This window comes from Actinokineospora spheciospongiae (assembly GCF_000564855.1).
In the GTDB taxonomy this organism is placed as follows: domain Bacteria; phylum Actinomycetota; class Actinomycetes; order Mycobacteriales; family Pseudonocardiaceae; genus Actinokineospora; species Actinokineospora spheciospongiae.
Map to the genome: position 1 here is coordinate 57,672 of NZ_AYXG01000184.1, position 56,147 is coordinate 113,818.

The 56,147-nt window shown below is 74.5% G+C and carries 44 protein-coding genes (1 of these 44 only partly in view); 25 read left to right on the forward strand and 19 right to left on the reverse strand.

Annotation, left to right across the window (positions count from 1 at the left end):
- The 4 genes in view from paaD to paaA are tightly spaced (at most 41 nt apart) and all read right to left on the reverse strand, a layout consistent with a single transcriptional unit that may run on beyond the window.
- Positions 1 to 326, reverse strand: the 5' portion of a protein-coding gene (gene paaD, locus UO65_RS23810; protein WP_052021698.1) for a 1,2-phenylacetyl-CoA epoxidase subunit PaaD. The gene continues 193 nt to the left of window position 1, outside the view; 326 of the gene's 519 nt are visible here — the first part of the coding sequence; its start codon is at positions 324 to 326; the stop codon falls past the left edge of the window.
- A 41-nt stretch (positions 327 to 367) separates the two neighbouring features.
- A complete protein-coding gene (gene paaC / locus UO65_RS23815) occupies positions 368 to 1,288 on the reverse strand; it encodes a 1,2-phenylacetyl-CoA epoxidase subunit PaaC (RefSeq protein ID WP_035286452.1) in 921 nt (306 codons plus the stop codon).
- A gap of 10 nt (positions 1,289 to 1,298) precedes the next feature.
- Positions 1,299 to 1,598: a 1,2-phenylacetyl-CoA epoxidase subunit PaaB gene (gene paaB, locus UO65_RS23820; protein ID WP_035286454.1), complete on the reverse strand. Its 300-nt coding sequence runs from the start codon at positions 1,596 to 1,598 to the stop codon at positions 1,299 to 1,301.
- The gene (paaA, locus tag UO65_RS23825; RefSeq protein ID WP_035286456.1) at positions 1,595 to 2,542 is read right to left on the reverse strand and encodes a 1,2-phenylacetyl-CoA epoxidase subunit PaaA; all 948 of its coding nucleotides are present in this window, start codon (positions 2,540 to 2,542) and stop codon (positions 1,595 to 1,597) included. Before paaA ends, paaB begins: the two co-directional genes overlap by 4 nt.
- Positions 2,543 to 2,661: 119 nt before the next feature.
- Here paaA and paaZ point away from each other — a divergent pair, with 119 nt between their 5' ends.
- Positions 2,662 to 4,698, forward strand: a complete 2,037-nt coding sequence (gene paaZ / locus UO65_RS23830) for a phenylacetic acid degradation bifunctional protein PaaZ (RefSeq protein WP_200873448.1) — start codon at positions 2,662 to 2,664, stop codon at positions 4,696 to 4,698.
- 10 nt (positions 4,699 to 4,708) lie between these two features.
- On the opposite strand, the gene UO65_RS23835 is transcribed toward paaZ, so the two are convergent.
- Positions 4,709 to 5,554, reverse strand: coding sequence for a class I SAM-dependent methyltransferase (locus UO65_RS23835; protein ID WP_035286458.1), 846 nt, complete (start codon positions 5,552 to 5,554; stop codon positions 4,709 to 4,711).
- 92 nt (positions 5,555 to 5,646) lie between these two features.
- Complete coding sequence (locus UO65_RS23840) at positions 5,647 to 6,228, reverse strand: helix-turn-helix transcriptional regulator (protein WP_035286460.1); 582 nt, start codon at positions 6,226 to 6,228, stop codon at positions 5,647 to 5,649.
- Between the two features lie 349 nt (positions 6,229 to 6,577).
- On the opposite strand from UO65_RS23840, the gene UO65_RS23845 reads away from it, so the two are divergent.
- Positions 6,578 to 7,630, forward strand: coding sequence for a YVTN family beta-propeller repeat protein (locus UO65_RS23845; protein WP_161784505.1), 1,053 nt, complete (start codon positions 6,578 to 6,580; stop codon positions 7,628 to 7,630).
- A 10-nt stretch (positions 7,631 to 7,640) separates the two neighbouring features.
- Here the strand turns inward: UO65_RS23845 and UO65_RS23850 are convergent, their stop codons facing one another.
- The 4 genes from UO65_RS23850 to UO65_RS23865 form a co-directional block, all read right to left on the reverse strand.
- A complete protein-coding gene (locus UO65_RS23850; RefSeq protein ID WP_035286462.1) occupies positions 7,641 to 8,060 on the reverse strand; it encodes a VOC family protein in 420 nt (139 codons plus the stop codon).
- Positions 8,057 to 8,938 (reverse strand): AraC family transcriptional regulator, encoded by an 882-nt coding sequence (locus tag UO65_RS23855; protein ID WP_200873443.1) that lies wholly within the window; start codon positions 8,936 to 8,938, stop codon positions 8,057 to 8,059. Before UO65_RS23855 ends, UO65_RS23850 begins: the two co-directional genes overlap by 4 nt.
- A 72-nt stretch (positions 8,939 to 9,010) precedes the next feature.
- Positions 9,011 to 9,616, reverse strand: coding sequence for a hypothetical protein (locus tag UO65_RS23860; protein WP_035286465.1), 606 nt, complete (start codon positions 9,614 to 9,616; stop codon positions 9,011 to 9,013).
- 91 nt (positions 9,617 to 9,707) lie between these two features.
- Entirely contained in the window at positions 9,708 to 10,745 is a 1,038-nt protein-coding gene (locus tag UO65_RS23865) for a medium chain dehydrogenase/reductase family protein (RefSeq protein WP_035286466.1), read from the reverse strand.
- 109 nt (positions 10,746 to 10,854) lie between these two features.
- Here UO65_RS23865 and UO65_RS23870 point away from each other — a divergent pair, with 109 nt between their 5' ends.
- The 4 genes from UO65_RS23870 to UO65_RS36950 all read left to right on the forward strand — a co-directional run bounded on the left by UO65_RS23870 (position 10,855) and on the right by UO65_RS36950 (position 25,339).
- The gene (locus UO65_RS23870) at positions 10,855 to 11,496 is read left to right on the forward strand and encodes a TetR/AcrR family transcriptional regulator (protein WP_035286469.1); all 642 of its coding nucleotides are present in this window, start codon (positions 10,855 to 10,857) and stop codon (positions 11,494 to 11,496) included.
- A 294-nt stretch (positions 11,497 to 11,790) separates the two neighbouring features.
- Positions 11,791 to 16,365 carry a peptidoglycan-binding domain-containing protein gene (locus tag UO65_RS23875; protein ID WP_152552234.1) on the forward strand — a complete coding sequence of 1,525 codons (4,575 nt, stop codon included), beginning with the start codon at positions 11,791 to 11,793 and terminating at the stop codon, positions 16,363 to 16,365.
- Positions 16,362 to 20,069 (forward strand): DUF6603 domain-containing protein, encoded by a 3,708-nt coding sequence (locus tag UO65_RS23880; protein ID WP_035286474.1) that lies wholly within the window; start codon positions 16,362 to 16,364, stop codon positions 20,067 to 20,069. The genes UO65_RS23875 and UO65_RS23880 overlap by 4 nt, the downstream gene beginning before the upstream one ends.
- A complete protein-coding gene (locus UO65_RS36950) occupies positions 20,066 to 25,339 on the forward strand; it encodes a hypothetical protein (RefSeq protein WP_035286476.1) in 5,274 nt (1,757 codons plus the stop codon). Before UO65_RS23880 ends, UO65_RS36950 begins: the two co-directional genes overlap by 4 nt.
- Positions 25,340 to 25,603: 264 nt before the next feature.
- On the opposite strand, the gene UO65_RS39040 is transcribed toward UO65_RS36950, so the two are convergent.
- Complete coding sequence (locus UO65_RS39040; protein ID WP_411431369.1) at positions 25,604 to 25,972, reverse strand: hypothetical protein; 369 nt, start codon at positions 25,970 to 25,972, stop codon at positions 25,604 to 25,606.
- A 229-nt stretch (positions 25,973 to 26,201) separates the two neighbouring features.
- Here UO65_RS39040 and UO65_RS37540 point away from each other — a divergent pair, with 229 nt between their 5' ends.
- The 3 genes from UO65_RS37540 (at position 26,202) to lexA (ending at position 32,593) form a co-directional block, all read left to right on the forward strand.
- Positions 26,202 to 30,017 carry a hypothetical protein gene (locus UO65_RS37540; RefSeq protein WP_411431370.1) on the forward strand — a complete coding sequence of 1,272 codons (3,816 nt, stop codon included), beginning with the start codon at positions 26,202 to 26,204 and terminating at the stop codon, positions 30,015 to 30,017.
- Positions 30,018 to 30,031: 14 nt separating this feature from the next.
- Positions 30,032 to 31,681: a hypothetical protein gene (locus UO65_RS23895; protein ID WP_035286479.1), complete on the forward strand. Its 1,650-nt coding sequence runs from the start codon at positions 30,032 to 30,034 to the stop codon at positions 31,679 to 31,681.
- Between the two features lie 255 nt (positions 31,682 to 31,936).
- On the forward strand, positions 31,937 to 32,593 hold the full coding sequence (gene lexA / locus UO65_RS23900; protein WP_035286481.1) for a transcriptional repressor LexA: 657 nt from the start codon (positions 31,937 to 31,939) through the stop codon (positions 32,591 to 32,593).
- A 66-nt stretch (positions 32,594 to 32,659) separates the two neighbouring features.
- Here the strand turns inward: lexA and UO65_RS23905 are convergent, their stop codons facing one another.
- Positions 32,660 to 35,434, reverse strand: a complete 2,775-nt coding sequence (locus tag UO65_RS23905) for an AfsR/SARP family transcriptional regulator (RefSeq protein ID WP_035286484.1) — start codon at positions 35,432 to 35,434, stop codon at positions 32,660 to 32,662.
- 319 nt (positions 35,435 to 35,753) lie between these two features.
- The gene (locus tag UO65_RS23910) at positions 35,754 to 36,695 is read right to left on the reverse strand and encodes a GlxA family transcriptional regulator (RefSeq protein ID WP_035286485.1); all 942 of its coding nucleotides are present in this window, start codon (positions 36,693 to 36,695) and stop codon (positions 35,754 to 35,756) included.
- Between the two features lie 101 nt (positions 36,696 to 36,796).
- Here UO65_RS23910 and UO65_RS23915 point away from each other — a divergent pair, with 101 nt between their 5' ends.
- Complete coding sequence (locus UO65_RS23915; protein WP_035286486.1) at positions 36,797 to 37,489, forward strand: DJ-1/PfpI family protein; 693 nt, start codon at positions 36,797 to 36,799, stop codon at positions 37,487 to 37,489.
- Entirely contained in the window at positions 37,486 to 37,953 is a 468-nt protein-coding gene (locus tag UO65_RS23920) for a DUF2269 family protein (RefSeq protein WP_035286487.1), read from the forward strand. The genes UO65_RS23915 and UO65_RS23920 overlap by 4 nt, the downstream gene beginning before the upstream one ends.
- Before the next feature lie 12 nt (positions 37,954 to 37,965).
- Here UO65_RS23920 and UO65_RS23925 read toward each other — a convergent pair whose 3' ends face one another.
- Positions 37,966 to 38,577 carry a TetR/AcrR family transcriptional regulator gene (locus tag UO65_RS23925; RefSeq protein WP_052021701.1) on the reverse strand — a complete coding sequence of 204 codons (612 nt, stop codon included), beginning with the start codon at positions 38,575 to 38,577 and terminating at the stop codon, positions 37,966 to 37,968.
- Between the two features lie 67 nt (positions 38,578 to 38,644).
- On the opposite strand from UO65_RS23925, the gene UO65_RS23930 reads away from it, so the two are divergent.
- A complete protein-coding gene (locus tag UO65_RS23930; RefSeq protein ID WP_035286490.1) occupies positions 38,645 to 39,052 on the forward strand; it encodes a RidA family protein in 408 nt (135 codons plus the stop codon).
- A gap of 38 nt (positions 39,053 to 39,090) precedes the next feature.
- On the opposite strand, the gene UO65_RS23935 is transcribed toward UO65_RS23930, so the two are convergent.
- Positions 39,091 to 40,752 carry a catalase gene (locus UO65_RS23935; RefSeq protein WP_035286491.1) on the reverse strand — a complete coding sequence of 554 codons (1,662 nt, stop codon included), beginning with the start codon at positions 40,750 to 40,752 and terminating at the stop codon, positions 39,091 to 39,093.
- 146 nt (positions 40,753 to 40,898) lie between these two features.
- Between UO65_RS23935 and UO65_RS23940 the strand changes: the two genes are divergently transcribed.
- From UO65_RS23940 to UO65_RS23995, 12 genes are all read left to right on the forward strand, one after another.
- Positions 40,899 to 41,282: an ankyrin repeat domain-containing protein gene (locus tag UO65_RS23940; protein ID WP_035286493.1), complete on the forward strand. Its 384-nt coding sequence runs from the start codon at positions 40,899 to 40,901 to the stop codon at positions 41,280 to 41,282.
- A 645-nt stretch (positions 41,283 to 41,927) separates the two neighbouring features.
- Complete coding sequence (locus UO65_RS23945; RefSeq protein WP_200873444.1) at positions 41,928 to 42,299, forward strand: ATP-binding protein; 372 nt, start codon at positions 41,928 to 41,930, stop codon at positions 42,297 to 42,299.
- Positions 42,300 to 42,507: 208 nt separating this feature from the next.
- Positions 42,508 to 42,897 (forward strand): hypothetical protein, encoded by a 390-nt coding sequence (locus tag UO65_RS23950; RefSeq protein ID WP_146241197.1) that lies wholly within the window; start codon positions 42,508 to 42,510, stop codon positions 42,895 to 42,897.
- A 91-nt stretch (positions 42,898 to 42,988) separates the two neighbouring features.
- Entirely contained in the window at positions 42,989 to 43,606 is a 618-nt protein-coding gene (locus UO65_RS23955) for a DUF998 domain-containing protein (RefSeq protein ID WP_035286497.1), read from the forward strand.
- Positions 43,607 to 43,794: 188 nt separating this feature from the next.
- Positions 43,795 to 45,180 (forward strand): S28 family serine protease, encoded by a 1,386-nt coding sequence (locus UO65_RS23960; protein WP_035286498.1) that lies wholly within the window; start codon positions 43,795 to 43,797, stop codon positions 45,178 to 45,180.
- Between the two features lie 135 nt (positions 45,181 to 45,315).
- The gene (locus UO65_RS23965; protein WP_035286501.1) at positions 45,316 to 47,841 is read left to right on the forward strand and encodes a hypothetical protein; all 2,526 of its coding nucleotides are present in this window, start codon (positions 45,316 to 45,318) and stop codon (positions 47,839 to 47,841) included.
- Entirely contained in the window at positions 47,834 to 48,493 is a 660-nt protein-coding gene (locus tag UO65_RS23970) for an ABC transporter ATP-binding protein (RefSeq protein ID WP_035286504.1), read from the forward strand. Before UO65_RS23965 ends, UO65_RS23970 begins: the two co-directional genes overlap by 8 nt.
- Entirely contained in the window at positions 48,490 to 49,140 is a 651-nt protein-coding gene (locus UO65_RS23975) for an ABC transporter ATP-binding protein (protein ID WP_035286506.1), read from the forward strand. The genes UO65_RS23970 and UO65_RS23975 overlap by 4 nt, the downstream gene beginning before the upstream one ends.
- Positions 49,141 to 49,165: 25 nt before the next feature.
- On the forward strand, positions 49,166 to 50,215 hold the full coding sequence (locus tag UO65_RS23980) for a GDSL-type esterase/lipase family protein (RefSeq protein ID WP_035286508.1): 1,050 nt from the start codon (positions 49,166 to 49,168) through the stop codon (positions 50,213 to 50,215).
- A 25-nt stretch (positions 50,216 to 50,240) separates the two neighbouring features.
- Positions 50,241 to 50,975 carry a class I SAM-dependent methyltransferase gene (locus tag UO65_RS23985; protein ID WP_035286510.1) on the forward strand — a complete coding sequence of 245 codons (735 nt, stop codon included), beginning with the start codon at positions 50,241 to 50,243 and terminating at the stop codon, positions 50,973 to 50,975.
- A 198-nt stretch (positions 50,976 to 51,173) separates the two neighbouring features.
- On the forward strand, positions 51,174 to 52,373 hold the full coding sequence (locus tag UO65_RS23990) for an MFS transporter (RefSeq protein ID WP_035286512.1): 1,200 nt from the start codon (positions 51,174 to 51,176) through the stop codon (positions 52,371 to 52,373).
- A gap of 92 nt (positions 52,374 to 52,465) precedes the next feature.
- Positions 52,466 to 52,654, forward strand: a complete 189-nt coding sequence (locus UO65_RS23995) for a hypothetical protein (RefSeq protein WP_035286515.1) — start codon at positions 52,466 to 52,468, stop codon at positions 52,652 to 52,654.
- On the opposite strand, the gene UO65_RS24000 is transcribed toward UO65_RS23995, so the two are convergent.
- Both UO65_RS24000 and UO65_RS24005 read right to left on the reverse strand, forming a co-directional pair.
- Entirely contained in the window at positions 52,620 to 53,258 is a 639-nt protein-coding gene (locus UO65_RS24000; protein ID WP_035286517.1) for a maleylpyruvate isomerase family mycothiol-dependent enzyme, read from the reverse strand. The genes UO65_RS23995 and UO65_RS24000 overlap by 35 nt on opposite strands.
- Positions 53,259 to 53,405: 147 nt before the next feature.
- Complete coding sequence (locus tag UO65_RS24005; RefSeq protein ID WP_035286565.1) at positions 53,406 to 54,038, reverse strand: AAA family ATPase; 633 nt, start codon at positions 54,036 to 54,038, stop codon at positions 53,406 to 53,408.
- 24 nt (positions 54,039 to 54,062) lie between these two features.
- Between UO65_RS24005 and UO65_RS24010 the strand changes: the two genes are divergently transcribed.
- Positions 54,063 to 54,539: a GNAT family N-acetyltransferase gene (locus tag UO65_RS24010; RefSeq protein ID WP_063936006.1), complete on the forward strand. Its 477-nt coding sequence runs from the start codon at positions 54,063 to 54,065 to the stop codon at positions 54,537 to 54,539.
- On the opposite strand, the gene UO65_RS24015 is transcribed toward UO65_RS24010, so the two are convergent.
- Both UO65_RS24015 and UO65_RS24020 read right to left on the reverse strand, forming a co-directional pair.
- Positions 54,525 to 54,974: an Lrp/AsnC family transcriptional regulator gene (locus tag UO65_RS24015; RefSeq protein ID WP_035286519.1), complete on the reverse strand. Its 450-nt coding sequence runs from the start codon at positions 54,972 to 54,974 to the stop codon at positions 54,525 to 54,527. The genes UO65_RS24010 and UO65_RS24015 overlap by 15 nt on opposite strands.
- The gene (locus tag UO65_RS24020) at positions 54,974 to 56,086 is read right to left on the reverse strand and encodes a M24 family metallopeptidase (protein ID WP_035286521.1); all 1,113 of its coding nucleotides are present in this window, start codon (positions 56,084 to 56,086) and stop codon (positions 54,974 to 54,976) included. Before UO65_RS24020 ends, UO65_RS24015 begins: the two co-directional genes overlap by 1 nt.
- Positions 56,087 to 56,147: the final 61 nt, after the last annotated feature.

The following is a 56,147-nucleotide window of genomic DNA, read 5'->3' on the forward strand; positions in this document are numbered from 1 at the left end:
GAGATCCCGGCCCCGCTCAGGGCCGCCCGGCCGCGCGGGGTGATCCAGTCGGTGGTCCACGCCGGGTGCAGCGCGACCCGGACCCGCGCGCCGGGGAACCCGGCGCGGTGCAGAGCGCGGACGAGGTCGTCGCGCATGGTGGCCATGGCCGGGCAGCCGGAGTAGGTGGGGGTGATCGCCACCTCGACCGACCCGTCCTCGGCCACCCGGACCTCGCGCAGCACGCCCAGGTCGGCCAGGGTCAGCATCGGCAGCTCGGGGTCCACCACCGACTCCGCGGCGACCCGGGCGCGGTGCAGGGGCGTCGAAGCCACGGCGTCAGCCATTACAGCGCCATCCACTACGCCGCGATCAACTGCAGCGTCGTTCACCACTGCCCCCGGGGGTGGGCCCGGGCCACCACCTGCATCTCGGCCAGCAGCAGGCTCAGGGCCTCGGTGTGCGCGCCGTCGCGGCCGAACCTGCCCGCCACCCCCGCCAGCGGCGCCGCCTCCGGCCGGTCCACCCCGCAGGTCGCGAACACCTGCCCGAGGACCGCGTCGACCTCGGCGGCCACCGACGCCGGGTCCACCCCGACCCCGGCCGCCGCGGCGGCGGCCTCGACCGGGTGGGTGCGGAACAGTTCCGGCCACAGCGGCCACAGCCCGGCCAGCGCGTCCAGCAGCCTGCGGCGGGATTCCTCGGTGCCCTGCGCCAGGGTGAGGAACCAGCGGCCCGCGAAGTCGCGGTGGTAGGTCAACTCCTTGCGCCCCTTGGCGGCCACCGCGGCGAGCACCGCGTCACCGCTGCCCGCCAGGTGCTCGAACAGGGCCAGCCGCCAGGTGGAGAACAGCAGCAGGCGGGCGATCGCCTCGGCGAAGTCGCCGTTGGGGACCTCGACCATGCGGACGTTGCCGAAGTCGCGGTCGTCCCGGAAGTAGGCCAGCGCGTCCTCGGCGGGCACCGGTGAGCCCTCGGGCAGCGCGGGCACGCACGACGGGTCCGCGGCGGCGGCGCGGGTGAGCAGCAGGCGGGCCTGGCCGAGCAGGTCGAGGGCGATGTTGGCCAGCGCGATGTCCTCTTCCAGGTCCGGGGCCCGGCCGCACCACTGGGTCAGCCGGTGCGAGAGCACCAGCGCGTCGTCGCCGAGCGCGAGGCAGTACCGGGCGAGCACGGCCGGGTCGACGCCGTCGGGGATGGTGGTGTCGACCCCGGCCAGCGGGTCCTCGAAGTCGGTGCCGAAGGCCCAGTGCGCGTCGTTGACCAGCAGCCCCGCGTAGGCGGACTCGTGGTCGTCGGGTGCGTGCACGGCGCGCTCCTCAGATGTGCGGGACGGAATCGGGGATGTCGTAGAACGTGGGGTGCCGGTAGACCTTGTCGCCGCTGGGGGCGAACATCGGGTCCTTCTCGTCCGGGCTGGAGGCGGTGATGTGCTCGGAGCGCACCACCCACACGCTGACGCCCTCGTTGCGGCGGGTGTAGACGTCGCGGGCGTGCAGGACGGCCATCGCGTCGTCGGCGGCGTGCAGGGAGCCGACGTGGACGTGGTTGAGGCCGCGCTTGCCGCGCACGAACACCTCGTAGAGCGGCCACTCCGGGCTGGTCTCGCGCTCGCTCACCGGCTCTCCTCCCCCGCCTGCCGGGCGGCGAAGGCGGTGGCCGCCGCGCGCACCCAGGCGCCGTCGTCGTGGGCGCGGCGCCGGTGTTCGATCCGCTGGGCGTTGCACGGGCCGTCGCCGCGCACCACGGCCCGGAACTCGTCCCAGTCGGGCTGGCCGAAGTCGTGCGCCTGCCGCTCCTCGTTCCACCTGAGGTCCGGGTCGGGCAGGGTGACCCCGAGGGCTTCGGCCTGCGGGACGGACATGTCCACGAACTTCTGGCGCAGCTCGTCGTTGGTGTTGCGCTTGATGCCCCAGGCCATCGACTGCCCGGTGTTGGGCGAGTCCGCGTCCGGCGGGCCGAACATCATCAGTGCGGGCCACCAGAACCGGTCCACCGACTCCTGCACCATGGCCCGCTGCTCGTCGGTGCCGCGCATCATCGTCAGCAGCAGCTCGTAGCCCTGCCGCTGGTGGAAGGACTCCTCCTTGCAGATCCGGATCATGGCGCGGCCGTAGGGGCCGTAGGAGGTGCGGCACAGCGGCACCTGGTTGCAGATGGCGGCGCCGTCGACCAGCCAACCGATGGTGCCCACGTCGGCGTAGGACAGGGTCGGGTAGTTGAAGATCGAGGAGTACTTCTGCCTGCCGGTCAGCAGCTTCTCGGTCAGCTCCCGGCGCGAGGTGCCCAGGGTCTCGCACGCGGAGTACAGGTAGAGCCCGTGGCCCGCCTCGTCCTGCACCTTGGCCAGCAGGATCGCCTTGCGCCGCAGCGAGGGGGCGCGGGTCAGCCAGTTGCCCTCCGGCTGCATGCCGATGATCTCCGAGTGCGCGTGCTGGGCGATCTGGCGCACCAGCGTCGCGCGGTAGGCCTCGGGCATCCAGTCGCGCGGCTCGATCCGGTCGTGGCGGGCGAGGGTGGCCTCGAAGTGCTCGACGAGCGCGGGCTCGGCGACCGTGGTCATCAGACCTCCTGCGAGCGATTTACCGACCGAACGTTCTGTATTACCGTGGCACACGGCAGCGGGGTCGCGCAACGCCCCGCCGACGCACCCCAGGGAGAGGACGCCGACCGGTGAGCGCACTGCTGGAGAGCTACGCCGCGGGCCGCTGGTTCCGCGCCGACGACGAGGGTGAACCGCTGCCGGACGCGGTCACCGGGGCGGAGGTCGCCCGGCTGTCCAGCCGTGGCCTGGACCTGCGCGCGATGGTCGGGCACGCCAGGTCGGTGGGCGGTCCGGCGCTGCGCGAGCTGACGTTCCACCAGCGTGCGGCCATGATCAAGGAGCTGGCCGCCCTGCTGATGGCGGAGAAGGAGAGCTTCTACGCGCTGTCCGCCCGCACCGGCGCGACGCGGCGGGACTCCGCCGTGGACGTCGACGGCGGCTTCGGCACCCTGTTCAGCTACGCCAGCAAGGGCGCCCGCGAGCTGCCGAACGACACGATCGCCCTCGACGGCGGCGTGGAACGGCTCGGCCGGGGCGGGACCTTCCTGGGCCAGCACGTCTACAGCTCACGGCCCGGTGTCGCCGTGCAGATCAACGCGTTCAACTTCCCCGTGTGGGGGATGCTGGAGAAGCTGGCCCCGGCGTTCCTGGCGGGCCTGCCGAGCATCGTCAAACCCGCGAGCCAGACGGCGTACCTGACCGAGGCGGTGGTGCGGCGGATCATCGAGTCCGGCATCCTGCCCGAGGGTTCGCTGCAACTGCTCTGCGGCAGCCCGCGCGGGCTGCTCGACGAGTTGGGCGAGCAGGACTTCGTCGGCTTCACCGGCTCCGCGCACACCGCGGGCATCCTGCGCGACCACCCGTCCGTGCTGCACGGCGGCACCCGGCTGGGCGTCGAGGCGGACTCGCTGAACTGCTCGATCCTCGGCCCGGACGTCACCCCCGAGGACCCGGAGTTCGACCTGTTCGTCAAGGCCGTCGTCACCGAGATGACCGTCAAGGCGGGCCAGAAGTGCACGGCGATCCGCCGGGTCCTCGTCCCGGAGGGCGTGTCCGCCGCGGTGCTCGACGCGCTGACCGCGCGGCTGGCGAAGGTGACCGTCGGGAACCCGGCGAACGAGGACGTGCGCATGGGCGCGCTGGCCAGCCTGGGGCAGCGCCGGGAGGTGCGCAAGGCGGTCGAGGCGCTGCGCGCGTCGTCCGAGGTGGTCTTCGGCGACCCCGACCGGGTCGCGGTGCTCGACGCGGACGCCGAGCGGGGCGCGTTCCTCTCCCCCATCCTGCTCAGGGCGTCGGCTGGCGCGGTCGAGCCGCACGACGTGGAACCGTTCGGGCCGGTCAGCACCGTGCTGACCTACTCGTCGGTGGACGAGGCCGTGGCGCTGGCGGCGCGCGGCCGGGGCAGCCTGGTGGGGTCGCTGGTCACCCACGACCCGCGGGTGGCCCGCGCGGTGACGATCGGCTTGGCGCCGTGGCACGGGCGGGTCCTGGTGCTCGACCGCACCTGCGCCGAGGAGTCCACCGGGCACGGCAGCCCGCTGCCGGTGCTGGTCCACGGCGGCCCCGGCCGCGCGGGCGGCGGCGAGGAGCTGGGCGGGGTCCGGGGCGTGCTGAACCTGATGCAGCGCACGGCCGTGCAGGGGTCGCCGGACATGCTGACCGCGATCACCGGCCGGTGGACGCCCGGGTCGCGGCGCGCGGTCGGCGACGTGCACCCGTTCCGCAAGTCCCTGGCGGAGCTGCGGATCGGCGACTCGATCGAGTCGGCGGCGCGCGAGGTGACCCTCGCCGACGTCGAGCACTTCGCCGAGTTCACCGGCGACACGTTCTACGCGCACACCGATCCGGCGGCGGCGGCTCAGAACCCGCTGTTCGGCGGCATCGTGGCGCACGGGTACCTGGTGGTCTCGCTCGCCGCCGGGCTGTTCGTGGAGCCGAACCCCGGCCCGGTCCTGGCGAACTTCGGCGTGGACGGCCTGCGGTTCCTGACCCCGGTGCGGGCCGGGGACACCATCTCGGTCGCGCTGACGGTCAAGCAGATCACCGCCCGCACCAACGCCGACTACGGCGAGGTGCGCTGGGACGCCGTGGTGGCGAACCAGGACGGCGCCCCGGTCGCCACCTACGACGTGCTGACCCTGGTGGCCAAGACCTGGCCGCGCGCGGAGGGCTGAGCGGGCGCGCTCAGGGGCGGCGCGCGGCCCACACGGTGCGCTCGGTGCGGACCGCGAGGTCGTCGCGGCGCAGGATGCTGTGCGGGCCGTCGGTGTCGAGCAGCCGGTCCAGCGCGGCGCGGTCCTCGGCCGAGAGCGCGTCGGCGACGCTGCCGCGCACGCGCCGCAGGCCGTTGAGCGCGTAGCGGCCCACCGCCTCGGAGCGGGAGTGCTCGATGTGGACGGTGAGGGTGCGTTCGCCCTCGACGGTGAACCCGGCGGCGGTCAGCTTGGGGCCCCAGTCGGCGCCGCGGTGGGGCATGTGCTCGGCGGCGCGGCGGTCGATCTCGGCGTGGCAGCGCTCCTCCACCCCGGGGCGGTCCTCGGGGGCGTCGGCGGGCAGGAACCGGGGGAAGCCGGCGAGTTCGACGACGGCGAGCAGGCCGCCGGGGGCGAGGGCGTCGTGGACCTGGCGCAGCGCGCGGCCGGGGTCGGCCAGGTGGTGCAGGGACGCCGACGCCCACACCAGGTCCGGCTCGCCGAGGTCGGGCCACGCCGCGTCGAGGTCGACCTGGACGGCGTGCACCCGGTCGGCCACCCCCGCCTCGTCCGCCTTCTCCCGCAGGCGGCGCAGGTGCTCGGCCGAGGAGTCGACGGCGGTCACCCGCGCCTCGGGGAAGCGGTCGAGCAGGGCGAAGGTGCCCGCACCGGTCCCGCAGCCCAGGTCCACGACCTGGCGGGGGCCCGACTCGACGGGCAGCCAGGCGATGACGGAGGCGATGTGCTCCGCGAGCACCTCCGCGTCGAGGTCGAGGATCTCCGCCTGGTCGTGGTCGCCGGGCTGGTGGGCGTGGTGGTCGTGCTTCGTGGTTGCCATGCGGCCACCGTAGATCGGTCATGCCTCACAAGCACAGGACTTTGCCCATAAAGCAAGAAGGTGGGTTTCCCGGCTGCCGGACGCGCAAGTGGTCAGCGCTCCTGCGGAGGGGGCTTGTCGTCGGATCGGTGTCCACGCCGGGCGTCGCGGTCGAAGATGCCCAGGACCTCGCACGGTCCGCCCTCGGCGCCGATCGCGTGCGGGAGCATGGTGGGGAACTCCGCGGCCTGGTTGGTCTCCACGCGGAAGCGGCGGTCGCCCAGCAGCAGGACCGCGGTGCCGGAGAGGACGACGAACCACTCGCGGCCCGGGTGGGCGCGCAGGCGCGCGGGGTGGTCCGACGGCGGGTCCGTCATGCGCTTGCGCACCACGCTCAAGCCGGGATCGGCCTTGACCGACCACCGCAGCCCGTGCACCCCGTCGGCCACCGGGTGGGAGACCACGTCGTCGGTGTCGGTCTGGACCAACTGGTCGAGGGAGGTGTCCAGCGCCCTGGCGAGGGTGACGAGCTGGTCCAGTGCGAGGCGCCGCTGCCCGTTCTCGATGCGACTCAGGGAGGACGGGCTGAGCCGCGCCCGGGTGGCCAGGTCCTCCAGGGACCAGCCCTGCGCCACCCGCAGGGCGCGGATGCGCTTGCGCACCAGGCTGTCCAACTCATCGTCGCTTTGCGTCATGGGCAAGAGACTATGTCCTGACCGCAAGTCCTGGCCGACGACCGCCAACAATTTCCTCTGGCCACTTAAGACCGTCCACAACGGAGGGTCGACCCTCCCCGGCTGCGGGAACACGGTGATCGTGCGGCCCGCGCCGGGAAATCCCGTTGATCCATCACCCGACACGGTGGTCACCACCTGTCCGCGCGGCGCCACCGGACATTGGGCCATTAGTGTGACTTCCTGGCGGACGAAGCTCACCTCCACAAGAGGGCTCGCACGCGGGAAACAGGCCACGCCACCGTCGGCAATGGCCTCCATCAGCGCCTCCGGTCCAGCACCACCGATCGGACTCGGCTTTCGAGGAACCATGTCGCACCGCGTACACACCGACGCCCTTCCCCCGCCCGAGCGGCTGACCGCCCCCTGCGGTCTTCGCCTCACCTGGACGGCGAGCGCCGTCGCCGCCCTAGTGGCGCTGCTGGGGTTGCGCCTGCCCGCGAGCGCCGAGCCCACCGAGGCCCCGACCGCGCGGACCGACCCCCGGTACCCGGCGCGGGTGCAGGTGTTCGTGGCCAACAGCGGGTCGGGCACCGTCAGCGCCTACGACACCCGGATGCGCCGGGTCGCGGCCACCATCGCGGTGGGCGACACCCCCGTGGGCGTCGGCGCGGGCCCGGACGGGGACCGCGTCTACGTCACCAACGAGCAGGACGACACCCTGTCGGTGATCGACCCGCGCACCTACACCGTGCTGGCCACCGTGCCCGTCGGCGCCCATCCCTTCGGGGTCGCCGCCACCCGCACCCACGCCTACGTCGCGAACTTCGGCGCCGACACCGTCACCGTGGTCGCCACCGCCACCAACACCGGCGTGCGCACCATCGGCGTCGGCCGGTTCCCGCACAGCGTCACCACCAACCGGGACGGCACGCGCGTGTACGTCACCGACAACGGTTCCGCCACGGTCACCGTCATCGACACCAGCACCCAGAGCGTGGTGCGCACCATCCCGGTCGGCCACTACCCGGCGGGCATCACCACCAGCCCGGACGGCCGCCGCCTCTACGTCGCCAACACCGGCGACGACACCATCACCACCATCGACACCGGCAACGACCGCCCCGTGGCCACCACCGCCACCGACCGCTCCCCCATGGGGGTGGCGGCGGCCCCCACCGGGCGGGTCTACGTGGCCAACGCGGGCTCGGACACCGTCACCGTCCACGAGGCGGACGACGCCCTCGTCGGCTCCCCCGTCCCGGTCCGGCGGCAACCCGAGGGCGCCGCCCACGACGGCACCTTCGTCTACATCACCAACGCCGCCGACGACGTGCTGACCGTCATCGACCCCGCCACCGACACGGTGACCGCCACCGTGCCCGTGGGCAGCCAGCCCGAGGGCATCGCCGTCACCTCCTGACGGCGCCCGGTCAGCTCCCCCCGCGCGGGTGGCCGGGGTAGGTGCCGAAGTTCCACGCGTTGCCCTCGGGGTCGCGCAGCGCGAAGTCCCGGGAGCCGTAGTCGGTGTCGAACGGCGGCGTGGTGACCTCCGCGCCCGCCGCGGCCACCCGGTCGTGCAGGGCGTCGGGGTCGGCCGTCACGACGTAGGCGCTGAACGACCCGGGTCGGGTGACGCAGGCGCCCGATTCGCGTTCCTGGCCGAGCATGACCCCGCCGCCCTCGGGCCAGGCCAGTTCGGCGTGCTGCACGACCCCGTCGTCGTCGCGGTGGGCCATCGTCTCCTCGAAGCCGACCACGTCGACCAGGAAGCGGATCAGCGCGTCGGCGTCCTTGGCGCGGAAGGTGGGCCACACCTGCGGTGCCGGGGGATTGCCGGTTGTTGTGCTCATGCCGGGGAGTCTGCCGCCTCCAGCGGGCCCATGACTTGGACGATTCGGAACTCCTCAGCCAGCCAGGTCGTCGGCGAGCACCCGGCGAACTCGCGGAAGTCCCGCACGAAGTGCGACTGGTCGTAGTAGCCGTGCGCCGCCGCGACCGCGGCGGCGCTGTGCGGCGCCCCCGCCAGCGCCCGGCGGGCCCGGTCGAACCGCACCACCCGCGCGGCCGTCTTCGGCGACAGGCCCAGCTCCGTGGCGAACCGGCCGGACAGGTGCCGGGCGCTCCACCCGAGCTCGTCGGCCAGCCCCGCCACCGACACGTTCCCACCCGAGCGCAGCAGCCGCCCCCAGGCGTACCGCACCCTCGGTTCGACCTCCCGGCGGTCGTCCACCCGCGACAGCAGCGCCCGGTCGAGCACGGCGAACCGCTGCGACCAGGTGTCCGCGTGCAACATCCGCTCGCGGACCTCCCCGGCCAGCGGCCCGAGCACGTCGGCCGCGTCGAGTTCCAGACCCGCCAGCTCACCGGCCGGACACCCGAAGAGGACCCGGGCGCCGAGCGGGTGCAGCGACACCTGCACCCCGGACTGCCTGCCGCCGTAGGCGATGAACGCGGGCGTGGGGTCCAGCCCGCCGAGCAGGGAGCGGTAGCTGCGGGGAGCCCGCGCCGGGTCGGCCATGACCAGCGGGTCGTCCAGGGTGAAGATCAGCGTCAGGTACGGCGACGGCAGCCCCCGGTGCACGGCCAGGTCGCCGCCGCTGTCCCGGTAGCCGCTGTAGAAGGCCGCGTAGGGCCGCAGCGCGGCGGCGGGCCGCCCGCGCACGTACTCGCTCACCTCGTCCACGCCCACCGCCTCCCCGACGATCGAGCCCATCCTCGCAGAAGCCACCGACACCCCGACCCGCTTCGGAGATCCCGAGGGGGTTCGGCACTCCAGTCCCCGGCGGGCGGGTGGGACGGGTCACCGGGTGCGGGCGATCCGGTGGTGTTCGAGGACGGTGGCGACCGCGTAGCCGCCACCGCCCGCGACGGCGAGCACCCAGAACAGGCCCGGGGTGCCCAGGAGCAGTGCGGCGGTCGAGACCAGCGCCAGCCACGTGCCGAGGGCGTAGTGCAGGACGTTGCGGCGGGCCGCGCCCTCGGCGAGGTAGACCATGCCGACGACGAATCCGGAGCCCGCGGGCCACAGCATGGTCGGCAACCCGGGGGCGTCCAGGGCGCCCGCCAGGCCGGTGATGGCGAGGAAGAGTGCGGCGAAGCCGCTGATCCAGGCCAGGCCGAGCAGCCTGCCGGACAGCACGTCGGACCTGCCGGCGCCGCGCTGGGCGCGGGTTGCGGCGAGCGTGGCGAAAGCGGTGCCCGCGGCGAGGCCCGCGCCGAGCAGGGCCGTGGGCAGCCAGCCGGGGAGGGTGACCAGCGGGTCGGGGCCGGTGGTGATCGCGGTGGAGCCGTGCCCGAGGGCGTAGGCCAGGCCGAAGCCCGCGTAGGCGGCGCGGTTGTCGACCTCGCCGACGCGGGTGGTCGGCGGGGTGGCGGGGATCGGGGCGGGGAGCGCGATGGCGGTCATGGCGGGTTCCTCCGGGGCGGGTCGTCGCGGTGGGACTGGGACGGGGTGCGGGGTCGTGGTCACCGGTGCCCCGGGGACACGGGCCGCGCGTTCACGGGACGATGACGACCTTGCCCGCGGTGGTGCGCGACTCGGCGAGGGCCAGTGCCGCGTGGGCTTCGGCCAGGGGGAACTCCGCGGCGACCTGCGCGGTGAGCACGCCGTCGGCCAGCAGGCCCAGCACCCGGGTGAGGTCTTCGGCCAGCCGGGCGCGGAAGGCCTCCGGGCGGCGCTTGCCCGCCCAGAAGTTGTAGAAGTGCGCGCTCCTGCCGTTGGGCAGGAGGTTCCACGCCGCCAGCCGGGCGATCGACTTCAGCACCGGGAGCCGCGAGTTGCCGTCCTCGTCCTTCGTGGCCGCGGTGCCGTAGGACACCAGCGTGCCGCCCCGGCGCACCAGCCGCCACGACTCGGCCAGCCCGGCGCCGCCGATGTGGTCGAAGACCGCGTGCACGCCGTCCGGCGCGAGGTCGCGGATCTTGCCGTACAGGTCCGGGTCGCGGTAGTCGACCGGGGTCGCACCGAGCGCGCGCACCAGTTCGTGGTGCCGCGGCGACGCGGTGCCGATGACCTCGATCCCGGCGTGCCGGGCCAGTTGCACCAGGGTGGAGCCGACGCCGCCGTTGGCGCCGAGCACGACGACCGTCGCACCCGCGGGCACCGCGGCGGTGCGGTGCAGCATCTGCCAGGCCGTGACCCCGTTGACCACCACGGTCTCCGCCTCGGCCGAAGCGACCCCGTCCGGCACGGCCACCAGGTCCGCCGCGTCGAGCAGCAGCGAGCTGGCCCAGGCGCCGACCTTGGTGACCGCGGCGTACCGGCGACCGACCATCGCGGCGTCCACCCCCGGACCGACGGCGGTCACCGCGCCGACCACGTCGTACCCGGGCACGAACGGGAACGCGGGCTGGTCGTAGTACTTGCCGCGCCGCATCTGCTGCTCGGCGAAGCTCACCCCGGTCGCCTCCATCCGCAGGACGACCTGGCCCGCGGCGGGCGCGGGGAGGTCGCGGGCGGTGACCCGCAGGCCGTCGGGCTCGACCAGGCCGGGCAGCACGACCTCGGTGGCGTGGGTGGTGGTGAGGCTGTTCATGGGGGTTCTCCGTTGCGGCTCGTTGAGGTTTACGAGCGTAAGGCTACGACTGTAAGCGAACGGCGCGCAAGGAGTTACGCCCATAAGTTTTCAGGTGTAAGCTGACACCATGACAAGCACGCCGAACGCGGCTCCTCCCCGCACCCGCAACCGCCGGGGCGAGGGCTCGCGCCTGCGCGACGAGATCGTGGCCGCGGCGGTGGAACTGCTCGACGAGACCGGCGACGAGAGCGCCATCACCCTGCGGTCGGTGGCCCGCCGGGTGGGGATCGCGGCGCCCTCGATCTACCGCCACTTCCCCGACCAGCCGACCATCATGTTGGCCGTGGTGCAGCAGGCCTTCGCCGAACTGGAGGCGACGCTGCGCACCGCGCTGGACGCCGCGACCGGCGGCGACCGGCGGCGCCTCCTCGCCGTCTGCCACGGCTACCTGGACTTCGCCCACGAGCACCCCGAGCGCTACCGGACCATGTTCGGCGGGCTGTGGATGCCGGCGCTGGAGGAGACCGCCGTGACGCCCGCCGACCTCGCCGCACTGGGCGACGGGTGCCTGGGGTTGCTCCGCGAGGCCCTGGACGACTGCGTCGCCGCGGGGAACGCCACCAGCACCGACCCGGCGGCCGACACCATCGCGCTGTGGCTGGGCCTGCACGGCTTGGCCCACCAGCGGGCCGTGACCGTCGCCTTCCCCTGGCCACCGGACATCGCCGACCGCGTCATCACCGCCCTGGCACACCTGGAACCCGCCTGACGGGACACCCGACTGGCGAAAATGCGACAAGCGGGTGCCGTCGCCGCGAGCCCGTGTGGTGAAAGTGGACACGCTGGGCGAACCGGTGCGGGTGACCGCCGAGCGGGCGACCAGCCCGGATGAGCACAGCCCACCGTCCTGTTGTGACGCACCGTGTCGGGTGGGCGAATCGCCCACGGACTCCGGGGCGTTCGCGGGTGAAACCATCGGGGGGTGCGGGCGTAACGGTGTCGGGCGATCATCCGACCTCCAGCCGGAATAGTCGAGAAAGACGGACCGGCTGGGAGACCCTCGTTGCCCGCACTGCCCACTTCGGACATCACCGCCCTTCCGCTCGTGCTCGCCGGTCCGATCGTGCGGCGGGTCGAGGCCACCGGCGCGACGGTGTGGATCGCGCTCAAGGCGGCGCGGTCGGTCGCGCTCGACGTCTACCCCGAGACCGGGGACACCGCGACGTCCCGGATCGCCACCGCCACCGCCCCGACCGCGCGGATCGGCGCGAACCTGCACGTGGTCGCGGTCAAGGTGACCGGGGCGTTCGAGGCCGGGAAGATCTTCCGCTACCAACTGCGCTTCGGTGACCACGCGGCGGCGGAGGTCCCGGCCGACGCGCCGAACCTGTTCACCGACAACGTCGTGGCGGCCACCGGCGCCGAGGCGCGCAGGCGGTTGGTCTACACCTCCGGCCCGGCGCTGCCCAGCTTCATGACCCCACCCGCCGAGGTGGCCGGACTGCGCCTGTTCCACACGGGCTGCCGCAAGCCGCACGGCGACGGGCAGGACGCCATGGTCCTGCTCGACGACGTCCTCGCCGCCGACGCGGGCCGGGCCGAGCGGCGGCCCCAGCAGCTATTCCTGACCGGCGACCAGATCTACGCCGACGACGTCGCCGACGTCGTGCTGCACCTGTGCGACCAGCAGGGCCGCGCGCTGTTCGGGCGGACCGAGGCGCTGCCCGGCGTCACCGACGGGGAGCTGGCGGTCGGGGCCCGGCAGGACACCGCGCGGCAGAAGGCCGGGGCGTCCGCGCGCTCGTGCCCGAACCACCTGCTGCGCGCCTCGGAGTTCGCGGTGGCGCACCTGCTGGCCTGGTCGGAGGTGCTGTGGCCCGCGGGCGACCTGGCCACCCTGCTCGCCGACGTCCACCCCGCGCTGGCCAGCGCCCTGGCCGTGCGGCCGGGCGAACGCCCGAGCACGCCCACCACCGGCCACCGCGACTGGGGTGCGGTCGACGCGGCGGGCAAGGAGTTCACCGACACCGCCGAGAAGCTCGGCGCGTTCCGCGACGGGCTGATCGGCGTGCGCCGGGCGCTGGCCAACACCGCCACCTACATGGTCCTCGACGACCACGAGGTCTCCGACGACTGGTTCGCATCCCAGCAGTTGCTCACCGGGATGATCGGCGCGCCGCTGGGCAGGCGGCTGCTGTCGAACGCGCTGTCGGCGTTCGCCGTCTTCCAGGCCTGGGGCAACACCCCCGACGAGTTCGCGGCCGACCGGCCGGGCGGCAGGTTGCTGGCCGCGCTCGCCGCGCCCGACCCGACCGCGGCGCAGCCCGCGGCCGAGATCGCCCGCCGCGTCGGCGTGCCCACCGGGCTCGTGGCGGGCACGGTCGACCGGGAGGACGGCGAACTGCCCTGGCACTACCGGATCGAGTGGGCCGCCCACCAGGCCGTCGTCCTCGACACCCGCACGCGCCGGTTCTACCCGTGGGGCGGCAAGGACCCCGGCCTGCTGTTCCACGGGGACTCACCGATGCAGGCGATGGTCGACGTCGCCGCCGACACCGGCCTGGACAAGGTGACGCTGGTCGTGTCCTCGGCCCCGGTGGTCGGGCACCCCTTCCTGGCGGGGTTCGCCCGCCCGGAGGTGCGCGGCATCCGCGCCGACGCCGCCGACCTCGCCGACGACTCCGACGGCTGGGGGCAGACCGGCCTGGCGTTCGAGGCGCTGATCGCCCGGCTGCTGACCAGGCCCGACGCCGCCGGGACCCCGGCCGCGCGCAGGCGCCGCGTCGTCGTGCTCTCCGGTGACGTCGGCTACGGCTACGCCGCGCGGATGGGCTACGAGGGCACGGCGGCGTTCCTGCGGCCGGGCACCGGGGCCGTGCGCGGTGTCGTCGCCCAGCTCACCGCGGGCTCGGCCAAGGGCGAGACGCCGAACTCGCTGTTCCTGCACCAGAACGGGACCGTGGTGCGCTCGAAGGTCGTCCCGTCGGTCGAGCGGGTCGGGTGGGCCAACGACGAGCTGGTCCCGATCACCGCGGGCGAGATGCCCGACCCGGCGAACCCCGGCCGGTTCCTGCCGTGGCGGGTCGGCGGCTTCCCCGCCGTCGCGGAGACCACCCCGGCGCACGTGCTGTCGAAGACCCCGGAGTGGCGCTACCGCGTCGACTTCTACCGCCACGAGGACCCCAACCGCCTCGTGCCGCGCGAGGGCAACCCGCCCAACGTGATCACCTACCCGGAGGAACCGGTCCCCCGCGCCGACGCCCTCAAGTGGTACGTGCGCGTCGCGCAGAAGCACGCCGCCTACAAGGACACCTACGGCGACGGCAAGCAGCTCGTGGGCCGCAACAACATCGGCGAGATCGGCTTCGCCTGGGAGGACGGCGACGCCAAGTCCGTCGTGCAGACCCTGTGGTGGCGGCTGGAGAAGACCCCGGAGGACAAGCCCAACCGCGGCGCGCCGCTGACCCGCCTCGCCGTCCCGCTGGACGTCGGCCAGGCCTCGAACTACCCGCCGGAGAACCTGCCACCGCTCTACGGCGACACGCTCCTGGAGGAGGGCGCCCAGGACACCGCCGGGTCCGCGCACGTCCTGGCGCTGCAAGAGGACCTGCGGGAACTGGGCTTCCTCATGCACGACTGCACCGGCAGGTTCGACCGGTTCACCCGCTGGGCCGTCCGCGACTTCCAGACCTACGCCAAGCGCGGCCGGGTCGCCCGGATCGGCAGCGCCTTCACCCGGCTGGCCGCCGACGTCACCGCGGCCGCCACCGAGCTGACCGTCGAGTCCACCTCGGGCTTCCCCGCCGCCCCGTTCCGGGTCCGCCTCGGTTTCGAGAACGTCGAGGTCACCGCAGTCACCGGTACGAAGTGGACGGTCGGACGCGGCAAGGACGGCACCGGCGCGGCCAGGGCGGGCGCGGCGGACGGCGTGACGCTGCTGCCCCACGACACCTCCGCCGACGCCGCCCACCAGTGGTACGGCTGGGCGTCCGCGCTGGAATCCGTCGACGTGCCACCGCGGCAGCGCTACACCGGGACCGTCAGCGGCGACGTCGACGGCCCGACGCGCAAGGCGCTGTCGCGGTGGAAGGAGTACCGCTGGCGGTGCCCGGTCGTGGTGGAGATGTGGACCCCGCGCGACAGCGCCGACGCCAAGCTCGTCGCGCTCGACGCGTTCGCCCAGACCCCGCTGCGGGCGGCCCGCCCGGCGCGGCTGGCCGACAACATGTGGTACTGGTTCGAGGGCAAGTGGGGCTACGGCCGCACCGTGTTCTCCCGCGACTTCAGCGACAAGTGGCCCCGCCCGGCGGCACACCCCGTCGACACCACAGCCCGCGAGCGGCGCACCAAACTGGGGTACGTCAACGAGTTCACCATCGCCACCGGCGGCCCCTACCACGGTGGCGCGGGTGATCCGCAGTACGGCCACAGCTGGGCCGAGGCGGAGATGACCTCGGAGTCGGTGCTCGGGCAGCCGCTGACCGCGCTCGCGGGCGCCACGCTGTCGACGTTCAAGGTCGTGCGCGCGGTCGCCGAGGTGGAGATGCTCGGCTACTTCGACGCGCTCAACACCTACGACCACGCGTTCGCCTCGTGGGGCCTGTGCCACTGGACGATGGGCAAGCGCGACGAGGACGCGAACCCCCGGGAGATGTGGGGCGCCGACCCCGGCGAGTTCTGGGCGTTCGTCGCCTACCTGAAGACCAACTACCGCGCCTCGTTCGACCGCGTCTTCGGCGAGGCGGGCATCGAGGCCGACCGGGCCTGGACCGACGACGGCAAGCAGGGTGTGGACGGCGCCATCCCGTGGACCTGGCGGGAGCGCAAGTACGTCGCCGAGGGGATGCGCTCGATCCGCGACGGGTCGATGGTCGCGCTCACCGGGGTCGCCAAACCGGGGTTCACCGAGTACGGCGAGTACGGCGAGCTGGAGTACTTCCGCTCCTGGCACTGGTACCACCGCCTCGCGATGGCCACGCGCACCGACGCCGAGCTGCGGCGGGCGATGTACGACGTGGCCAGGATGCGCGTGCGCGACGTGCTGTCCACGACGTGGAACAAGCGGACGGGGACGACGGCGGTCAACAACCCCGCGCCGATGCCCGCGGGGACCACCATCGGCCAGGTCTTCGCCTCCGAGCACATGGCCGGGCTGCTGCACCGGCTGCACGTGTTCTCCCCCGGCGCGGTCGTCCGCAACGTCAACGGCGCCACGCACGCGTCGAACACCCTGCAGAACATCGTCGTGGCGGCCAGGGCGGCCACCGCGGGGGTGTTGCAGTGGGGCACCCCGGCCGTCCCGCCGTCCCCGGGGAACCCCGGCTCCCCCGCGGTCCCGTTCGTCCCGTCCACCTGGGGCCCCGACCACGAAGAGGCGCTCATCGCCGCGTTCATGGCCCACTACGCCTGCCCCGGCCACGGCACGGCGGGCCACAACACCGGCCCGGACCCGAACCACTCGTTGCAGCCGGTGCACAACTGGCCGCAGTGGGGGGCGAACCCGCGCCACTACACGCTTCCCGTCGCCACCCTGCCCGCCGCCGAGCAGACCCTGCGCCGGGACCGCGACTTCGCCGTCGACGTGGCCGGGCTGCCGCTGCCCCCCGCCCCGACCCCGCTCGTGGAGGACCACCGATGAGCACCCCCGTGCCACGCAACGCCCAGCAGCAGCTCGTCCGCGAGGTCGAGCTGGTCCTGGAGCCGCTGCTGCTCGCCGCGGGCGGGCAGTGGCACCTCGACGCCCTCCTGGAGGCGCTGGGGTGGGACCTGTCGGCGCTGCCGGGCGGCGCCGACCTCACCGGTTGGCTCAAGGACGTCACCACGGCGGCGCAGGGCATCACCGACCTGGTCGAGGACCCGCCGCAGTCCCTGGAGGACCTGGTTCGGGTGCTCCAGACCGCCGCGGCGGCGTTCCAGGCCGTGCGGTCGATCCCGGCGGGGATCAAGGCGGTCGACCCGCAGGCGGTCGTGCGCGACCTGGTCGACCACCTCGTGGTCTCCTACCTGGTCAAGCACCACCAGACGCTCTACCACTGCCTGGTGCTGCTGGGCGTGGTCGTGCCCGCCGCGGACGCCCCCGCCCAGCAGGCCACCTCCGTCGACGGCGTGCCGGTGCGGCTGCCCCGCTCCCGCTCGGCGGTGCGGCCGGAGAAGCTGCTCGCGCTGGTCACCGACCCGGTCGGCACGCTCACCGCCGAGTACGGCGGGCTGAGCCTGGCCACCGAGGCGAGCGCGGAGGCGGTCGCGGCCAAGCTGCTGCCCCGCCTCGGGGAGCTGCTGCGCTCGCTCGGCGTGGAATCGCTGGTCGGCCTCGGCGACCCGGACGGCAGCGGTCTGGCGGGCGACGGCATCGCCATCGGCAACCGGATGCTGACGCTGTCCAAAGAGGTCGGTGACGACCGGGTGAGCGCCGTGCTCGGGCTCACCGCGGCGATCGCGTCCGGGGAGACCGGCGGCCTCGGCGTCGTCCTCGTGCCCAGCGGCGCGGTCGCCGTCGAACAGGTCTTCGGCGGCTGGAGCCTGCACGCGGACCTGTCCGCCGCGGGGCCCGGCGTCGCCATCGGCCCGCAGGGCGTCACCGTGTCCGGGGGTGCCCCGCCGCACATCGGCCTCACGGTGGAGTTGCGCCGCGCCGACGGCGCCCCGCCGCTGGCCCTGGGCAGCGCCACCGGCACCCGCCTGGAGATCGGCGACCCGCGCGTGTGGGTCGCCGCGGAGCTGGACCCGCCCGCCGACCAGCCGCTCGACCCGGCTGCCCAAGCCGACGTCGAGGTCGGCGTGGTGGCCCGCAAGGCCGCCGTCGTCATCGCCGGGGGCGACGGCGACGGGTTCCTCGGCAGCGTCCTGCCCGCCGACGGGCTGCGCGCCGAGTTCGAACTGGGCCTGGTGTGGTCCCGCCGCGGCGGGCTGCGCTTCTCCGGCTCGGCGGGCCTGGAGGCCGCGCTTCCGGTGCACGTCCGCCTCGGCCCGCTGGAGGTCCGCGACATCACCGTGGCCCTCGTCGCGGGCACCGACGGCCTGCGCGCCACCGCGACCGGCACCGCCCGCGTCGAACTCGGCCCGGTCAAGGCCACCGTGGAGAAGATGGGCATCGCGGGCACGCTGGCCCCCGCCCCCGGCCGCGACGGCAACCTCGGCCCGATCGCGGCGGGTGCGGCGTTCGAGCCGCCCAAGGGCATCGCCATCGAGGTCAACGCCGGTCCCGTCACCGGCGGCGGCTACCTGTTCGCCGACCACACCAAGGGCGAGTACGCGGGCGCGGTGGCGCTCAAGCTGCAAGCCCTCGCGCTGCGCGCCGTGGGCATCCTGACCACCAGGATGCCCGACGGGTCCGACGGGTTCTCCCTGCTGCTCATCGTCTCCGCCGAGTTCACTCCCATCCAGCTCGGCTTCGGGTTCACCCTCAACGGGGTCGGCGGCCTCATCGGCGTCAACCGGCGCGTGGACACCGACGCGCTGCGCGCCGGGCTCACCAGCGGGGCGCTGGACTCGATCCTGTTCCCGAAGGACCCGCTGGGCAAGGCCGGGGAGCTGGTCGCGAGCCTCGGCGCGGTGTTCCCGGTCGCCAAGGGCAGGCACGTCGTCGGGCCCATGGTCAAGATCGGCTGGGGCACGCCGACGCTGGTCACCCTGGACGTCGCGCTGCTGCTGGAACTGCCGACCCCGCTGCGGCTGGCGATCCTCGGCAAGCTGCACATGGCGCTGCCCAGCGAGGACAAGGCGCTCGTCGTCATCAACGTGGACCTGCTCGGCGTGGTCGACTTCGAGCAGGGCACGGCCGCGGTCGACGCCCGACTGCGCGACTCGCGCATCGCCGCGTTCCCCATCTCCGGCGGGCTGGCCATGCGCGCCAACTGGCTGGGCAAGCCCGCCTTCGCGCTGTCGGTCGGCGGTTTCCACCCCCGCTTCACCCCGCCGCCGGGGTTCCCGAAGGTCGACCGCGTGCAGATCGCGCTGCTCAGCGGGGACAACCCGCGGCTGCGCATGGAGTCCTACCTCGCCCTGACCTCCAACACCGCCCAGATCGGCGCCCGGGTCGACCTCTACGCCGCCGCCCTGGGTTTCAGCGTGGCCGGGATGCTGTCCTTCGACGCGCTGTTGCAGTTCGAGCCGTTCCGGTTCGAAGTGGACATCGCCGGGTCGCTGTCGCTGAAGAAGGGCAGCAAGCAGCTCCTGCTGGTCCGCGTCGAGCTGGGCCTGTCCGGGCCGAACCGCTGGCACGCCCGGGGTCTGGCCCGCGCCGAGATCCTGTTCTTCGACGTGGAGATCTCCTTCGACCGCTGGTTCGGCAAGGCGCTGCCCGGCGCGGAGCAGCCCGCGGCGGTCGCGCTGCTGGAGCGGGTCGAACAGGCGCTGGCCGACCCCGGAAGCTGGAGCGCCCAGCTCCCGCACAACGGCCGCCCGGCGGTCACCGTGCGCAAGGTCCCGGCCGCGCAGGGCACGCTGCTGGCCCACCCCACGGGCACGCTGGCGGTCACCCAGCGGGTGGCGCCGCTCGGGGTCACGCTGGAGAACTACGGCCGGGCGCCGATCGCCGGGGCCAAGCGCTTCGACCTCACCTCGATCACCGTGCGCGGCAAGGCGGGCGGGACCGGCACCGCGCTGTCCACGGAGGAGGTGCGGGAGTACTTCGCCCCCGGCGAGTTCTTCGCGCTCGACGACAGCGAGAAGCTGGCCCGCCCGTCGTTCGAGGAGTTGCAGGCGGGCAGGCGCACGGTGGCCGCGCCCCGGCGCGCGTTCGACGAGACCGGCTTCGAGACCGACACCGAGCCCGAGGAGATCGTCATCGACGCCCCCGCCACGGCCACCCCGGCCGCGCTGCGGGCCGCCCGCCGGGTCTCCAACCCGGTGGACCCGGCGTCGGTGGAGGTGGTGTCGGTGGGCACCACGCAGGCGGACACAATGGCGGTCAACGCAGCGCCCGTGGACGCGGTGCCAGGGGGCGCGGCGCGGGACCCGCGCCGCGCCGTCGCGCCGTCGCCCGCCGCCAGGGCCGCCGCCCGCGCCGCGGTCCGGCGCACCGGGAAGTCCCGCTTCGCCGCGCAGGCCCCGACCCCGCTGGTCGTGGCCGACCCCGACTACGCCGTGGTCGGCGCCGGGCTGCGCGCCGAGCACCACCCGACCTGGACCGAGGCCCGCGAGGCCGCGCTCGCCCGCGCCGCCGACGCTCCGGCCCAGCCGTTCACCACCCAGGCCGCCCCGCCCACCCAGGCCGCTCTGTCCACCCAGGCCGCCCCGCCCGCCGACGCGGGCGCCGCGGCCCGCTTCGCCGCCCCCGCGGGCCGCACCGGACGCGTCCGCGTCGTCCCGGTCGCCCCCGCCGCCTCCGGAGGAACCCGATGACCGGCCTGACCTTCCTGTCCTGGGTGCGCGAGGGCCTCGCCGCCGACGGCGGGGACGCCGACCCGCTGGCGGGTCCGCTGCCCGCGCACGCCACCGTCACGCTGCACCCCCGGCTCAACGACCGGCCGGAGCTGTCGATCCCGACCCGGCTCTACGGGCCGGGTGACGTGACCGGCGTCGACCCGCAGCAGGTCGTGCGCTGCTCCCCCGCCCCGGACAGCGGCGACGCGCAGCCGAACATGCTCGCCGCCGTCGAGTTCGACCAGCCCGACCTGCCGTGGACGTTCAGCGCCGCCGCCGCGGACGGCCAGGGTCGGCTGCGGCCGTGGCTGGTGCTCGTGGTCGTCCCCGAGGCCGACGCCGAGGTCCTGCCCGGCGGTCAGGGCGGGTTGGCCCGGCTGCGCTGCGCCACCACCGAACTGCCCGACCTGGACGAATCATGGATGTGGGCGCACGCCCAGGTCGTGACCCAGGGCCTGGACAACACAGACAGTGCGGGCTCGGTTGGAGCTGTCCTGGCCGACCACCCCGAACTGGCGACCTCCCGGCTGCTGAGCCCGCGCAGGCTGCTGCCCCAGACCCGATACGTCGCAGCCGTCGTCCCGGCGTTCGAGGCCGGGCGGCTGACCGGCCTCGGCCGCGAACTGACCACGGAGGACGAGGCGCGGCTGCGCCCCGCCTGGACCGCAGCGGGTCCCACGGCCAAGGAGCAGGACTGGGAGCTGCCGGTCTACCACCACTGGCGGTTCGGGACCGGCCTCGACGGCGACTTCGAGTCCCTGGTCACCCGGCTCAACCCCCGCGCGCTGCCCGGCACCGCCGGGGCGCGCAGGCTCGACGTGTCCGACCCCGGCGGCGGCCTGCCGAAGCTGGCGGACCACGGCGTCGTCGACCTGGCGGGCGCGCTGCGCACCGCGGGCACCGACCCGCGCCCCTGGCACGCCGACACCGCCGACGAGGTGGGCGACGCCCTCGAACGCGTCCTCGACGCGGGCCCCGACCCCGACGACCCCGCCCTGACCCCACCGGTCCACGGGTCCACGCACGCGGGCACCACGGGGATGCCGTCGCCGCAGGCGGGTCCGAAGTGGCTGCGCACCCTCAACCGCGATCCCCGCCACCGCGCCGCGGCGGGCCTCGGGGCCGAGGTGGTGCGCGCGCACCAGGAGGAGCTGGTCGCCGCCGCGTGGGACCAGGCCGCCGAGGTCCGCCGGGCCAACGAGGCGCTGCGCCAGGGCCAGCTCGCCCGCACCGTCGCCGACAGCCTGCACCGCAGGCTCGACGCGGTCACCACCGACGACGCCGCCCGCGCCCGGCTGCTCCAGGTCACCGCCCCCGCCGAGCAGGCCGCGGGCGCCATCGCGGCCAACCAGGAGGCGCGGTCCGCCCTGGACCCCGCGTTCCGCAAGGTGCTGCGGCCCGGCGGCCCGCTGGCCAAGGGCACCGGGCGCGGCGCGGACACCACCGCGGCGGACCTCGCGGCCGCGCTGAGCAAGCGCACCGCCACCGCCACCCCCGACCTGCCGCAGCCCGCGGGCGTGGTCAACGTCGAGGACGTCGCCGCGGGCAAGCGGGTCGGCTTCGACGACCTCGGTGTCGACCGGCTCACCGCCCGCCCCTGGGAGAACAGGTCCGGCCCGACCGACCTGACCCCCGAGGACGTGCCGGGCATCCGCAACGTCGGCGCGGCGTGGACGGACCAGTCCACCGGCACCGTCGTCGACCGCGTGTTCGTCACGACGCACGACGGCCGGGTCATGTCCGCCCGGTACAGCGGCGGCGCGGTCACCTGGACCGACCACGGCAGGCCGGAGGGCACGGCCGCCGTCAGCGCCCCCGCCGCGCTGGGCACCGAGCAGGTCGTCGTCCTCGGCGAGGACGGCCAGTTGCACCGGCTGGCCTGGGACGGCGACCGCTGGGCGTGGAAGGCGCACGCGCGCCTGCCGGGGACCCCGCTGCTCGCCTTGGCCCCGTTCATCGGCGCGGCCAAGCGCAGCGGCAAGCCCGGACCGGGTGACACAGTGACCTCCGGCACCTACTACAGCGTCTTCGCGGTCACCACGTCCGGGACGCTCGTCGAGCTGGACAGCAAGAACGGCGGCACGTGGTCCTACTCCGACCACGGCACCCCGCCGGGGGCCACCCTCGTGCCCGGTGGCCGCGTGTCCTTCGTGGCCGACTGGACCGTCACGGTCGTCGCCAACGGCGGCAGGCTGTGGACGTTCAGCCTGGAGAGCGGGTCCTGGAGCTGGTTCGACACGAACCGGCCCGGCGTCACGGGCCTGTCCCCGGTGGACCCGCCGATCGTGCTGGGGTCGAGCATGGGCGGCTGGGGCGCCAAGGGCGGTTCGACGACGATGCTCTACGAGCGCTACCTCCGCACGAGCTTCCCGATCGGGTTCGCCTGGCGCCAGCACGGCCTGCCGCACCCGCCCGTCGGCCAGGTGCTGGGCAAGTGGAACAACCGGGGCGTCTACAGCACGACCCGCTCCACGATCGCCTGGTTCGACGGCTCGAACTGGGTCGAGCGCGGCCCGCGCGGGCCCGTCGCGGGCGACCAGGCGCTGCAGGGCGTGCTGAGCCCGTACGGCAACGCCTGGTTGACCGACAACGACGGCAGGCTGCTGCGCTTCGACATGAACAGCGGCGCCTGGTACGACCACGGCAGGCCGAACCCGGGCGGGCGCGGCGCGCTGTTCGCCACGCCGACGCCGAACATCAGGTGGCGCAGCCAGGTCGGCTTCCGGTCCAACCTGCTCGTGGCCACCCGCGACAGCTCCGGCCCGCTGACCCGCTTCGGCCGCGACACCGACTTCGACGGGACGGCCACCGCGGGCTGGATGCGCAACGCCGTGCCGGACGTCCCGGCGACCGCGCAGTCGCTGACGCTGTGCGCCGCCGACCTCGGGGTGGCCGAGGGGACCACGACCGACCCCGACCTGGTGGCCGTCTGGGTGCAGAGCACCACCAGCGGCACCAGGGCCAGCTACCGGGTCGGCCGCGCGCTCAACGCGCAGGGCGCGCCGCAGAGCTGGGGCGCGGTGCGCACCCTGCCCGACGCGCTGTGCACGACCTACAACGCCGACTGGAGCCTCAGCGACCACTGGACCATCGAGGCCGCGACCGCCACCCTCGCCGACCTCGACGGCGACGGCCGCCAGGAACTCGTCTTCGTCTACGTGGGCGGCACGCGGACCATGCGCAGGCTGTTCCTGCGCATCGGCTGGAAGCTCGACCCGGTCACCGGGGCGGCGCTCGGCGGCTGGTCGGACTCGGTGGAGATCCCCTGGCCGGGCAGGCCGTCGAGCACGGCCCCCGCCGTCGCGGGCATCTCCGTGGCCGTGGCCGACCTCAACGGCGACCTGCGCCCGGAGCTGGTCGTCCTGCTCACCGAGAAGACGGCGGCGGGCGTCACCGCCTCCTACCGGATCGGCTGGAACCTCAACGCCCGGGGCACCGTCGCGGGCATCCCCTGGGGCGAGCGCTGGTCCGACGTCCGCCAGGTCCCCGGCGTCCACCCCACCGGGACGGCGGGCGTGGCCCTGGCGGTCGCCGACTACACCGGCAGCCAGCTCGCCGACCTGGTCGTCCTGGCCGCGCCGAAGACGACCGGTCCCAACCGGGCCGTCTACCGGATCGGCCGCGACGTCGTGAACGGCACGCCGACGGCGTGGTCGGACCCCATCACCGCCGACCCGTCCGGCCCGTGGGGCGACGCGGTCACCGTGTGCTCGCTCGCCGTCGTGGACCTGCCCGGCGGCACGCTGGAGGCGAAGATCGCGCATGCCAGCCGGTTCCGCGCCGCCGCCGCGGTGCACCAGACCGCGCTGCTGGCCGCGCAGTCGCGGGCCGAGCTGGAGGACGAACCGCGGCTGCCGCTCGCGGGCCTCGCCGACGCGGTGACCGGGGCGCTCGACCCGGAGGTCGCGGTGACCGGCCGGGTCCTGGGCCGGGTCGGCGGGGTCGACCTGGGCGGGGCCGGGCTGACCGACCCGCTGAGCCCGCTGCTGACACCGCCGGTGTTCGAGCAGCCGATGGCCGAGCTGCTGGCCGAGCTGGGCCAGGACCACCTGCTGCCCGGTGTGGAGTCCATCCCCGCCGAGACGCTGACGCTGCTGCGCACCAACAGCGAGTTCGTCGAGTCGTTCCTGGTCGGGGCCAACGACGCGCTCGGCCGCGAGCTGCTGTGGCGCGGGTTCCCCACCGACCGCCGCGCCACGTCCTTCCGGCAGTTCTGGGACAAGCGCGGCACCACCGAGCCGGGCCACGAACCCGCCGACGTGCCGCCGATCGCGCAGTGGCCGCGCCGCGCGGGCCTGGGCGAGGTCGCGGGCGCGCACGGTGAGCAGGTCGTGCTGCTCCTGCGCGGTGAGCTGGTCCGCCGGTTCCCCGGCCTGACCGTCGTCGCCGGGCGGGCGTTGCCGCCGCGCACCCCGGGTGGGCCGTGCCTGCTGAGCCCGATTGAACGCGTGCAGCCGCTGTTCCTGGGCAGGCTGCACCCCGACGTGCTCTACGTCGGCTTCCCGCTGTCGGTCGCCGAGGTGCGCGGCACGCTGGAGTCCGGCGGGTCGGACCCGGGCTGGTTCTTCGTGTTCGAGGAGGAGGGCACCGAGCCGCGCTTCGGCCTGGACGCCGTGCCCACCACCGGCACCGTGCAGTACGGCGTCCCGCCGACGACGTGGCGCGACCTGACCTGGGCGTCGGTGGCGGGCACCGCCACCGAGCTGGCCGGGCTGCGCCACCTGCGCGGGCGGTTGCCGTACACCCCGTCGCCGGTGCCGCTGCGCGCCCCGAGGTTCCCGCAGGAGCAGGTGGCGACGGCGACCTGGGCGCACAACAGCGCCCACGTCGCCCACGCGACCTACCAGCCACCGGCGCGGGTGGCCTTCCACGCCACCGACCTGCTCCCGTCGTTCGGCGCGGGCTGGCGGGTCACCCACGTCCGCAAGCACGGGTCGGGCAGCGACCGGGTCCGCGAGCTGGCCGGGCCGCTGCCCGGCGGCGGCTGGTGGCGCGCGACGGCCGCCGAGGTGGTCGAGGGCATCCTCGGCCGCGAGAACTACTACGTCGAGACCACCCCGGGCGTGCGGGTGAACCTGGTCGCGGTGCGCACCGGCGACCGGGTCGACCTGCGGACCGAGGCCAACGACACCGAGGGCGACAACCTGTCCGAGCTGCCGCCCATCCCCGCCGGGGCGGGCCTGCCGCCGCAGCTCGCCGACGCCACCGCCGCACCCACCGCACCCGCTGGAGCCCGAGAGAATGCCTGACACCACCACCGAGGTCCCGTGGACCCTGGCCGCCGACCACCCGGTGGCGCTGCTCCCGGTGCGGCTGGAGACCCGGTTCACCGACACCGAGCTGCTCGTCCGCGTCTACCCGGACGAGATCCACGTCGACAGCCACGAGCCGCCGCTGACCGCCGACGAGGCCGAGTGGGGCAAGCGGTACTGGACGGCCGTGTGGCGCGCGGGCCTTCCCGGCGTCGAGACCGACCCGGCGGAGCGTGCCGCCTGGGAGGAGCTGGCGGGCCGCTACGGCGCCGAGCGCGCCTCCTGGGTCGCCCGCGTGCTGGAACCGACCAACCCGCAGGCCCGCCCGTCCGGCACCCCCGCGTTCCCGGCCACCGCGCCGTTCCGCGAGGGCCCGTGGACCAAGCGGGCCGTCGCCCGCGCCATGCCGACGCGCTGGCACGTGCACGGCCACCCCATCGCCGCGGGCGCGGCCGTGCAGCGCGTGGTCGGCAAGCCGGTGCCGCGACCGCTGCCCATCGGCCCCAGCCCGGACCGGACCGCCGACCTGGACCCGGCCGCGCCGCCGGTCGACGCCGACACCGCCTGGCTGGTCGACTTCACCGCCGCCGAGGCGGTCGGCATGGCCGTGCGGCTGCCCCGCGCGGTCAACGGCGTCAGCGGCTACCGCACGCTCATCGCGCACGGCGTCGTCGAGCAGGCGGGTGCGGCGGGCGAGGTCCCGGCCGAGGCCACCGCGCGCGAGCTGGCCGACCTGTTCGAGGCCCAGTTCCACACCAGGGGCATGGGTTTCGTCGCCCCCGGCGCCGCCACGAACAACACCGCCACCGCCGCGTCCACGCACAGCCGCAACGACCCCGAGGCGCGGGCCGCGCTGCGCGTGCGCCACGGCGACGCCGCCCCGGCGGCTCCCGACGCCGCCGCCCGGGTGCTGACCACCGCGCTCGGCCTGCCGCTGACCTCGACCGGCGGAGCGGGCGGCCCGGCCGCCGCCACGCCCGGCGCGCTCGCCCGGGCGCGGGGCGCGGGCCGCGCCGACGACAAGCGCGTCCGCGACATGGCCACCGCGCTGTGGGCGGTCACCGGCGGGTACACGCTGACCCAGCTCACCGCGGGCCGGTTCACCGAGGGGCAGGTCCGCGGCGTGCGCGAACACCTGCGCCGCTACGTCCGCCCGGCGGGCCCGCTGCCGATGCTGCGGGTGGGCAAGCAGCCCTACGGCGTGCTGCCGGTGCTGCCGGTGGACAGGTGGGTCAGCACGGAGATGAACGAGTGGCCCGGTCTGCACCCGGACGTCGTGCCGTTCCTGCGGACCCTGCGCGACCGGATCTGGCGGCCCGCCGCCGACGACCCGGCCGCCGTCCCGCGCATCACCCGCGCCCCGCAGGACGACCAGGTCGTCGCCCGGGCGCTGGCGATGGCCCCCACCGCGCGCCGGGTCTTCGCCCGCAGCTCGCTGGGCGTGGACTACATCACCGCGCTGTGGCGCTTCGCCGAGCTGGCGCTGAGCGAGCAGTGGCGCACCGACCTCGGCGCCGCCGCGGCGGCCCTGGCCGCCCGCTTCGGCCTCGGCCCGTTCGACGTGCGGTTGGCGAAGTTGGTGCACGCCAAGGAGTCCTACCCGCTCGACGCGCCGTGGACGCTGGCCCCGGAGACCGTCGCGGGCGGGCGCCCGGTCGACTACCTGGCCGCCCTCGGCTCCGCCGCCCGCACCCCGGGCGAGCTGCGCGACGCGGTCGACCTCGGGCCCGCCGCGTCCACCCCGCTGCTGTACCGGCTGGTCCGGCACGCGCTGCTGGTCGAGTTCGGCATGGCCGCCGAGCGCGTCCTGGGTCCGCTGGCCGAACCCGAATTGGTCGGCGTCGACGACCGCGCCGCGACGCAGACGGTGTTCACCCGCCTGGACTCGCCGATGCCCGGCTGGTCCGGTTCCGTCGGCGCCTGGGTGCGCGGCCCCGGCGCCGCCGACTCCCGCGCCCACCAGGTGACCGAGGCTTCCACCGCGGTGCGCGCGCTGGCCGACGTGCCGCCCGCCGACCTGGAACGCATGCTCGCCCAGCAGCTCGACACCACCTCCCACCGCCTGGACGCGTGGCTGACCTCGCTGGCCACCCGCCGCCTGGAGTGGCAGCGCGCCGCCAAGCCCACCGGCGTGCACCTGGGCGGCTACGGCTGGGTCACCGACGTCGTGCCGCGCCCGACCGCGCCGAGCCGGGTCACCGCGCTGCCGCCGGACGAAGCGGGGCCGCTGGTCAACGCCGGGTCCGACGTGCCGTCACCCATCCACGCGCCCTCCCCCGCGCACGCGGTCACCGCCGCCGTGCTGCGCGCCGCCCAACGCGCCCACGGCGACCGGCCGGACGCGCCCACCGCGGTGGACCTGACCTCCGAGCGCGCCCGCGCCGCCGCGTGGGTCCTCGACGGGGTGCGCCAGGGCCAGCCGCTCGGCGCGCTGCTCGGGGCCAGGGTGGAGCGCTGGGTCCGCGACCACCCGCTGCCCGCGCTGTCGTCCTGGATCGACCGGCTGCGCGCGCTCGCCCCGCTCCGTTCGTCCTCTGTGGACACCGAGGGCACGCCGACCGAGGTGGTCGCGTTCCGCGACGCCCTCGACGGCCTGGCCCTGCACCGCCGCGCGAGCGCGGGCAGGCTCGACCCGGTCCGCGACGTCGGCGCCACCGCGGGCTCCGCCGACGCCACCGCGCTCGCCCAGGTGTTCGCGAAGCTGGCCGACCTGGTCGACGCCGTGGCCGACACGCTCCTGGTCGAGGGCGTGCACCAGGCCGTGCAGGGCAACCCGCTGCGGGCGGGCGCCACCATCGCCGCCATGTCCACCGGCGAGGCGCCCCCGCCGGAGCCGGAGTCGCTGCGCACCCCGCGCACCGGTGACGCGGTGACCCACCGGGTCGCCGTCCTGCTCGACGGCACCGCCCCCGACCCGGCGAAGTGGCCGACCGGCGCGGCGCAGAGCCGCGCGGTCGCCGACCCGGCGCTGGCGGGCTGGATCGCGGAGCTGCTGCCCGCCCCGGGCACGCTGACCGCCGAGGCCGCCCTCGCCGACGGCACGACCAGGCCGTTCACCCTCGCCGCCGCCGCACTGTCCCCCTTGGACTGGCTGGCGCTCGTCCCGCCGGACCCGTCGGCCCCGCTGGCCGGAACCGACCTCGACGCGCACCTGCTGCGCGCCGCCGCGACGGTTTCCGGCGGGGTCCGGGTCACCTCGGTGACCTGCCCCGACCTGCCCACCATGCTGGAGGCCGCCCGCGCCGCCAAGGACCTGGTCGCGGGCGCCCGCCCACTGCGCCCGGCCGACCTGACCCTCCCCGAACACGCCGACACCCCACCCACCACCGGCACCCCGGGCACCGGCACCCCAGGCACCGGGACGCCGGACCCCGGCACGGGAACACCGGGCGGCGGCACGCCGGGCACCGGAACCCCGGGAACAGGCACGCCGGACCCGGGCACACCCGGCGGTGACACCGGCACTCCGGGCACGGGCGGCGGCAAGCCCGGCCAGAACCCCGGCGAAACCCCGCCCTACAACCCGCACCCACCCGGCGGCGGAGAAACCAGCCTGCTCCACACGAGCACCCCGAACGACGACACCGGCACACCGGGAACCCACAAGCCCGGCCACACCCCACCCCCACCCGGCGGCGGCGAAACCAGCCTGCTCCGCACGAACACCCCGGCCGCCTCCGCCGCCCTCGCCCCAGCGAGCGCGGCCGACCGCGCCGCCGCCGTGACCGCCCTGGTCGACCGCGTCGCCGCCCAGCTCGCGGGTACCGACCTCGGCCAGCTCCGGGACGGCCTGCTCGCGGCCAACCTGCTCGGCGTCCCCGGCGTCGTCCCACCCCCCGCCGCCCCCGGCGACACCGACCGGGGCGTGCTCAGCGCCCTGGCCGCGGCGGCGCTGCCGGAGGTCACCCGGCGCCGGGACGCCGCGGCCCTGGAACCCGACCCCGTCCGCAAGCTCGGCGTCCTGACCGGCGTCGACGTCCTCGGGGTCTTCACCCTCGCGGGCGACACCCCCGCCACCGCCACCGACCTGCTCGCCTCGCTCGGCACCAGCACGGCGCTGCAAGGCGGGGACCCCACGGTCGCGGCGACCCGGCTGCTCGACGTCGCCGAGGTGCGGCCCGGTGTCGACCGGTTCGTCACCTCGCTGGGCTACGCCGAGGCGCTGGGCGCGGGCGACTCGCTCAGCGCGGACGTCGCGCAGCTACCGAAACCGCCCGCGGGCAAGGAGTCCGCGGAGCGGTGGGCGGGCCTGCCGTCGACCAACCCCGGCACCAGGCTGGCGTTCACCCTGCACCTGCCCTTCGGCGCGCCCACCGCGACCACGCCGGTGTGCGGGCTGATGGTGGAGGAGTGGACGGAGGTCGTGCCCCGGCGGCGGGAGACAACGGCGGTCGCGCTGCACGCCGAGAGCCCGGATTCCGCGCCACCGCAGGCGATCCTGCTGGCCGTGTCCCCGGACCGGCGGGCGGTGTGGGACCCGGCGCTGCTGGCCGAGACCGTCCTGGAGGCGCTGGAGCTGGCCCGGTTGCGCATGGTCGACCTGGAGGCCCTGCACCCGGCGAACCCGGACGCGCTGACCGACATCGGCCAACTCCTCCCGGCCGCCGTGCTGGCCGCCAACACCGCTCCGAGGGACGCGGTGTCCACCGACTTCACCCGCGCGCTGCCGCGCTGAGCAAAGGACGACCGATGGCCTCCATCACCACCTGGACCCGGCTCGAACCCCGCGCCCGCTCCGGCGACCTGCGCCCGGCCACCGAGGCGCAACTGCACGACCCGCTGTGGTCGCTGGGCAGGCAGTGGCAGTTCGGCGAGTTCCTCGGCGACGACGCCGGTTCGCCGGTGTGGGTGCGCGTGCGCGGCACGGCGAGCACGGTGACCGCGTTCAGGGCGGGTTCCGCCCCGCGCGAGGACTACGACCCGGACGTGCCGCTGGAGGCGGTCGCCGAACGGGAGCAGACCCACCGCACCGACCTGCGCGCCGCCGCCGAGTCCGGGCAGCGGCTGTCCCGGGTGCTCACCGCGGCGGGCCTGCCCGCGGTCGCCGCCGCCGTCCTGCGCGAGTTCCCGATGCCCGCGCCGGGTCCGCACGAGCCGGAGTCCGCGCGCCGGTACCTGGCCGTGCTGGCCGGGCGGGCCGTGCACGGCGACGCGTTCGCCGCCGAGTCGCTGCACCTGGTCCCGGCCGGCACCCTCCCGCCCCGGCTCGGCCTGGACCCGACCGCCACGGCCGCCGCCGTCCCGGTCGTCGAGGAGTGGTTGGCCTGGCACTACGGCAGGCGGCTGCACGGCCCGGAATCGTGGGACCCGACCCGGCTGGAGCACCGCTTCACCGTCGCCGCCAGGGTCGACGGGGCCGAGGTCGCCCTGCGCGCCCCGGAGTACCCCGGCGGGCGGCTGGACTGGCCCGACTTCACCGCGGCGGGCGCGGACGGGCTGGCCCCGGCGGCCAGGCAGGAGAAGGTTGTCTCCACCACCTTCGCCGCGCCCGCCTCCTTCCCCGGGATGCCCGCCCGCCGGTACTGGGAGTTCGAGGACGCCAGGACCACCATCGGCGGCGTGGAGGCGGCCCCGGAGGACCTGGCCAGGATGCTGCTGGCCGAGTTCGCCACCGTCTACAGCTCCGACTGGTACGCCGTGCCCCTGGACGTGCCGGTCGGGTCGCTGACCAGGCTGACCTCGGTCGTCGTCGCGGACACCTTCAGCTCCGTCCTCGGCGGCCCCACCCTGGCCCCGCTGCCCGGCACGGGCAAGGGCGACGCCCACTGGTCGCTGTTCACCCTCAGCACCACCTCCGGCGGCAGGCTGCGGGCGCTGTTCCTGCCCCCGTCCACCGGCCGCGGCCTCGACGGCGAACCGGTCGAGGAGGTCCTGTTCGCCCGCGACGAGGACGCCAACCAGGCGTGGGCGGTGGAGAAGAAGGTCACCGACGCCATCGGCGGCGCGCTCGACCGGACCGGGGAACCGTTCACCCCGCACGTCCCCGGGGCCACCGAGGCCGGGGCGCTGCGCTACCGGCTGGCCACCGCGGTCCCGGTCAACTGGATTCCGATGCTGCCGGTGGAGACCCGCCCGGGCGCGGTCGTGCTGCGCAGGGCCCACCTCGTCCGCCACCACCCGGACGGCACGCAGGAGGAGGTCGCGCCACTGGGCGAACTGCTGTCCGCCACGCACGACGTCCGGGAGGAGGAGATCCCGCGCGAGGGCGCCCAGGTCACCCGCGCCACCCAGTACACCCGCGGCGCCGACGGCAGGCACCACCTGTGGACCGGCCGCCGCAAGCGACCCGGCACCGGGGAGTCCGCCAGCGGGCTGCGGTTCGACTCGCTGCTGGACTGAACCGGGCGGGGCACGAACGGCGCGGGCGGGCGACTCCGACCGCTCGAACCGCCCGCGAACCCCGGGGCCGCGCGGCTCACCCCGCACGAGCCCGGGGTTTCGCATGTGGACAGACCCCGGACGGGTGGCCCGCCCGGCCCCGGCGGACGAGGAGCGCTCGCGGCGGCACCGCGCATGCCGGGGCGAATCACCTGATCGAGGGTGTGGCCCGCCCCGGGCCGGGATCGGTGCGGCGGCGCCCCCTAGGATTCCCGGGTGACCGCCTACGACGTCGACCCGTTCGAGCACCTGGACGCCTCCGCGCTGCCGCTGCGCCAGCAGCAGATCCTCGCCACCATCCAGGACTGGGCGGTCCGCCACGGCCACTCCCCCAGCACCCGCGAGATCGGCGACGCCGTCGGCCTGCGGTCGTCGTCCTCGGTCTCGAGGCACCTGGCCAGCCTGGAGGAGCGCGGGTTCCTGCGCCGCGGCGGCGCGGTGTCGCGGCCGATCGACGTGCGGGGGTTCCTGCGGGAACCGCGGGCCGAGCGGGCCGAGGAGTCGGTGCCGGTGCCGGTGGTCGGGCACATCGCCGCGGGCGCGCCGATCACCGCCGACGAGCACGTGGACGACGTGCTGCACCTGCCGCGCGGGCTCACCGGGCGCGGGACCGTCTTCGGCCTGCGGGTGCGCGGGGACTCCATGGTCGACGCGGCCATCTGCGACGGCGACGTCGTGCTGGTGCGGCAGCAGTCCGAAGCGCACTCGGGGCAGATCGTCGCGGCGATGATCGACGACGAGGCCACCGTCAAGGTGTACCGGCGCAGCGGCGGTCACGTCTTCCTGGAGCCGCGCAACCCCGCCTACGACGTCCTCGACGGCGACCGGGCCGTGGTGCTGGGCCCCGTCGTCACGGTGCTGCGCAGCGTCTGACCCACCGCGTCCGGGCGGACCCCGACCAGCCAAAGGTCCACAGAGGACAAATCAGACCGCCGCGGGTCAGATCGCCTGCGGCGTGCGCGGCGCCTCGGTGGGCAGGCGGGTCCGCCTCAGGTGCTCGGCCTCGGCGGTGCGCCCCTGCTCCCGGTACGCCACCAGCGCCTCCCGCCACGCGGCGTTCGCCAGGTCGGTGCGGTGCAGCGCCGCGTAGGTGTCGCCCAAGCCCTCCAGCGGTTCGGTGACCTGGTAGTCGTCCCCCAGCGAGCGGAAGGCGTCGATCGCCGCCCGGTAGTGGCCCAGGGCCTCCTCGTACCGGCCGGTGTGGTGGGCGATGCGCCCCAGGGTCGCGCTGACGTCGGCGATGCCGTGCCGGTGGTCGTGCGCGCGGAACAGCGCCAGCGCGGCGTCGGCCGCGGTCTCGGCCTCGGCGTACTCGCCGAGTTGGGCGTGGAACCAGCCCATCCCGTTGAGGATGTCGGCCTCCAGCACGGGTTCACCGAGGTCGCGGTAGGTGTGGCGGAGCCGGTCCAGGTGCTCCAGGGCCTCCCGGGTGTGGCCGAGTTCGCCGAGCGTCCACACCAGGACCCGGCGGGTGTCGGCCTGGCCCCGGGGGTCCTGCTCCCGCTCGGCCAGGGCGAGGCTGGTCTCGAGGTGGCGCGAGGCGTCCTCGTGGGCGGCCAGGCGCGAGTGCGCCTGCCCCAGGTAGCGGTGGGCCATGGCCTGCGCCGCGGTCGTCCCCGCCTGCTCTGCCGCGCGCAGGCCGAGGGTCCAGCAGGTCAGCACGTCGTGCATCCGCCCGTGCCGGAAGTGGAAGGTGTCCAGCGCCCAGGCCAGTTGCCAGACCGCGTCGTGCCTGCCCCGCTCGACCGCCCACCGCTGGATGGCCAGCAGGTTCGGGTGCTCGGCGGCGAACCAGCGCATCGCCGCCTCGTCGTCGGCCGGGGTCGTCGGCCCGCTGCGCGGGTCGGGCGGGCCGGGGTCCACCGGGTGGCGGTGCGTGGCGAGCACCGACTCCGCGGCGCAGGCGCTGTGCAGGTAGTGGTCGAGCAGCCGGTCCACGGCCGCGGCCGTGTCGGCGGCGGAGGTGGCCCGCACCCGTTCGCCCGCGTACTGGCGCAGCAGGTCGTGCATCCGGTACCGGCCGGGGGCCGACACCCCGATCAGCGACGCCTGCGCCAGGCCGCGCAGCACCGCGGTCGCCTCGGCGGGGGTGACCCCGAGCAGGCCCGCCGCGGCCGGGACGCCGATGTCGGCCCCCGGCGCGGTGCCGAGCAGCTCGAAGGACTCGGCCTGCTCGGCGGTCAGGGCGCGGTGCGACCAGGACAGCACGGCGGGCAGGCTGGCGGTGGGGTCGTCGTCGTCGAGGGCGTCGAGGCCCGCCTCGCGCAGCTCGGTGGCGAGGTCGGCCAGCGGGACCAGCGGGCGGATGCGGCAGCGCCCGGCGATGATGCCCAGGGCCAGCGGGAGCCCGCCGCACCGGGCCACGATCTCGTCCACCGCCTCGGGGGCCGCCGCGGTGCGCGCGGCACCGAGCCGGGCGGTCAGCAGCCTGCGCGCCTCCCCGTCGGGGAGGGCGTCGAGCGGCAGGTGGTGGGCGCGGTGGGCGGTGAGCAGGCCGGGCAGCGAACCGCGGCTGGTGACCACGACCGTGCACGTCTCCCCGCCGGGCAGCAGCGGGACGACCTGCGCGCTGTCGACGGCGTTGTCCAGCACCAGCAGCATCCGCTTGTCCGCGACCAGGCTGCGGAACAGCGCCGTCCGCCCGTGCGGGTCGGTGGGGACGCGGTCGGCGCGGGTGCCGAGCGCCTCCAGGAACCCGCGCAGCGCCACCTGCGGGGCCATGGGGTCCTGGTCGGGGCTGAACCCGCGCAGGTCCACGAACAACTGCCCGTCCGGGAACCGGTCCAGGGCGCGGTGGGCCCAGTGCAGCGCCAGCCAGGTCTTGCCGATGCCCCCGGTCCCGGCGACCACGACGACCCCGCCGTCCTCGGCCCCGCCCACGGCGGCGTCCAGGGCGGCGAGGGCGTCCGCGCGGCCCGCGAACGGCGCGGGCCGGGCGGGGAGCTGCCGGGGGACCGCAGGCGCGGTCCGCGCCTCGGGCTGCTCGGCCCCGTCGGTGAGGATGCGCTGGTGCAGGGCGGTGAGCGCGGCACCGGGGTCGACACCCAGCTCCTCGACCAGCCGCACCCGGAACCGCCGGTAGTGGTTGAGCGCGTCGGCGGTGCGGCCGTCGCGGTGCAGCGCCCGCATGAACTGCCCGGCGACTCGCTCGTCCAGCGGGTGCTCGACGACCCGCGCGGACAGCTCGGCGACCAGCGCGTCGTCGCGCCCGCCGAGCCGCAGCCGGGCGTCGGTCAGGTCGCACTCGGCGCCGAAGCGCACCCGGTGCAGGCGGTCGCGCTCCTCGGCGGCCCACTCGCCGTCCAGGCCGGTCAGGGCTTCCCCGCGCCACAGCTCCAACGCCGAGGTCAGCAGCTCGGCGGCCTCCTCGGCGTCACCGGAGGCCGCCCGCGCACACAGGTCGTTGAAGCGCCGCAGGTCCACCGTGACGTGCTCGTCGAGCAGCACGAACCCGCCGGAGCGCCGTTTGATGTCCGCCCCGGTCCCGGCGAACGCGGTGCGCAGCCGCGACACGTAGCTGGCGAGGGTCTTGCGCGAGGTGGACGGCGGGTCGACCCCCCACACCCGGTCCACCAGTTGCTCGTCGGACACCACCCGGCCCAGGTCGACGGCGAGGGCGGCCAGGACGCAGCGCTGCTTGGCGGCGCCGATGTCGACCGGGCGCCCGTGCGCGCTCGCCCCGACCTCGCCGAGCAGGCCGATCCGCACCGCCATACTCCCCCCGAGTGGATCGGAGCCCAGACCCACCGACACCGGGCGATCCCCTCGGCACCTCCCACGGGTGGGGTGCCTCGCACGGCGAGCGGTGACACGCAGCGGCCGCTGCGCCGCCCATGATGCCGGCGCCGAGCAGGTCGGCGGACAACCGCCCCGCCGGTCCCGCGCCGAACGCCGGGGAAGCCCCGCGGTGCGACCCCGCCGCCCGGCGCCGGGATCAGGTCCGGCGCCGCCCCGATCACCGGTTCTCCGTCGGGGACGGGAAATCTGGTGTGGCAGGAATGCGCATCAGCGGCAGGCTCCGGCCAAGACCAGCTCAGCGGCTCGTGAAGCTGTGCCGGTAGGACTGCGGCGTGGTGCCGACCACCCGGCGGAACCGGTCGCGGAACGCCGTGGGGGAACCGAAACCGACCTGCGCGGCGATCCGGTCCACCGGGTGCCCGGTGACCTCCAGCAGGTGCTGCGCCGTGCGCACGCGGGCGCGCAGCAGCCACTGCAACGGCGTGGTCCCGGTCTGCTCGCGGAAGCGGCGGTTGAGCGTGCGCACGCTCATCCCCGCGTGCGCGGCGATGCCCTCCACGGACAGCTCGCGCGCGCAGTTCTCCTCCAGCCACCGCAGCACCGGCTCCAACTCCGAACCCCGGGGCGTGGGCGGCTGGTCGTGCACGATGAACTGCGCCTGCCCGCCCTCCCGCTCCAGCGGCATCACCGACAGCCGCGCGGCGTCGGCGGCCACCGCCGAACCGTGGTCGCGCCGGATCAGGTGCAGGCACAGGTCCAGGCCCGCCGCCGCGCCCGCCGAGGTGAGGAACTGGCCGTTGTCCACGTAGAGCACGTCCGGGTCCACGTCGATCCCGGGGTGCCGGGCGGCCAGCGCGCCCGCCGCCACCCAGTGCGTGGTCGCCCGCAGCCCGTCCAGCAGGCCGGTCTCGGCCAGGGTGAACGCGCCGGTGCAGATCGTGGCGATGCGGGTGCCCGCACCCGCGGCCGCGCGCAACGCGTCCAGGACGTCGTCCGGGGTGGGCAGGATCTCGGCGCGGCCGGGCAGGACGATCGTGTCCGCCTCCGCCAGCGCGTCGAGGCCCCAGGGCGGGGCGAGGGAGAACGCGCCCGCGTCCACGGTCGGGGTGGCACCGCAGACGCGGACGCGGTACGGCGCGCGGCCGTCCGGCAGCCGGGTGCGGGTGAACACCTCGATCGGGGTGGCCAGGTCGAAGGGGATGACCCCGTCCAGCGCCAAGACGGCCACGGTGTGCATGGCCCCAGCCTAGGGGCCGGAACCGGACGTTGGCGAGAACCCGTTGAAAGCTGGCATTCCAGCCACTGCCACCCGGCACCCACCGTGGTTAGCGTGGCGCCATGCTCGCTCAGATCGTGTTGTTCGACGGGTTCGACCCGCTCGACGTCATCGCCCCCTACGAGGTCTTGGCCGCCGCCGCCCTCGTCGCCGACCGGGGTTTCGAGGTGGAACTGGTCGCCGCCGGGGGACCGCGCGAGGTGCCCAGCGGCCTGGTCCCGCTGACCCTGCGCGCCACCGCCGCCCTGGACCCGCGGCGGGCGGACCTCGTCGTCGTGCCCGGCGCGCTCGGCAGCTTGGCGGACCCAGGCGGTGGCGAGCCCACCGAGGACAGCATCCCGGTGCTGCTCGGGCGCACGCTGACCACCGGCCTGCCCGCGCTGCTCGAGGAGGCCCTGGACCGCGAGGGCGTCACCGTGGCGACGGTGTGCGGCGGGTCGCTGGTGCTGGCCATGGCCGGGCTGATCGAGGGCCGCCCGGCGACCACGCATCGGATGGGCCTGGGCATGTTGACCGCCGCGGGCGTGCGGGCACTCGACGTGCGCGTGGTCGACGACGGCGACCTGGTCACCTCCTCATCGGTCACCTCCGGGCTGGACCTGGGGCTGTACCTGCTGGAGCGCGAACTCGGCCCCGAGGTGGCGATCGCGGTGGAGGAGCTGATCGCCCACGAGCGCCGGGGCACGGTGTGGCGGGCTGCCACCGGCCGCGCGCCGGGTGCGGGGGTCGACGGCCACCGGGTGGCCTCGGCATGACGAAGTTCCTGCTGTCCGTGCACGTGCTGGCCGCGATCATCGCGGTCGGCCCGGTCACCGTGGCCGCCAGCATGTTCCCGGCCGCCACCCGCCGCGCCCTGGCCGCACCCGGTCAGGAGCGGGAGGTGGCCGTGCTGCGCACCCTGCACCGCGTGTGCCGGGTGTACGCCGCGATCGGCATCGCGGTGCCCGCGTTCGGCCTGGCGACCGGGAGCAGCCTCGGCGTGCTCGGCGACCCCTGGTTGGTCGTGTCCATGGCGCTCACCGCGCTGGCCGCCGCCACGCTGGTGCTGCTGATCCTGCCGCGCCAGGCCGAGGTCCTGGACGCCGTGGCCGCCGCCGACCACCCGGTGCCCGCCCGGCTGCCCGCGCGGCTGGCCATGCACACCGGCGTGTTCAACCTGCTGTGGGCGACGGTCACGGTCCTGATGGTCGTCCGCCCCGGCTCCACCACGGGCGCCTGAGCGCCGGCCCGCTCACCCCAGCAGCCGCCAGCCCCGCTGGATCGAGCGGCGGCACCGGTCCGGGTCGTCTCCGGTGTGGACGAACAGGGCGGTCAGCAGCGGGACGCCGTTGTCGAGCGCCGGGCGGGGCAGCGGGCCGTTGGCCACCAGGGAAACCAACCCGTGCGCGATGGTCCAGCTCCGGGTCGCCACGTCCAGCGGAACGGTGTCGGCGTGGAAGCGCCCGACCCCCCTGGCCCGGTCGGCGGCCCGGACCAGGTGTTCCAGGGTCGCGTCGGCGGCGGCGAGGTCCTCGAGGTCGAAGTTCGCGTCGAACATGACCCGGTACAGGTCGGGGTGGCGCAGGGCGTTGCCGAGGTAGGCGGCGACCAGCGCGGTCAGGTCCGCGACCGGGTCCCGGGTCGTGGCCACCGCGGCGAACTCGGCCGCCAGTCGGGTGAAGCCCTCCTGGCGCAGGGCCATCCACACGCCGTCCATGCCGCCGAAGTGGGTGTAGACGGCCATCGTGGACACCCCGGTGCCCGCCACCAGCGAGCGCAGGGTGATCGGCTCGCGGGTGCGCAGCATGTGCGCGGCCCGCTCGATGAGCAGGACGCGCACCGCGGGGTCCTTCGTCCTCGCCATGCCCGCACAGTACATGGCATTGCAATGCTATGTTTCAGGTGAACCCGACCCGACGCGAGGAGACAGCATGCCCATCACCCTGGTGAACCCCGACGGGCTGCCGGAGGTCGACCTCTACCGGCAGGTGTCGGTCGCCACCGGCTCGAAACTGGTGTTCACCGCCGGTCAGATCGCCCGGGATGCCGACGGGAACAAGGTCGGCGAGGGCGACTTCGCCGCCCAGGTCGAGCAGTGCTACCTCAACGTCGACACGGCCTTGGCGGCGGCGGGCGCCACCTTCGACGACGTGGTGAAGCTGACCGTCTACCTGGTCGACTGGACCCCCGACAAGATGCCCCTGTTCGCGGCGGGGGTCGCCCGGGCGGCCGAGAAGCTGGGCGTCACCCCGGCGGCCCCGCTCACCGGTGTGGGCGTCGCCGCGCTGGCCGAGCCCGACGTGCTGGTGGAGGTCGAGGCCACCGCCGTCCTCGACTGAGCACCGGGGCGGGACCGGCCGGTCCCGCCCCGAGGACGTCAGCGCTCGACGGGAACGCGCTCGTTGGGCACGCAGTGGGTCATGGTGTGCCCCTCGACGTCGCGCGGGCCGTTCTTGCCCAGGTTGGCGGCCCTGGCCTTCTCCTCATCGGACAGCCGCTGGGTGGGCAGCGGCTCCAGGTGGCGGACGTCGTCGGGGCTGATGCCCAGCCCCTCGCCGACGCGCAGGCCCAACTCGTCCTCGGCCATCAGCAGGTGCCACACCATGCGCTCCTGGACGGGGCGGTCGCACTGGCCCAGGGCGTCGACGAGGTTGGCGACCAAGTCGTCCCGCTCCCACTCCTGCGAGAGGCGGAAGCGCTCACCGGGCTGGGCGTAGTCGTTGGTGCGCGGGATGCGCTTGCGGGTCAGCCTGCCGGTCAGCTCCGGCCCCTGCTCGTCGTGCGCGGGGTACTCGCCCTCGCGGAGGCCGCCGAGGATCGACGGTTCGTAGTTGACGTGCGGGTTCTGCCCCTCGCCGAGGTCGACACCGTAGGCCATCTGACCGTCGCGCTGGTTGGTGGCCACGCGGGTCCTGGGCGCGTTGACCGGCAACTGGAGGTAGTTGGGCCCGACGCGGTAGCGCTGGGTGTCGCTGTAGCTGAAGGTGCGACCCACCAGCATCTTGTCGTCGGAGAAGTCCAGGCCGTCAACGAGCACGCCGGTGCCGAACGCGATCTGCTCGTTCTCCAGGAAGAAGTTCTCCGGCGCGCGGTCGAGGACCATCCGGCCCACGGCGCGCAGCGGGAACAGCTCCTCAGGCCACGCCTTGGTGTCGTCGAGCGGGTCGAAGTCGAGTTCCGGGTGGTCGTGGTCGTCCATCAACTGGACCTTCAACTCCCACTCGGGGTACTCACCGCGCTCGATGGCCTGGTAGAGGTCCCGGGTGTGCGAACCGAGGTCGTTCGCCTGCACGTTCGCCGCGTCGGCGGCGGTGTGGGACCGCACCCCCGACTTCGGTGACCAGTGGTACTTCACCAACACGGTGTCCCCAGCCTGGTTCACCCACTTGTAGGTGTTCACCCCGAATCCCTGCTGCGTTCGGTAACTGGCCGGAATCCCCCGCGGACTGAACACCAGAGTCACCATGTGCAACGCCTCAGGCGTCTGGCTGATGAAGTCGAACACCCGGTTGGGGTCCTGACGCTCGAAGGTCACCGGGTCCGGCTTCTGCGAGTGGATCAGGTCCGGGAACTTGATCGCGTCCCGGATGAAGAAGACACCGAGGTTGTTGCCCACCAGGTCCCAGTTGCCGTCCTCGGTGTAGAACTTCACGGCGAACCCCCGGGGGTCCCGCGCCACCTCCGAGGAGTCACGACCACCCGCCACGGTCGAGAACCGAACCGCCACGTCGGTGCGCTTCCCCTTCTCCTGGAACAACTTCGCCCGGGTGAACTTCGCCACGGGCTCGTCCCCCACGGTGCCGTACGCCTCGAAGTACCCGAAGGCGGTGGCCCCCCGCGCGTGCACCACCCGCTCGGGGATGCGCTCCCGGTCGAAGTGGCTGATCTTCTCCAGGAACTGGTAGTTCTCCAGCGTGGCGGGCCCACGGGCGCCGACGCTCCGCTGGTTCTGGTTGTCGTAGACCACGTGTCCTTGGCGGTTGGTCAGCACCGGCCGCCCGGAATCGGACGGCTGCTGCTGGGAGGACGCGGACGTCATGGTGTTCCCTTCACACTGATCGTCTTCTGCGGTCTGACCCGTCCCCCGACACCTACCACGCCGACCGCGCACGGCCACCCCGCCCCGCCGACCATGTCCCCCGGCCAACCCTGCGACAACCCGCCCCGGTGGCTAACCTCCCCCCCATGGACCTGACCGAAGAAGAACTCCACTTCCTCCAGTCGATCCTCGACCTCGCCCGCCAGGGCGAAGCCGAAGCCCTGGCAACCGCCATCGACTCCGGAGTCCCCGCCAACCTCACCAGCGGCGCGGGCGACTCACTGCTCATCCTCGCCGCCTACCACAATCACCCCGAAACCGTCCGCGTCCTGCTTGAACGAGGAGCAGACGTCTCCAGGGTCAACGACCGAGGCCAAACAGCCCTCGGCGCCGCAGTCTTCCGCCGCAACCCCACCAGCGTCGACCTGCTCGTGGCCGCAGGCGCCGACCCCGACCAGGGAGGGCGATCAGCCCGCGACATCGCCCAATTCTTCGAACTCCCGGAAATGCTCGCCCTGCTCCCCTCCTGACCCCCACACTCGCGCACCCAAGCCCCCACCAATCCCTCGCCAACTTCTCTCCGCAAACCCGACCTCGTGGTCACGCCAGCGGACGCCAAGTGGCGGCGGAAATACACCCGATGCCCGAGCCGACACACAACAGCGCGCAAAGTCGCATCCTCCAGTCGCACAGTGAGGCCGAATTGGTGAACCGGTGCCAGACACCGCTCGCGCGTTGCACACCACTTTCAAATCGACTCGGCCGCATCCAGCGTGATGAACCAAGACCAACTGGCCAGCCCTGGCGCAAGCAACGCCCACTTGACGCATATGACCGCAAGCTGTGATCACGCCAGCATGCACCGAACCCAACACAGAGAGTGATCACCTCGTTACACTGCACCCAATCCAGTCGAGAAGTGATGCGAAAACCGCCCTCGCTCACCTAAACCCGCAGGTCAAGAAGTGTCCTCCCCGCGCGAGCGGGGCTGTTCCCCAGTGCGACGCCTGGTGGTGCTGGCAGGCCGGGTCCTCCCCGCGCGAGCGGGGCTGTTCCTGGGACGCCGCCTGCCGCACCGCGATTGCCGTCCTACCCGCACAGGCGGACCGTTCCCACGACTGCCCCTGACCACCGCGCCCACCCGTTACAGGTGGGCCACGGCGGTACCGTGGAGTGTGATCGTGTGGTTGAACGGCCCCTTCGGGGCGGGCAAGACGAGTGCGTCCCGTGAGTTGACCGAGTTGCTGCCGCGGGCGCGGGTCTTCGATTCCGAGGAGGTCGGGTTCATGTTGCGGCACGTGTTGACCGAGCCTGTAGCCGACTTCCAGGACTGGCCCGCGTGGCGGGCGCTGGTGGTGCACACCGCCGCCGAGGTGCTTTCCCAGGTGGGTGGCACGCTGGTCGTGCCGCAGACGGTGTTGGACCGGAGCTATGCCGAGGAAATCTTCGCGGGGCTTCGCGGGGCTTCGCGGGCGCGGGATTCCCGTTGTGCACGTGGTGTTGCACGTCGAACTGGGGGAGTTGGTTCGGCGGATCACCCGGGATGAGGTTGAGGTGGGGGCGGTGCGGTGGCGGTTGGACCACGTCGGACCGTACTTTGAGGCGTTGGGGTGGTTGTGTGGGGCGGCGACGGTTGTTGACACCACCGTGCTTTCGCCTCGGGAGACGGCGGTGCGGGTTGCGGGTGTGGTGTCCGCACGGGACGGCGAGTAGTCGCGGTGGGGTTGAGCTGCGGCCATGGGTGGTTCTTCGCAGTTGATCAGTCGGAGCTGCACGACGGGGTGGGCCGACTGGATTCACGGTGAGCTGTGGCTTTCGCCCACCGCGCTGGTCCGGCGGCGCTTGAGCTTCAACGCCAGCAGGGCCAACGGGTACGGGCCGTCGGTGTCGGACCCGCTGCCCGTTGTGCCCGCGGCTGACCTCGACCGCGGGCGGGTGCTCGCCGAGCACCGGACGAACAAGGTCATCGCGTTCGGGGACGTGGGCAGCGCGACCCTGTTCCGGGGGCGGACCGCCCACGGGCTCAAGGTGGTCATGGTGGGCGGTGAGCGGCACAAGCTCCTGTGGTTGGTCCGAGATCCGGCTTTCGCGATCCTGTCGGGGGCACTCCCCGCGCAGCTCGGCAGCCGGGTGTCTTTCCGCTGATCCGCACAACCGAACCGTCCGGCGGTGTGGTCCGGTGGCCCGCCGTGGTTTGCTCTTGACCGCACCCACTCCGCGGACCCAGGAGGCGGCCATGCGGGACACCCTCACACACTCCTACCTGTTCCTGCGCCGCGCGATCGGCGTCATCGGCTTGGCGCTGCCCCTGGTGCTCATCGTCGGGGGCGTGGTCGTCGACGGTGGTCTGCTCAGCTCCATCAGCGGCTACTACCACGGTTCCCTCCGGGACGTCTGGGTCGGGAGCATGTGCGCGGTGGGTGTCTTCCTGCTCTCCTACCGCGGTTACGGGCGCGTCGACGACCTGGTGAGCAACGTCGCCGCCGTGGCCGCCGTCGGTGTCGCGCTGTTCCCCACCACCCCGTCGGACCCGGTCGGGTCCGATCGTTTCGTCGGTGTCGCGCACCTGGTGTTCGCGGGTGTCTTCTTCCTCGCCCTGGCCTGCTTCTGCCTCGTCCTGTTCCGCAAGTCCGACGACCCCGCCCCCTCGCGCCGCAAGCTCGCCCGCAACCGCGTGTACCTCACCTGCGGCCTGGTGATCGTCGGGAGCCTGCTGCTGATCGTGCTCTCCGGGCCCCTGGGCATCCCCGGTTCCCTCCACCCTGCCCTGTGGCTGGAGACCGCCGCCATCTTCGCCTTCGGCCTCGCCTGGTTGACCAAGGGCGAGGCAATACTGGCCGACCTCGACCGCTGACCCGGCAGGCGGGCCGTCGTCGCGGGAACGAGCCGATCGACCTGCGGAACACGTGCCTGGTGGAGAGCGACCTGGTCAATGCGGGCCGGGCGGATTGGGCGGAATGGGGGCTGTTGTTAATGCCTGTGAACGGGTGAGGATCGCCGCGGTGGTCGCTGTCCGGCGGCTCCGAGGACGAGGGGGCGCTCGTGCGCGGTCGGTTGGTGGCGCTGGTCGCCGGGGTTCTGGCGGTGTTCGGGTTGGTGTCGGTGCCCGCGGTGGCGGCTCCGGCGGTGGACATCGCCGATCGGTTGCGGGCGGTGCCGGGGTTGACGGTGGTGGAGTCGCCGACGCCGCCCGCCGGGTACCGGTTCTTCCTGTTGACGATCACGCAGCCGGTGGACCACCGGGTGCCGCGCGGGGCGACGTTCGAGCAGCGGTTCCAGTTGCTGCACCGCGACACCGCGCGGCCGATGGTGCTGCACACCACCGGCTACAACATGCCCGCGACGGCGTTCCGCTCGGAGCCGACCCGGCTGGTCGACGGCAACCAGATCTCGGTGGAGCAGCGGTTCTTCAGCCCCTCGCGCCCCTCCCCCGCCGACTGGGACGACCTGGACATCTGGCAGGCCGCCACCGACCACCACCGGATCGTGGCGGCGCTGGAGCCCGTCTACTCGGCGAAGTGGATCTCCACGGGGGCCAGCAAGGGCGGCATGACCTCGGTCTACCACCGCCGCTTCTACCCCTCCGACGTGGACGGCGTGGTCGCCTACGTCGCCCCCAACGACCGGCTGAACGACCTGGACTCCGCCTACGACCGGTTCTTCGACACCGTCGGCACCCCCGAGTGCCGGGCGAAGCTGGACGACGTGCAGCGCGAGGCGCTGCTGCGCAGGCCGGAGGTGCTGGCCAGGTACCAGGCCGCGGCCGACGCCGGTGGCTGGACCTTCGACCAGGTCCTGGGTTCGATCGACAAGGCCTACGAGATGACCGTGCTCGACACGGTGTGGGCGTTCTGGCAGTACTCCACCGTCGCCGATTGCGCCTCGGTGCCCGCCAGGACCGCCACCACGGACGAGCTGTACGCGTTCATCGACGGCGTGGCCGGGTTCTCCTTCTACACCGACCAGGGCGTCACCCCGTACTCGCCGTACTACTACCAGGCCGCGACCCAGTTGGGCTGGCCGTCGCTGCGGTTCGAGCACCTGCGCGGGCTGACCCACTACCGGGACTTCTACCAGGCCAACTCGAACCTGCCGCCGTCGCTGCGCTCCCGGCACAACCCGCTGCCGATGCTCGACGTGGACGCCTGGGTGCGCACGCGGGCCAGTGAGATGCTGTTCGTCTACGGCGCGAACGACCCGTGGGGCGCGGAGCCGTTCCACCCCAGCCGCCGCGATTCGTACTCCTACACCGCGCCGGGCGCCAACCACGGTGCCAACATCGCCGCCCTGTCCCCCGCCGACCGCGACGCCTCCACCGCGGCGCTGCTGCGCTGGGCGGGGGTGTCAGCGCCGATCGCGCGGGCGGCGGAGCTGCCGGTCGGGGCCCTGGACCTGGCCGAGCCGCGCATGGAGCGCCGCCCGCTGTAGGGGGTGAGCCCGCCTCCTCCGCGACGGCGAGCGCCCGCCCCGGGTACTCGGTGGTCCGCCGGTCGAGGTCACGAAGGCATTGCGGGAACTGCTGTTGCGCTGAACCAGCCCGCGGGGAGCCGATAGCGTCCGACCATGCAGTCACCGTGGAGGGCGGCGCCCAGGGCGGCCGGGTCGAGCCCGCTGACCGTGCTGGTGGCCGTGGTGGCCGGGCTGCTGCTGAGCTTCGTGGGCGCGGCCGCGGTGCTGCACGCGGACTCGGCGGGCAACGCGGCGATCGACTACCAGGCGGGCAGGCTCTGCCCGCAGAGCGTGTCGGCGGTGTTCGACGGCGGCGGGCTGACCGCCGCGGAGGCCGAGCGGGTCGTCGACGTGGTCGGCGAGCAGGCGCGGGCGGCCGGGGCGGGCACGCCGCTGGTGGCGCTGTACTCCTCGGTGCGGCAGAACGACTTCGACGGCAAGCACCCGTGGTCGCGGTTCGGCTACCGGGACGGTGCCATGGACAACGTGACCGTGCTGGAGGGCGGGTCCCGCGACGGGCTGTGGGTGCCGCAGAGCGTGGCCCGCGACGGGGGGATCACCCTCGGCTCGCGCGGCCTGGGCGGCACGTTGCCGCCGGTCACGGCCATCTACGCCGACGTGGCCGACCCGGTGTCGGACTACTGGTGCGCGGAGCGGCAGCGGATCGTGCCGAACCCGCTGGCCGCCGAGGGGGCGACGGCGGCGCCGATCTGGTTCCCCGACCGCGCCCGGTTCGCCGCCTACCTCGACCGGGAGCAGGCGGGTGGGGGCGCGGCGCTGTCGGTGCGGTTCCCCCGCCCGGTGCCGGGGACGGTCGACGACGCCGCGTCCGTGGTCGCGGTGGGCGCGGACCTGATCTCCCGGGTCAAGGGCACGCTCGAGGCAGAGGGAGTCGGGCAGACCGTGACCGGGTCGAACTACCTCGCCAAGCCGGTGGAGGTGGCCGGGAAGGCGTCGTCGACGGTGTGGTCGGCCGTGCTGCCGCTGACGGTGATCTCGCTGCTGGTGGGGTTGGCCGGGGTGGCGGCGGTGACCGGGCAGTGGTGCCAACGCAGGCAGGCGGAGCTGCGGCTGCTGTGGGCGCGCGGCGCGGGACCGGCCGCGCTGGGCGGTCGGGCGGTGCTGGAGCTGGCGGCGCCGCTGCTGGTGGGCGCGGTGGCCGGTTTCACCCTGGCCAGGGTGGCGCTGTCGGCGTACGCGCCGTCGCCGCTGCTCAACGGCGGGACGGTGGGGACCGCGCTGCTGCTGGTGGCGGGCGTGTTCCTGGCGTCGCTGGCCGTGGTGGCGGTGGTGACCGGGGTGCGGGTGCACCGGACGTTGCAGGCCCCGGGCGGGCGGAACCGGGCGCGGGTGCCGCGGTGGGTGCCGTGGGAGCTGCTGGCCGCCGTGGCGGCGTACCTGACCTGGGCGCGGGTGCGGTCGCAGCCGGTGGAGCTGGCGTTCGCGCAGCCGCTGCCCAAGACGGCGGAGGCGGCGGGGTTGGCGTTCCCGCTGCTGGTGGTGCTGACGGTGGCGCTGGTGGCGGTGCGGCTGGCGCGCTGGGGGCTGGCCGCGGCGCACCGGGTGCGGTGGTGGCGGGTGCCCGCGGCGCAGTTGGCGGTGCGCCGGTTGGCCGCCGCGACCGGGTCGGCGGTGGGCATCCTGCTGGTGGGGGTGCTCGCGGTCGGCACGCTGACCGTCGGCGTGGGGGTCGCCGACGCGCAGGACGAGGCGTTGCGGACCAAGTCGGGCCTGTTCGTGGGCGCGGAGTCGGTGGCGCAGGTCCCGCGCCGGGTGGCCGAGGCGGGGCTGCCCGCCGACCTGGCCGAGCACGCGACCGTGGTCGGGGTGGTCAAGGCGAAGCAGGCGACGGTGCTGCTGGTGGACCCGGCGACGTTCACCCGGGGCGCCTGGCTGGGCGACCGCGACGCCGGGCAGGTCGCCGCGGCGCTGGCGGAACTGCGGCCGGGGCAGGCCCTGCGGGTGGGCGCCGCGCCGGGCGGGTCGGTGGAGCTGCCGTGGGTGGGCCGGGTGCGGACCGTGGCCGAGGCCGCGTCGTTCCCGCTGATCGGCTCCGGGGCGGGCTACGTGGTGACCTCGGTGCCCGACCCGCGCGACGTCGCGGTGTGGCAGGCGTGGTCGGCCGAGCCGGTGCAGCGGCTGACCGCCGGGCTGGGTGCGGCCGGGATCGACTTCTTCAGCCCGCGCGGCCGGGCCGGGGCGCTCGACGGGCTGCCGTTCCTCACCGTGACCTGGACGTTCGACTTCGTCACCGCCCTGGGGTTCGTGCTGGCCGTGGTGGCCGCGGCGGCGCTGGTGCTGGCGGTGGAGGTGCGCAGGCGGCAGAACGCGCTGGCCGGGGCGCTGGCCACGCGGATGGGGCTGCGCCGCGGCGCGCTGGTGCTGAGCCACCTGGTGGAGCTGGGGTCGCTGGCGGGGGTGTCGGTGCTCGCGGGCAGCGCGGCGGGCTGGGTGTGCGCGGCGGTCGCGGCACCGCTGCTGGACCCGTCGCCGTGGCTGCGGCCGATCGCGTCGGCGCCGGACCTGCTGGGGCTGGTCGGGCTGACAGCGGGGGCCGCGGCGGCGGTGGTGGGGTTGATCTGCCTGTCGGCGGTGCGGTCGGTGACCACCGCCCGAGTCGGGGAGCTGATCCGTGGCTGAGCTGTACGAGGTGCGCGGGGTGGGCGTGGACTACCGCACCCCGGCGGGGGTGGTCTCGGCCGTGCGCGGGGTGGACCTCGACGTGCCCGCCTCGGGGATCACCGTGCTGGCGGGGCCGTCGGGGTCGGGCAAGTCGACGCTGCTGCGGGTGCTGGGCCTGATCGACCGGCCGACCGCGGGCACGGTGGTCCTCGACGGCGCGGACGTGGGCGGCCTGTCCCACAAGCGGCGGCGAGCGCTGCGGCGCGACCGGATCGCCATGGTGTTCCAGGCCCCACCGGACAACCTCATCGGCCACCTGAGCGTGGGCGGCAACCTGCGCGCCGCGGCCGAGTCGGCGGGGCGGGAGACCGACCTGGGGGTGCTGGAGTGGCTGGGCATCCCGGGCACGCGGTCGTGGCGGGTGGAGGCGTTGTCGGGGGGGCAACAGCAGCGGTTGGCGTTCGGCTGCGCACTGGCCCGCTCACCGTCGGTGGTGCTCGCCGACGAGCCGACGTCGCAGTTGGACTCCGCGTCGGCGCTGCTGGTGCTGGACGTGCTGACCGGCTTGACCGAACGGGGTGTGCCGGTGGTGGCGGCCTCGCACGACAGCGAGCTGGTCGACCGCGCCGACCGGGTGGTCCGGCTGCGCGAGGGGGAGGTCGTCGGATGAGCCCGGTCCTGTCCGCCCGCGGGGTGACCCGCTCCTACGACCACCCCGAGGGCGCCGTCGAGGTGCTGCGCGGGGTGGACCTGGACGTGGCCGCGGGTGAGGTCGTGACGGTCTCGGGGCGCTCCGGTTCGGGCAAGAGCGCCCTGTTCGCGCTGCTGTGCGGCTTCGACCGGCCGGACGCGGGCACGGTGGCGGTGGGCGGCGCCCCGCTGCCCGCGGTCCCCGCGTGGGGCGACTGCGCGGTGCTGCCGCAGGCGATGGGGCTGGCGCACGAGCTGACGCTGGCGGAGAACGTGGCGCTGCCGCTGCGGTTGGCCCGCCGGACCGGTGTGGACGACCGGGTGGCGGAGCTGCTGGCGGAACTGGGGATCGGCGAGCTGGCCGACCGCTACCCGCCGGAGGTCTCCTACGGCCAGCAGCAGCGGGCGGCGCTGGCCCGCGCGGTGGCGATCCGCCCCCGGGTCCTGCTGGCCGACGAACCCACCGCGCACCTCGACCACGGCAGCGTCCCGGCGGTCCTGGGCCTGTTGCGCCGTGCGGCGTCGGAGGGCACGGCCGTCCTGATCGCCACCCACCACGACCTGGTGCACGCGATCGCCGACCGCCGCCTGGCCATCGTCGACGGTCGGCTCACCACGACCGGGTGAGCCCCTGCCCGTAGGATCGTCGGCGATGCGACGGTACCGATGGCACATCTCCGTGCTGCTGCTGGTTGTCCTGCTCGTGGGCTCGTTCCTGGTGATCGGCGGTCCCGACGACCCACCCGCGCCCCGCCCGCCCGACGGCGCCCCCCGGGTGGTGGTGGCGATGGGCGACAGCACGGTTTCCGGCGAGGGCGCCGGGGACTACGAGGAGGGCACCGACGGCGAGGACGGCGACTGGTGCCACCGCTCGGCGAACGCCTCGATCCACCACACCGGCCTGACCGACGTGGTGGAGGCGGTCAACCTGGCCTGCTCCGGGGCGCCGTCGGCGCAGGTGGGCCTGGGCGACACCGAGCAGTACACCGAGGGGTCGCAGGCGCAGCGGCTGCGCGCCGTCGCCAGGGACAAGCGGGTCGTGGCCATCCAGGTCGCGGTCGGCGCCAACGACGACCCCGGCTTCTCCCACGTCCTCGACGGCTGCGTGCAGGCCTGGTTCGACCGGGGCAAACCCGGCTGCGCCACCACGAACGACGACTGGCAATCCAAAGTGGACAAAATGGTCACCAAGGCCACCCGCGCCCTCGCCGACATCCGCTCGGTCATGCTCGACGCCGGTTACCAACCCACCGACTACGCGCTCGTGCTCCAGTCCTACGCCGCCCCGGTGGCCCCCGGGGCCCGACCGGAACTGCTCAACCTCAACGGGTGCCCGCTGCGCGCCGAGGACCTGCGGTGGGTCAGCGAGACAGCGGTGCCGGTGATCACCGAGGGCGTGCGCCGGGTGGCCGGGGAGGCCGACGCCCGCTTCCTGGACCTGTCCCGGGCGGGGGTGGGCCGCGAGGCGTGCTCGCGCACCGACCCGGGGCAGGAGTGGTTCGCCCGCCTGGCCGTGCGCTGGTCGGACCTGCAGGACGACGACCGCGCCGGGCACGCGTTGCAGGAGTCGTTCCACCCCAACGCCGCCGGGCACGCCGAGTTCGGCCGCTGCCTGGGCGAGTTCCTGCGCACCACCGACCGGGCCGCGGCCTGCCTGCCCGGCGCGGACGGCCGCTTGCACCCGGCGCCCACCAAGTTCTGACCAGTCAGTGGCTAGTCTCGAACGCATGGACCCCTACCGCGAACTGGGCGTGGGCTACTCGACCGTGCGGCGACCGGACCCGAGGATCGCGCGGGCGGTGTGGGCGGCGCTGGGAGACGCGCGGAGCGTGCTGAACGTCGGCGCGGGCGCCGGTTCCTACGAGCCCGCGGACCGGGCGGTGCTGGCCGTGGAACCGTCGGCGGTCATGGTGCGGCAGCGGGGAAGCGGGGCGGCGCCGGTCGTGCGCGGGGCGGCGGAGGCGCTGCCGGTGCGGGGCGGGTTCGACGCGGCGATGGCGCTGCTGACCGTGCACCACTGGCGGGACCTGGCGGCCGGACTGGCCGAGCTGCGCCGGGTGTCGCGGCGGCAGGTGGTGCTGACCTGGGACGTCGAGGTGATGGCCCGGCAGTGGATGATCGCGGAGTACTTCCCGCAGGTCGCCGAGCGCGAACGCGGACTGGCGACGCTGGACGCGGTCGTCGCCGGGTTCGGGGGTGCGGCGGAGGTGCGGCCGGTCGAGGTGCCGTGGGACTGCTCGGACGGGTTCCTCGCGGCGTACTGGCGGCGGCCGGAGGCGTACCTGGACGAGCGGGTGCGGGCGGGGATGTCGGGGATCGCGCGGTTGCCGCCGGAGGTGGCGGCGGCTGGGATGGCCCGGTTGGCCGGGGACCTCCGGTCTGGTGCCTGGCACCGCAGGCATGGGGGTTTGCTCGGTCGGGAGCAGCTTGACGTGGGCTACCGGCTGGTGGTGGCGTCCTGACCTGGGGGCTTGCGGTTGGGCTGCGTGCTGGGCGCCGCTGAGTTTTTTGTTCCGCCCGGGAGTTCGGCATGAGTGCCCGGCTGGGTGGCCTCGGTCCCTGAGGCCGGGGGGTGGGCTGTGAGCAGCGGCACCGGGATTTCGGGAAAACCGCAGCTAGGATCGGTTCAGTTGAGGTGCGGACCGGTTGAGGAGCGGTGCATGGCGGTGGTGGTCGAGGAGCCCGCGTTGAGCAGGCGGGGTGTCGCGGCGGCGATGGTGGCGTTGGGTCTGGGCGGGTTCGGGATCGGGACGACCGAGTTCGCCACCATGGGCCTGCTGCCGCAGATGGCCGACACGTTCGGCATCTCCATCCCCTCCGCCGGGCACGCGATCAGCCTCTACGCGCTGGGGGTGGTGGTCGGGGCGCCGCTCATCGCGGGCTTGGGTGCCAAGCTGCCGCGCAAGGGCCTGTTGATCGTGTTGGTGCTCGGCCTTGCCGTGGGCAACGGGCTCTCCGCGATCGCCTGGGACCCCACCTCGCTGCTGGCGGCGCGGTTCCTCGCCGGGCTGCCGCACGGTGCCTACTTCGGGATCGCCGCGGTGGTGGCCAGTTCCCTGGTGCCCCCGCAGCGGCGGGGGACGGCGGTCGCCCGGATCATGATCGGCTTGACCGTGGCCAACCTGATCGGTGTCCCGGTCGCCACCGCGGCCGGGCAGCGGATCGGGTGGCGGGCGGTGTACCTGGCGGTGGCGGTGATCGCGGTCGCCACGGCGGTGGCGTTGTGGCGCAAGCTGCCGCACACCCCCGCCCCGCGCGATGCCGGGGTGGCCGCGGAGCTGCGGGCGTTCCGCCGCCCGCAGGTGTGGTTCGCCCTGGTCACCGGCATGGTCGGCTTCGGTGGCATGTTCGCGGTGTACTCCTACGTCTCCCCGCTGACCACCGAGGTGGCCGGGCTGTCGGCGGGGGCGGTGCCGTGGGTGCTGGCGGTGTTCGGCCTGGGCATGACCCTGGGCGCCACCACCGGCGGTCGCTTCGTCGACCGGTCGGTGATGGGCGCGGTGTTCGGCTCGCTCGTGGCGACGACCGCGGTGCTGGTGCTGTTGGGCCTGACGGCGTCGGTGCCGGTGCTGGAGTTCGCGGCGGTGTTCCTGCTCGGGTTCGTCTCGCAACTGCTGGCCTCGGCGTTGCAGGTGCGGCTGATGGACGCCTCCCCGGACGCGCCGTCGCTGGCGTCGTCGTCGAACCACTCGGCGCTCAACGTGGCCAACGGTGCGGGGGCGTGGCTGGGCGGTCTGGCGATCGCGGCCGGGTGGGGGTACGCCTCGACCGCGTGGGTGGGGGTGGCGCTGAGCGTGGCGGGCCTGGCGGTGGCCGCCGTGTCGGTGGCGGTGGAGCGGCGGAGCCGGGTCTCGGTGTGATGTGGTGGGGTCGTGCGGTGCGAGGTGGTGTTGGTCCGGCACGCGGAGTCGGTGGTGCCGCGCGCGGGTGGACCGGACGAGTTCCGGCGGCGTTGACCGCGGCGGGGTCGGCGCGGGCCGAACTGCTCGTCGATGAGTTGGCGCTGACCGGGGCGGCGGCTGGGCCGATCCGGTCGGGTGGGGAGAGCCTGGCGCAGCTCACCGAGCGGGCCACGTCAGCGCTGGGCGTGGCGGTGTCGGGTCAGCTCAGCCGGTGGCGGGGCAGCGTTCTCGGAGAGTGAGGACGCCGTCGCCGTCGAGGTCGTCGCAGAACGCGGCGCGGCCGGTCATGGCCATGACGAGGGCGAGGGTGGGGCCGGTGACGCGGGGGCCGGTGCCGGTGGTGAACGGGCCGTCGGTGGCGGTGAGGCGCAGGCCGGTGACGCGGCCCTTGGCGAGGACCACCTGGTCTGAGCGGGCGTAGTGGTCGGCGACCGCGGTGAGGGTGTCGATCGGGTGGGCGCGGCGCAGGCCGAGGGGGCGGCGGATGTCCGCGCCGTGGACGACGGTCTCGCCGAGCATGGCGAGCACCGGCAGCGGGGGTTTGGTGGTGCTGGTGGTGACGGCGCGGAAGCGGGCGAGGGTGTCGGTGGGCGTGGCACCGAGGTGTTCGGCCAGGCGCAGGGCCACCTGGCGGTCGAAGTCGAAGCGGCAGCGGATGACGCCCACCAGCCACCGGGGTCCATTCAGGCTCGCCCCGGCGGTGAGGTGGGCGAGGACTTCCCGCACGGTCAGGCCGGTGCACAGCGACGGGGTCCGCCACTGCTCGTCGTCCAGGTGGGCCAGGTCGGCGGCGAGGGCGGCGCGTTCGGCGTGGATCAGCGCCCAGAGGGGGTTGGCGGTCACGGGGCCTCCTTGTGTCGTTGCCCGGTGGGACTGCCGGGGCGCGGCGGATTCATCGCCGGTGGAGCCGCGCTGTGACGGCCGGTCGACCCGGTCGCGCCGATCCGGGGTTCGCGGGGTGCTGGACGTCGGGTGTGCGCGGTCCGGGGGTCAGCGCAGGCGGATGTGGCGCAGGCCGGTCCAGGTGCGCCTGCCCCAGGCGCGCAGCGGGCCGTCGGGGTCGGGGGACAGCCGCAGGCCCGCGCCGTGCGCGGTGTGCTCGGCGACCTGGGCGGTGGTGAGGTCGTCGGTGTGCAGGTGGACGGCGAAGTCGGGGTGGGCGAGGGCGTCGAGGCAGCGGTCGAGGGCGGCGACGGCGAAGGACTCGCGGCGCAGCGCCCGGTCGCGGCCCAGCAGCGCGGCCAGGGTCGGGCCGTGGACGCGTTCGCTGAGGCGGCGCAGCACCGTCTCGCGGGTGGCGAGGAGCGCGACGTGGTGGACCGGGTGGCCGAGGGCGCGCAGGCGGCCGACCGTCTCGGCGAAGTGGCCGCGGTCGACGACGGTCATGGGGGCGATGACCGGGCCGTCGTGGTGGGTGAGGACGTGGTCGAGGACCTCGACGACGCCCTGGCGCCAGGCGGGGTGGTCCTGAAAGTCGCCGCGCAACCGGCGGGGGGTCATCCGGTGCAGGCCGAACCCGACCTCCTCCGGGTCGCACACGACCGCGCCGGGCAGGCGGCGGCGCAGGTGGTACGCGGTCTGGGTCCTGCCGCCGCCGAACGGGCCGTTGATCCACACGAGCACACCGTCCACGGTATACACAGCGGCATGGCGGACAGCGACATGGCGGACAGCGGTGTGGAGGTCACAGAGCTGGACCTGCGCGACGACCGGGTCGCCGCGCGGGTGCACGCCGTGGGGTTGCGGGCCTACCGGGTGGAGGCGGACCTGATCGGGTTCGACGGCATCCCGGCGCTGGGTGAGTCGGTGGCGCGGATGCGGGCGCTGCCGCTGCGGTGGCTGGGGGTCGCGGCACCGGAGCCGGTGGCGTTCCTGGCCTACACCACCGACGACGTGGTCGACGTGGACCGGTTGTGCGTGGACCCCGACCGGTTCCGCCGCGGGTTGGCCCGCGCCCTGCTGACCGCCCTGCTGGAACGCACCACCGGCGACGTGGTCGTGTCCACCGGAGCGGCCAACACCCCGGCAATCACCCTGTACGAACGAGCAGGCTTCACCCGCACGGGCACCGTGTCACCCGTTGCGGGGCTGACAATAGCCACGTTCCGCCTACAGCGCGGGTGAACGCCCCTCGTACGGGGTGGACAGCACGACGGTCGTCCGGGTCGACACCTTCGCCGATTCGCGGATCTTGCGGAGCAGCTCCTCCAGGTCCGCCGGGGTCGGCACCCGCACCAGCAGCACGTAGGACTCGTCGCCCGCCACCGAGTAGCAGGACTCGATCTCCGGGATGTGCTCCAGGCGCTGCGGGTAGTCGTCGGGGGCGGCCGGGTCGATCGGGGTCAGGGAGATGAGGGCGGTCAGCGGCAGTCCGATGGCGTGGCTGTCCAGGCGGGCGCTGTAGCCGCGGATGACCGAGCGCTGCTCGAGCCTGCGGACCCGCTGGTGCACCGCGGACACGCTCAGGCCCACGCGCTCGGCGAGGTCGGTGAAGCTGCACCGGCCGTCGGCGGCCAACTCGCGGGCGATCGCCTTGTCCAACGGTTCCAGCTCGGCCATCAGCCCAGCACCACCAGCTCGTGCGGACGGGTGTTGAGCGGTTCCACGCCGGTGTCGGTGACGACCACGATGTCCTCGATCCGCGCACCCCACCGCCCCGGCAGGTACACCCCGGGCTCCACGCTGAACGCCATCCCCGGCTCCAGCACCAACTCGTTGCCCGCCACGATGTAAGGGTGCTCGTGCACGTCGAGGCCGATGCCGTGCCCCGTGCGGTGGATGAAGAACTCCGCGAGCCCCGCATCGGCGAGCACACCACGACCGGCGGCGTCGACCGACTCGGCACTGACCCCCGGCCGCACCGAGGCAACCGAAGCCGCCTGCGCCCGCCGCAGCACCTCATAGGACTCGACCACATCAGCATCACGCGGCTCACCGACGGCGTAGGTGCGGGTGCTGTCGGAGCAGTAACCGCTGGGCAGCGGCCCACCGATGTCGACGACCACCACGTCCCCAGCGGTGATCACCCGATCGGACACCTCGTGGTGCGGGCTGGCCCCGTTGGGCCCGGAGCCGACGATGACGAACTCCGCACTCGCGTGCCCCTCGGCGACGATCGCCGCACCGATGTCGGCGGCCACCTCGGCTTCGGTGCGCCCGGCGCGCAGCCACTCCCCCATCCGGGCGTGCACCCGGTCGATGGCCGCCCCGGCCCGCCGCAACTGCTCGACCTCGGCCGCGTCCTTGCGCATCCGCAGCCCGCGCAGCACCGGCCCCGCCAACGCCTGCTCGGCCCCGGGCAGGGCACCACGCAACCCCAACACGTGCACAGCGGGCAACATGTCGCCCACAGCCACCACACCCGGTCCCCCGACCAAGCGGGCGACGAGGCCGTACGGGTCCTCCCCGTCGACCCAGGTGGCGGTGTCGACGCCGAGACCGGGCAGGTCGTAGGGGTCGTAACCGGCGGCCTCCAGCTTGGGCACCACCAGCACCGGCTCCCCCTCGGCGGGCAGGACTAGACCGGTGAAGCGCTCGTGGGACACCACGGTCCCGCCGAGCAGGTACCGCAGGTCCGACCCCGGGGCGATCACCAACGCCCCCACCCCGGCCTCGGCGGCAGCAACCCGGGCCCGGTCCAGGCGGCCCCGCAACAGCTCGGCACTCGACATGCCACCAAGCCTAGGGCTTACCCACGCCCCCGGCCCACCACCCCGAACCCGCCGCGCTGAC

Excerpts from the sequence above, each read along its gene's own strand:
- paaA (WP_035286456.1), bottom strand. The coding sequence starts at position 2,542 with ATGACCACGGTCGCCGAGCCCGCGCTCGTCGAGCACTTCGAGGCCACC.
- UO65_RS23835 (WP_035286458.1), bottom strand. The coding sequence starts at position 5,554 with ATGGCAACCACGAAGCACGACCACCACGCCCACCAGCCCGGCGACCAC.
- UO65_RS23840 (WP_035286460.1), bottom strand. The coding sequence starts at position 6,228 with ATGACGCAAAGCGACGATGAGTTGGACAGCCTGGTGCGCAAGCGCATC.
- UO65_RS23845 (WP_161784505.1), top strand. The coding sequence starts at position 6,578 with ATGTCGCACCGCGTACACACCGACGCCCTTCCCCCGCCCGAGCGGCTG.
- UO65_RS23850 (WP_035286462.1), bottom strand. The coding sequence starts at position 8,060 with ATGAGCACAACAACCGGCAATCCCCCGGCACCGCAGGTGTGGCCCACC.
- UO65_RS23860 (WP_035286465.1), bottom strand. The coding sequence starts at position 9,616 with ATGACCGCCATCGCGCTCCCCGCCCCGATCCCCGCCACCCCGCCGACC.
- UO65_RS23865 (WP_035286466.1), bottom strand. The coding sequence starts at position 10,745 with ATGAACAGCCTCACCACCACCCACGCCACCGAGGTCGTGCTGCCCGGC.
- UO65_RS23870 (WP_035286469.1), top strand. The coding sequence starts at position 10,855 with ATGACAAGCACGCCGAACGCGGCTCCTCCCCGCACCCGCAACCGCCGG.
- UO65_RS23880 (WP_035286474.1), top strand. The coding sequence starts at position 16,362 with ATGAGCACCCCCGTGCCACGCAACGCCCAGCAGCAGCTCGTCCGCGAG.
- UO65_RS36950 (WP_035286476.1), top strand. The coding sequence starts at position 20,066 with ATGACCGGCCTGACCTTCCTGTCCTGGGTGCGCGAGGGCCTCGCCGCC.
- UO65_RS23895 (WP_035286479.1), top strand. The coding sequence starts at position 30,032 with ATGGCCTCCATCACCACCTGGACCCGGCTCGAACCCCGCGCCCGCTCC.
- UO65_RS23905 (WP_035286484.1), bottom strand. The coding sequence starts at position 35,434 with ATGGCGGTGCGGATCGGCCTGCTCGGCGAGGTCGGGGCGAGCGCGCAC.
- UO65_RS23910 (WP_035286485.1), bottom strand. The coding sequence starts at position 36,695 with ATGCACACCGTGGCCGTCTTGGCGCTGGACGGGGTCATCCCCTTCGAC.
- UO65_RS23915 (WP_035286486.1), top strand. The coding sequence starts at position 36,797 with ATGCTCGCTCAGATCGTGTTGTTCGACGGGTTCGACCCGCTCGACGTC.
- UO65_RS23920 (WP_035286487.1), top strand. The coding sequence starts at position 37,486 with ATGACGAAGTTCCTGCTGTCCGTGCACGTGCTGGCCGCGATCATCGCG.
- UO65_RS23925 (WP_052021701.1), bottom strand. The coding sequence starts at position 38,577 with ATGGCGAGGACGAAGGACCCCGCGGTGCGCGTCCTGCTCATCGAGCGG.
- UO65_RS23930 (WP_035286490.1), top strand. The coding sequence starts at position 38,645 with ATGCCCATCACCCTGGTGAACCCCGACGGGCTGCCGGAGGTCGACCTC.
- UO65_RS23935 (WP_035286491.1), bottom strand. The coding sequence starts at position 40,752 with ATGACGTCCGCGTCCTCCCAGCAGCAGCCGTCCGATTCCGGGCGGCCG.
- UO65_RS23940 (WP_035286493.1), top strand. The coding sequence starts at position 40,899 with ATGGACCTGACCGAAGAAGAACTCCACTTCCTCCAGTCGATCCTCGAC.
- UO65_RS23955 (WP_035286497.1), top strand. The coding sequence starts at position 42,989 with ATGCGGGACACCCTCACACACTCCTACCTGTTCCTGCGCCGCGCGATC.
- UO65_RS23965 (WP_035286501.1), top strand. The coding sequence starts at position 45,316 with ATGCAGTCACCGTGGAGGGCGGCGCCCAGGGCGGCCGGGTCGAGCCCG.
- UO65_RS23975 (WP_035286506.1), top strand. The coding sequence starts at position 48,490 with ATGAGCCCGGTCCTGTCCGCCCGCGGGGTGACCCGCTCCTACGACCAC.
- UO65_RS23980 (WP_035286508.1), top strand. The coding sequence starts at position 49,166 with ATGCGACGGTACCGATGGCACATCTCCGTGCTGCTGCTGGTTGTCCTG.
- UO65_RS23985 (WP_035286510.1), top strand. The coding sequence starts at position 50,241 with ATGGACCCCTACCGCGAACTGGGCGTGGGCTACTCGACCGTGCGGCGA.
- UO65_RS23990 (WP_035286512.1), top strand. The coding sequence starts at position 51,174 with ATGGCGGTGGTGGTCGAGGAGCCCGCGTTGAGCAGGCGGGGTGTCGCG.
- UO65_RS24010 (WP_063936006.1), top strand. The coding sequence starts at position 54,063 with ATGGCGGACAGCGACATGGCGGACAGCGGTGTGGAGGTCACAGAGCTG.
- UO65_RS24015 (WP_035286519.1), bottom strand. The coding sequence starts at position 54,974 with ATGGCCGAGCTGGAACCGTTGGACAAGGCGATCGCCCGCGAGTTGGCC.
- UO65_RS24020 (WP_035286521.1), bottom strand. The coding sequence starts at position 56,086 with ATGTCGAGTGCCGAGCTGTTGCGGGGCCGCCTGGACCGGGCCCGGGTT.